Source organism: Pseudomonas sp. 21LCFQ010, assembly GCF_024129905.1.
GTDB lineage: Bacteria > Pseudomonadota > Gammaproteobacteria > Pseudomonadales > Pseudomonadaceae > Aquipseudomonas.
On record NZ_JAMYDZ010000004.1, the window covers coordinates 57,672 to 113,867 of the forward strand.

Below are 56,196 nucleotides of genomic sequence, written 5' to 3' on the forward strand. Positions count from 1 at the left end.
AAACAGGAGCCACCGTAGCCGCAACCGGCATAAATAAAATGCGTACCGATCCGCTGATCGCTGCCAATCGCGCGTCGAACCTGCTCGATATCCACGTCCAGCGCGGCGCACAGCCCGGCCATTTCGTTGATGAACGAAATCTTGGTGGCCAGGAAGGCGTTGGCCGCGTACTTGCTGAACTCTGCGGCGCGCAAGCCCATCACCAGGACACGCTCGCGGTTGCGCAAGAACGGGCTGTACAGCCGCTGCAACAACTCGGCCGACTGCATCTCGGCTGCACCAACGATCACTCTGTCCGGCCTCATGAAGTCGTCGATGGCCGCCCCCTCCTTGAGAAACTCCGGGTTGCTCGCCACCGGGATGCGCAGCTTCAGGCCGCGCCGGACCAAGCGCTGATTGATACGCTGGGCAATTTTTTCACAGGTGCCCACCGGCACCGTGGACTTGTTGACCACCAGGCATGGACGAGCAAGGCACTGCCCCAACTGATCGGCCACCGCCAGCACATGGCGCAGATCGGCCGAACCATCTTCCTGGCTGGGCGTACCGACGGCAATGAACACGATGTCTGCCTGGCGTACACCCTCGACGAGGCTGCCAGTAAAGCTCAACTGACCACTGCCAGCGTGCTCTTTGAGCATCACTTGCAGGCCTGGCTCGTGAATCGGGCATTCTCCGCGTTGCAAGGCCGCCAAACGAGCCGGCTGATGCTCGACGCAGATCACATGGTTGCCCATTTCGGCAAAACAGGCCGCGCTGACCAGCCCGACATAGCCGGCACCGATGATGCAGAGTCGCATAGTCGTGTCTCCTGACAAGATTTGCGACAATTGCACCGTCAGCCGGTTGCAGCATCGTGACGGGCACAAGACAGCCCTGTGACCGCCGACAACCCGGTAATTTATGGCGGAACGATGGCACCGCACCTCAGTCCAAGTGCATTATCCGGTTTTTAGCGCGCCCCAGACCTCAAGCACTGCGCATTCGAGGCAAGGCGCCGCAACTGAAACCACCCCACCAGAGCCAATAGCCGAAGCGACCATCATGATCAGACTGCTGCCCCTTATCGCTGTACTGGGCCTTACCGCGTGCGCCACTGCCTCCCCGACCTACATGAAAAACGGCCAACAGGGGCTGAGCATCGACTGTTCCGGCGAAGCGATGTCGTGGGCCAAGTGCTACGAAAAAGCCGAGGACTCTTGCGCTGGCACCGGTTACGAAATCGTCGGCACCGACGGCACTCCACAGCTTGACGCTGAAGAAAAGACCTTGGGCATGGACGTGGGTAACTTCAAGCACCGCAGCGTGCTGGTGGTCTGCAAGTAGGAGCGACCTTGGTCGCGAAGAGGGCGGTACATCCGCAGCAGATGTAGCGTTTTTATTGGCCTCTTCGCGAGCAGAGCTCGCTCCCACAGAGATACAAGTATTGCCTTAACCGGAGATGCACGCCTCAGCGGCCTTTTGCACGGCACCGCCACGGATCGGCAGGTTGTTGAGGTGTTCATGAACCTTGATCGAGCTGCCGCTGGAACGTTCGTCAATGTCGACAATCGCCGCCGGCGCATCGCTGAGCTTTTGTGCAACGATCAGGCGCACACCGTCGTTACGGGCTTCTTTCATCGGCGGCTGACGGCTGTCACCCAGCTTGTCGATAAAGCAATCGGCGTATTGGTCAGGCTTTTTGCCGGAAATAACGCTCAGGGTCGCGGGTGAATGCTCGATATCCTCGACTGTTGCGCACCCGGCCAATGTCGCCAGGGCCAGGATTACCACGGCCAGTTTCATGCTTTTTTCTCCAAAATAAAGCCGCTATGACCAGCACGGAGCGAATAAGATCCCGAGCGCGAAAACTTTTTGCCATCATAGGCAAATAACTGTGCGCCACTGCTCAAAACCTTTGCCGGGTCGTGTTATCGTCTCGCTTTTGCGATGCCGCCTGTTCCGGAGACACCCATGAAGTTCGTACACCAGCGTGAACACCTCAATGAAGACGATCTGGTCGTCATTGAATGTTCGCGTACCTGCAACATCCGCCTGATGAACGATGCGAACTTTCGCAGCTTCAAGAACGGCGGTCGGCACACCTATCATGGCGGCGCCTTCGACCGGTTCCCGGCCAAGATTACCGTACCGAGCAGCGGCTTCTGGAACATCACCATCGACACCGTCGGGCGCAAACCCGACAAAGACCCGGGCCACAAGCCGACCTTTAGCCACTCGATCAAGATTGTGCGCCGCTCGCCTTCACAGCTGCGCTGAACCCAGATCCGCCCAGGAGTCACCGTGACCAGCCCTGCCCCGACCATCAAGTTCGCCATCAGCTACAAACTCAATGGTGAGCGCCGCTTTGAATTCGCCTATCTACAGTCTGCCTGCGTGGACGAAGCCCGTGCGGCACTGGAAAAAATGCACGACCAGAGCGGCGACGTAATCAGCGACGTCAAGGTCAGCAAGGCGCTCTGACCGGCATCAAAGCCAGCGTGCACCAGATCAGTCTGGCGGATGCCAGATCGGCCGCGAACCTGCAAAGATCAGCGGCCATGCCGCACGGCGCTGGCGCCAGGATCCTGCGATGAATTTCGATCTGTTTGCCGACGACACACCCAAGGGCCGCGAAACCATCGGCCCGTCCGCCGTGGTGTTGCGCGGCTTCGCTTTGCCTGAAGCGCAGAGCTGCCTGGCACTGCTGAAGCAACTTCAGGCTGCCGCCCCCCTCCGGCACATGTCCACCCCTGGCGGCTACCGGATGTCAGCGGCGATGACCTGCTGCGGCGCGCTGGGCTGGATCACCGATCAGCATGGCTATCGCTACACCGCTGTCGACCCGTTGACCGGTCAAGCCTGGCCGACGATGCCCGACGCCTGGCGCATTCTGGCTCGTGAAGCCGCCGCACAGGCAGGCTTTGCCGGCTTCGAGCCGGATGCCTGCCTGATCAATCGCTATGTGCCCGGCGCGAAAATGTCGCTGCACCAGGACAAAGATGAACGCGACCACCGCTGGCCGGTGGTTTCGGTCTCGCTGGGGTTACCCGCCGTGTTCCAGTTCGGCGGCCTGAAGCGCAGTGACAAGCCCCTGCGCGTGCCGCTCTTTCATGGCGACGTGCTGGTCTGGGGCGGTGCAGACCGCCTGCGCTTTCATGGCATCCTGCCGGTTGCCGAAGGCGAACATCCGCTGCTGGGCGCGCAGCGGATAAACCTGACGTTTCGCAAGGCGGGCTGACACCAAGACTGTTCAGTTGGACCGGTGGGAGCCAGCTTTACAGCTACACCGCCTGCGCACAGCTGCGCGCCTTGATCGGGCAACGGCTGGCAGCACGGTGCAAATTCAAGGCGGTGTTGATGATGCCGATATGGCTGAACGCCTGCGGGAAATTACCCAGCATGCGCCGGTCTTTGACGTCGTATTGCTCAGCCAGCAGGCCGACGTCATTGCACAACCCACACAGTCGCTCGAACAATACCCTGGCCTCATCAACCCGGCCTTGCAACACATACACATCGGCCAGCCAGAACGAGCAGACCAAGAAGGTGCCCTCGCCGCCCTTGACTCCATCGGCCGCCCGTTCACTGTCGTAGCGCAACAGCAAGCCGTCTTGCAGCAGCTTGTTTTCGATCTCGCGCACGGTGCCTATAACGCGCGGGTCGTCAGCAGGCAAAAAGCCGGTCAGGGCGATCTGCAACAAGCTGGCGTCAACCTCCTTGGCACCGTATGACTGCACAAAGCTGTTGAGTTGTTTATCAAAGCCTTTGCTGCAGACATCGGCATGGATTTGATCAGCGACTTCCCGGCAGCGGGTCGCCAGCCGGCGGTCGCGTTCGCTGGTTGCGGTGTCGGCCAATTGCCGGGCGTTACGGTCGAACGCCACCCAGGCCATGACTTTGGAATGGGTGAAGTGGCGTGGCTCGCAACGGATTTCCCAAATGCCGGCATCAGGCTGGCGCCAGATCTTTTCCAGGTACGGCATCACCAGCCTGGAAATACCGACACCACGCGGGTGTTGCGCCATGCCGCTGGCCGCCGCCTGGGTCATGGCGTCGGCCACCTCGCCGTAGACGTCGAGCTGCATTTGAGTGGCCGCACCATTTCCGACCCGCACCGGCCGCGAACCTTCATAACCTGCCAGCCAGGGCAACTCATACTCCTGAAGACGCCGCTCACCGCCCAGGCCGTACATGATCTGGATCTGCTCCGGGTTACCGGCAATCGAGCGCAATAGCCAGTCGCGCCAGGCGGTGGCTTCTTCAAGGTAGCCGAGGTTGATAAAGGCCAGCAGGGTCATGGTCGCATCGCGCAACCAGCAGTAGCGGTAGTCCCAGTTGCGTTCACCGCCCAGCTCTTCGGGCAGCGAGGTGGTCACCGCCGCAACGATGCCGCCGGTAGGTGCGTAAGTCATGGCTTTAAGAGTGATCAGCGAGCGCTTGACCTGCTCACTCCATGGACCAACGTCAGGGCAGTGCCCGGAAAAATCACGCCAGAAGCGTGTGGTGACCTCCAGAGCCTGCTGGGTATCGAGCGCCGGGTACAGGCTTTCGTTGGAGGGTTGCCAGCCCAGGCAAAAGGTCAGGACCTCACCCTCAGTGACGGTAAACCGGCTGCCGGTGTGATGATCCCTGGGGTGCAGATCGACCGGGCTGCGCAGCACCAGCATCTCCGGGCCGGCAACCGCGGTCAGCGTATGCGGCTCACGCTTTTCAACCCACGGCACGGTACTGCCATAGTCGAAGCGGATCGCCAGGTCCATGACAAACTCCAGCGTTCCTTCGAGCCCCACCACACTGCGCACCACATGGCCGGTGGTGTCCATAGGCATGAAGTCGACCAGTTTGGCGCGGCCGCTGGCGGTGCGGAACTCGGTCTCCAGAATCAACGTACCGTCCTGGTAACGCCGCTCGACGCCTGACACTGCTTCAACCGGCGCAATTTTCCAGCAACCGTTGTCGCTGTCCCCCAGCAACGCGGCGAAGCAGGCACCGGCGTCGAAACGCGGAAAACACAACCAGTCCAGTGAACCATCCCGCGACACCAATGCCGCCGTCTTGCAGTTGCCCAACAAGGCGTAGTCTTCGATCAGCGCAGCCATGGTTTTCCCCCGTCTTGCTGACCGGAGGCTCCACAGCCGGAGCACTCCTGTCAGCGGCCTGGCAGCAGATAGCGATCAATCGCCTGCACCACGCCCTCTTCTGTATTACTGCCGGTGACCCGGTCAGCCTGAATACGGACATCCTCTTGCGCCTGGCCCATCGCAATCGACAAACCGGCCACACGAAACATGGCCACATCGTTATGACCATCGCCAATCGCTGCGGTTTGCTCGATGTTCAGCCCAATGTGCGCAGCCAGGCTCTGCAAGGCCTGACCCTTGTTGGCCTGTATGGCCGTGATATCGAGGTAGTAGTCCTGTGACCGCGCGGCCAACGCCTGGCCTTGCAGTAATTCGCCAAGCTGGTGTTCAAGGGCCTTGAGCAGCTCGAAATCAGCGCTTGAAGCGACCATTTTGTCGATGCGGGGCAGGAAGGGCTCGAAGCTGTCGACCGGCACCGGGTCATAGCCCAATGCGCTGCGCTCGTGCCCGACATAGCTGCCGTTGAGGTCGCGCAGCAGCCATTGGTCGTCAGCAAACACCCAGACATCCACGCAGGCCCCGGCAAATACCTGCAAGCAAGTGCGTACCGCATCAGGGTCGATATGATGCGCGGCAAGCACGCGACCGTCCGTACCGATCAGGGTGCCGCCATTGAAGCCGGCATAAGGCACGTCGATGCCGAGCATCTCGACGATCTCGCGCATGGCCCGTGGCGGACGGCTGCTGGCCACACTGAAAGCAATCTCAGCCTGGCGCAGACGTCCGATCGCCGCGATGGTCGCGGCACTCGGGCGGTGGTCAGGCTGCAACAAGGTGCCATCCAGGTCACTGAGCAGCAGGCGGATCGCTGGCTGAAGGTCTTCAGCCATCGATCTGCCGCCATTCACGACCATCGTTGCGCAGCAGCTCATCCGCCGCTTCAGGCCCGCTGCCTCCGGCAATGTAAGGTTGCACTTCAGGGTGCTTGTTCCAGGCATCAAGGAACGGCTGCACCGCACGCCAGCCGTTTTCAATGTTGTCAGCACGCTGGAACAGGGTCTGGTCACCGGTCAGGCAGTCGTAGATCAGCGTCTCGTAGCCAGTGGACGGGTGCATTTCGAAGAAATCCTTGTAGGCAAAGCCCAACGCGATGTCTTCCATGTCCAGGGTTGGCCCGGGACGCTTGGCGAACAGGTCAAACCACATGCCCTCGTTGGGCTGGATCTGAATCCGCAGGAAATTGGGCCGCAGGCGGTCGACGTCGGTGTCGCGGAACTGCGCGTAAGGCGCCGGCTTGAAGCAGATCGCGATCTCGGTGCTGCGGGTGCTCAAACGCTTGCCGGTACGCAGGTAAAACGGCACGCCCACCCAGCGCCAGTTGTCGATCATCACCTTGAGGGCAACATAGGTTTCGGTGTTGCTGTCCGGCTCGATACGCTCTTCTTCGCGGTAACCGACCAGGTCAGCACTCTTGTTGGCGGTGTACTGACCGCGCACCGAGTTGGCCAATGCCTCCATCTCGCTCCAGGGCCGGATAGCGCCGACCACTTTGGCCTTTTCACCACGCACCGCATCGGCGCCGAACGCGGCCGGCGGCTCCATGGCCACCATCGCCAGCAGCTGGAACAGGTGATTGGGCACCATGTCGCGCAGTGCACCGGTGTTCTCGTAGAAGCCGGCCCGGGTGCCGACCCCGACCGTTTCAGCGGCGGTGATCTGCACGTGGTCGATGTAATGGTTGTTCCAGAACGATTCGAACAGGCCGTTGGAAAACCGACTGACCAGGATGTTCTGGACGGTTTCCTTGCCCAGATAATGGTCGATGCGGTAGATCTGCTTTTCGCCCATGACCTTGAGCAGGCACTCGTTCAGCGCCACGGCGCTGGCCAGATCCGAGCCAAAGGGCTTTTCGATCACCACCCGGCGAAACGCGCCTTCGCGCTCGTCAAGCAGCCCGGCTGCGCCAAGGCGCTGCGCCACCTCGCTGAAAAAGCGCGGCGCCGTCGCCAGGTAGAACGCCGCGTTGCCGGTCCCGGTACTCTCGATCTTGCTGGCGATATCGCGGTAGGTGGCGTCGTCCAGGAAGTCACCCTGAATGTAACTGATGCGCCCGGCAAGCCGCCCCCACAGTTGCGGGTCAAGGACCTCGCCGCCCTCGGCATTTTTTTTCGCGCCTTCTTCACGGATGAAGGCTTCGAGCTTGGCGGTGTACTGCTGATCGGTCGCGGCGTTGTGGTCAACGCCGACGATGTGCAGGTTGTCATCCACCAGCCCGTCACGGGTCAGGTTATACAGCGCCGGCATCAGCAGGCGCTTGACCAGGTCACCATGGGCACCAAACAGAAACAGCGTGGTTGGCGGTGCGACTTGCGGAGTCTTCTCGGCCTCGGAACGCTGCGTCAAACCCATTTACTTGACCTCCTTGTGACCACCAAAACCAAAGCGCATGGCAGACAGCATCTTGTCGCCGTAAGTGGCTTGCTGACGCGAACGGAAGCGCGCGAACAAGGCGCTGGTCAGTACCGGAGCCGGTACCGCCTGTTCAATGGCGGCCTCAATGGTCCAGCGCCCTTCACCGCTGTCAGCGACCGAGCCTGAGTAGGCATCCAGGTTCGGGTCACTGGCCAGTGCGTCGGCCGTCAGGTCCAGCAGCCAGGACGAAACCACGCTGCCGCGCCGCCAGACTTCGGCGATGTCAGCCACGTTAAGGTCAAAGCGCTGCTCTTCAGGCAGTTGCTCGGAGTTCTTCTGCTTGAGGATATCGAAGCCTTCGGCAAAGGCCTGCATCATTCCGTATTCGATACCGTTGTGAATCATCTTCACAAAGTGCCCGGAACCGGCCGGCCCGGCATGGATATAGCCTTGCTCAGCGCGATGGTCCTCAGACTTGCGGTCGCGGGTGCGCGGGATATCGCCAATACCCGGTGCCAGGGTGGCGAACAGCGGGTCGAGCCGGTCGACGATGGCTTTCTCGCCGCCGATCATCATGCAGTAACCACGCTCCAGCCCCCATACGCCGCCGGAGGTACCGACGTCCACGTAGTGCAGGTCCTTGAGGGCCAGGCTGGCGGCGCGACGAATGTCGTCTTTATAGAACGTGTTGCCGCCATCAATGATCACATCATCGGGTTCGAGCAACTGGCTCAGGGCTTCAATGGTCTGCTCCGTAGCGTCACCGGCTGGCAGCATGACCCAGACCGCACGCGGTGCCTGCAAGCCCGCCACCAGGCCGGCCAGGTCGGCCGCTGCGCTGGCGCCTTCGGCGGCCAGGGTCGCGCGCGAGGCCTCGTCACGGTCGTAGACCACGGTGCTGTGGCCATTTTTCATCAAACGTCTGGCGATATTGCCGCCCATGCGGCCCAAACCCACGATCCCGAGTTGCATGAGGTGCTGCTCCTGATACAAATTCAAAGTAAGAATGCTTCACGTTATACGAAGCTTCGAGGCATGCAACTTAGTGTTACAGGCTGATGTATCGGTTCCCGCCAATCAAAAAGCCGGGCTTAGCGGCGTAGTCATTGGGGTTGGTGCCAATAGCGGTAAAAGTCACGCGACAATCAAAAATAAAAAAGTTCCAATCACACGCAAAAGAAATCAGAATCCCGGCCGACAAAGGTGTCAGGCAAGGGCGGATCAGGGAGTTCGACAGTCATTGCCACAAGCCTTTTTGACGTTGAATCCGCCATTTGCGAGGTGAGCAATGGGCACTGTACTTCAAACACTTGCACCACAAACCCTGTACGTCACTATCCGTCGCGACGAGCTGCGCGCCCTGAAAGAAGAACGCGCCCAATTGCAGCACAAGCTGGCGCAAATGACCCGTTTGCTGGAGCAGGCCCAGTTTGGCGGCCAGGGCAAGCAGATCGCCTGATCGCTGACCCGCTGTCGCGGTGGCAGATCCCCTGCGTTGATCTGCCACTGAAGCACTGCCCGCCTCTGCCTCACCCAGCCCTGCCAGCAAGGCGCGCAAGTCTCCGGGTTTGCAGACAGCCTGGCAACCCGAAAGACATCCGTTACAGCACCTTTTGCCAGAACATCGCACGCCCCATCTGCGGATCGAGCTGATACCCGTCAAAACCCTGCTTCTTGTAAGCGGCCTTCGCCACCTCATTGCCTTCCAGCACTTCGAGCGTCAGCTTGCAGCAGCCACGCTGCCGGGCAATCTCCTCGACCTTGGCAAGCATTTTCTGACTGATGCCCAGGCCACGATGGGAAGACAGCACCACCACATCATGAATGTTGACCAGCGGGCGGCAGACAAAGGTGGAGAACCCCTCGAAGCAATTGACCAGCCCTACCGGCTCACCGGCAATGAATGCCAGCACACTGAAGGCATGGGGACGCTTGGCCAGTTCACTGGCCAGTTGCTGACGGGTGTCGAGAGACAAGGATTCACCACCGCCCATGACATCTTCGGCGTAGTGATTAAGCAGCGTACCGAGCGCTTGGGCGTGAACCGGATTGGTATAGCTTGCTTGCAGGACCAGGACCTCTGGGGTTTGCATTGGCATCCTCTTTAAAACAATCGTTCGCGTCTGACAGACGTAGCCGGGGATTCTACCGCTTCGTAGATGAAAGTCGTTCAATCGGTATGCAGGAATTTTCAGGCAATGATCTCGCAGGCCGATTTCGGCGCCAGATGTGCCTCCAGCAACACGACTTCAACAGCCCGCCCGTTCAACTGCACCAAAGCGAATTAAACAGCGCACCCTCATATGGCATTCGGGTGCCTGACGGTGCAAACAGGGTCCGAAAACGCCCTGTTAGCAGGCAGCGCGCGGTGCGCCAGCAACTATCCGACGACCGGTAACAAGCCCCTGTTTCTCAACATCCGGGCGTCTGACCGATCAGTTTTTCCCCTCTCAATGCCAAAGATGTCGTCAATCTGAATGCGCCGCAGCCTCGGTCCAGACATTTCCCGGTAAAAAAGTCGAAACTTCTGAAAAACCGCCGGGTCATCTGATAAGACCCGCCTATGCTGAGCAATGACCTCATAAACGGCGTCATCACCCTGTCCTTGAAGCTGCGTCAGACAGTAAATGGGTACTGATCTTGCGTGAACTTGTGCGTCCGGCCGCAGGACATGGTCCGGAGCAACTTCAGAACTGCACCGACACTGTATTAATTGGGAGAACACGATGATAAGCGCCGCTGTAAAAACCCAGCAGGGAGAGAGTTTTGGTCAGCCGGCCAGCGAGCTGAATCATCCGGTTCTGAGCCGGTCGCAAATGCCTTTATTGCATTTGCCGACCACACCAGCATTGCCTCAGCACACCATTTCCCAGGTCAACCGCCGCAAGGTGCTGTTCGTGACCTCGGAACTGGCTGATCTGGTCAAGACCGGCGGCCTGGGCGATGTTTCAGCGGCACTGCCGAGGGCCATGCGTCACCTGCACGATGTCCGTGTGCTGATTCCCGGCTACCCGCAAGTGATCAATAGCGGCAACCCGATCCACATCATCAGTGAACTGGGCGGCTATGCGGCACTGCCGCCGTGCAAGGTCGGGCGCATGGACATGAAAGATGGCCTGGTCATCTATGTGTTGATCTGCCCCGAACTGTACGAGCGCGAGGGCACGCCCTACGGCGATGTCAACGGCCGCGACTGGTCCGATAACCACATCCGCTTTGCCCGCCTGGGCCTGGCAGCCGCCGATTTTGCGGCCGGTTCAGTCAAGACCCAATGGTGCCCGGAACTGGTGCATGCCCACGACTGGCCGGCAGGCTTGGCGCCGGCCTATATGCGCTGGCGCGGACAGACCACACCGAGCATTTTCACCATCCATAACCTGGCCTACCAGGGCACGGTCAGCCCGACCACCGCACGTGAGCTGGGTTTGCCCGAACAGGCACTGACCCCCGAAGGCATGGAGTTCTACGGCAAGCTGTCGTTCATCAAGGCCGGTATGGCTTATGCCAGCCACATCACCACGGTCAGCGCCACCTATGCCAAGGAGATCACCACGGCCGACTTCGGTTGCGGGCTGGAAGGTTTCCTGCAGAGCAAGGCTGAACAGGGCAAGCTCAGCGGCATCCCGAACGGGATTGATTCGAGCTGGGATGCCGCCACCGATAAACACTTGATCTGCCACTTCGCACCCAATGAATGGCTGCGCAAGGAAATCAACGCCGACTACGTGCGCGAGCTGTTTGAGCTGGAACCCTCCAAAGGCCCGCTGTTTGCCGTGGTCTCCCGGCTGGTTTACCAGAAGGGTCTGGACCTGACCATTGGTGTGGCCGAACACATCGTCGCCAACGGCGGGCAGATCGCAATCATCGGTCGTGGCGAGCCGGAAGAAGAACAGGCCATGCGTGATCTGGCGGCACGCTTCCCCGGCCGGGTCAGTGTCCGGGTGGGCTTTAACGAGACCGATGCACGGCGCATGTTTGCCGGTAGCGATTTCTTGCTGATGCCGTCGCGGTACGAACCTTGCGGCCTGAGCCAGATGTACGCGCAGCGCTTCGGTTCGCTGCCGGTGGCGCGTAACACCGGCGGTCTGGCTGACACCATCGAAGACGGTGTGACGGGCTTTCTGTTCAACGAATCCACGGTCGAGAGCTACACCGAAGCCCTGACCCGGGCCTTCAAAGTCTTTGAAAACACCACCCTGCTCAACGCGATGCGTTGCCGCGCCATGGCCGCACCGTTCAACTGGCAGCAGGCGGTCGAACCCTACGCTGAGCTTTATCAGGACCTGTTGAAGAAAAATCTGGGCGTTGCCCTGCACTACTGAGAAATGAGGTCGCGGATGCCTTTGCGTACAGAACCTGCCTGGCGCCACGGCGCCGTTATGCAGGACCGGCAACACACACGATTCGCCCTCTGGGCACCGGATGCACAAAACGTTTCCCTGCTGCTGGACAACGCTCAGGCGCTGGCAATGCCGGCGCAGGGCGATGGCTGGTTCGTACTGGAGACGGCCTGTCCTGCCGGCACCGGTTACCACTACCTGATCGACAATCAACTGCAGGTGCCCGACCCGGCATCGCGCGCCCAGAACGGTGACGTGCACACCTCCAGCCGGGTCGTCGACCCGGCTGCCTACCCTTGGCAACACGCCGGCTGGCAAGGCCGTCCGTGGCACGAGGCGGTCATCTATGAACTGCACGTGGGTGCACTCGGTGGCTATGCCGGCGTCGAAAAACACCTGCCGCGCCTGGTAGAGCTGGGAGTGACCGCCATTGAACTGATGCCGCTGGCGCAGTTTCCCGGTGATCGCAACTGGGGCTACGACGGCGTGCTGCCGTATGCCCCGCAGGCCTCCTACGGCACCCCCGAACAGCTCAAACGGCTGATCGACGCCGCCCACGGCTACGGCCTGATGGTCATCCTTGACGTGGTGTACAACCACTTTGGTCCGGACGGTAATTACCTGGGGCAATACGCCAAAGCATTCTTCCGCGAGGACGTCCACACACCGTGGGGCGCGGCCATCGATTTTCGTCGTCCCGAGGTGCGCAGCTTTTTCATCGACAACGCACTGATGTGGCTTAACGAGTACCGCTTCGACGGCCTGCGCATGGATGCCGTGCATGCCATCAACGACCCGGACTTTCTTCAGGATTTCGCTCGCCAGGTGCGCGCCGGTATCGAACCGGGCCGGCATGTCTGGCTGAACCTGGAAAACGAGTTCAACCAGGCCAGCCTGCTTGAACAGGGCTTCGATGCACAATGGAACGACGACGGGCACAACACCCTGCATGTGCTGCTGACCGGCGAGACCGATGCCTATTATCAGGATTTCGCCGACCAGCCGACCCACAAACTGGCACGCCTGCTCAGTGAGGGTTTTGTCTATCAGGGCCAGACCAACCGGCACGGTGCCGCGCGCGGCGAAGCCAGCGCGCACCTGCCGCCCAGCGCCTTTGTGCTGTTCTTGCAGAACCACGATCAGATCGGCAACCGCGCCCTGGGTGAGCGCCTGCCACGCCTGGCCCCTGCCCCGGCGCTGCGCGCCGCCACCGTGCTGTTGTTGCTGTCGCCGATGATTCCGCTGCTGTTCATGGGGGATGAGTGGGCCGCGCGCGAGCCATTCCTGTTTTTCACCAGCCACCATGGCGAGCTGGCCGATGCGGTGCGTGAAGGCCGACGCAACGAGTTTGCTGACTTTGCCGCGTTCGCCGACCCGCATCAGCGCGAACGGATTCCGGACCCCAACGACGTGCAGACCTTCGAGGCCTCCAGACCGGCTCTGGCAGCTCTGGAGCTGGACACCGAGCAAGGGCTGGAGCACCGCCAATGGCTGGCTTTCTATCAACAACTGCTGGAAACCCGCCACCGCGAGATCGTGCCACGTCTGCCCGGTGCCTTTGCTCTGGGCGCTGAAGTGCTGGCCGACGGGGTGGTCAGTGCACGCTGGAAAATGGCAGACGGTCAGATCCTGCGCATCGACCTGAACCTTGCTGAACAGCCGGTCGAGCTGCCACCGGCCAGCCCTGCCGAGCTGATTTTCGCCAGCACCCCAACGTCGATCGAACCTTGGCATAACGGCAGCCTCGAACCCTGGACAGCCATTGTCAGCCTGTCAGCCCATGACGTTGCGGAGATTCAGGATGAGCAATGAGCAACTGGAAAAATTGGCAACCGAAGTCGGCCTGTCGGTGCATTGGGTCGACGCCAATGCCAGGCCACAGACCGTCAGCCCCGAGGTGTTGCGCAAGGTACTCGACGCCCTTGGTTACCCGGCGCATAGCCGCGAGGCCATTGATGCCAGCCTGCTGCGGGTGCAGACCGAACACCATGGTCGTCAGGCACCGCCGTTATTGACGGTTGATGTCGACAGGCCGCTGGACCTCTCGGCCTGGTTCGAGCCCGAGACCCCTTTTACCCTGCATCTGGAAGATGGCACCTCGATCCAGTCCTGCCTGGACGCGGATGCCAACCTGCCGGCCATTACCCCGGTGGGCTATCAGCAGCTTGATATCGTCGGCCAACAGCTGACGATCGCGGTTGCGCCGTTGACCTGCTACAGCATGGCCATGGCCTGCCAGAATGAGGTGCCGCGCGCTTGGGGCCTGACCACTCAGGTGTACAGCCTGCGCCGCGAGGGTGATGGCGGTTTTGGTGACACCCAGGCGCTGGAAGGCCTGGCCCGCACCGCCGGCGAACGTGGCGCCGATGCGCTGGCGATCAGCCCGCTGCACGCCATGTTTGCCGATGACCCGCAGCGTTATAGCCCCTACTCGCCGTCCAGCCGGCTGTTTTTCAACAGCCTGTATGCCTCTCCCGCCTTGCTGTTGGGCGAGCGCGCCTGGCGCCAGGCCATTGAAGACAGCGGCCAGCGTGAAACCCTGGAGCAGCTTGAGCAACTCACGCTGATCGACTGGCCAGCGGCGGCGAAGGCCAAGTGGCAGGTGCTGCGCAAGCTCTTTGAAGGCTTCAGTGCCGGTGATCATCCGCTGCAGGAAGACTTCAACAGCTTTCGCCATGCCGGCGGTGAAGCGCTGGAGAATCACTGCCGCTTCGAGGCGATCCGCGAAGCATCCGCGCAACTGGGCATCAGCGCCAACTGGCACGAGTGGCCAGAAGATTTCAAGCAGCCGCGCAGCCAGGCAGTGGCCTTGTTTGCCGCGGCCCACGCCCATGACATCAGCTTTCATGCGTTCACCCAGTGGCTGGTGGCAAGGGGTCTGGAGCGTGCCCAGGTCGCGGCCAAAAGCGCAGGCATGCGCATCGGCCTGATTGCCGACCTGGCGGTCGGCGCCGATGGCGCGGGCAGCCAGGCCTGGAGCCGTCAGGATGAACTGCTGTCGGCGCTGACCGTGGGCGCACCACCCGACATTCTCAACCGTGCCGGCCAGAGCTGGGGCATTTCTGCCTTCTCGCCGGAGGGCCTCAAGCGCAACGGTTTTCGGGCCTTTATCGAAATGCTGCGTGCCAACTTTGCCCACGCAGGCGGCCTGCGCATCGACCACGTAATGGGCTTGCAACGCCTGTGGGTCATCCCGCTCGGCGCCTCGCCCAAAGAAGGTGCGTACCTCAACTTCCCGCTAGACGACCTGCTGCGCCTGCTGTGCCTGGAGTCGGCACGGCACCAGGCAATCGTGCTCGGTGAAGACCTGGGTACTGTCCCTGAGGGGCTGTCCGACAAGCTGTCAGCGCGGGCCATTCTGGGCATGCGGGTGCTGTTGTTCGAACAGCACAACGGCCAATTCAAGCCAATTCTCGATTGGTCGCCAGACGCGCTGGCCACCACCAGCACTCATGACCTGCCGACCCTGGCCGGCTGGATCAACGAGCTGGATATCGAATGGCACAGCCGCGTGGGCCATGTCGATGAGCAGGCAGAACATCACTGGCGCGAGGAGCGTGGCCGCGAATACGACGGTCTGCGCCAAGCCTTGAGCCAGAACAATCACAATTTTGCGCCAGACACTGACGACAGCGGCCTGATTATCGACGCCAGTATCCGTTACCTGGGCCATACCCGCGCACCACTGGTACTGCTTCCTGTGGAAGATGCGCTGGGCGTGCTCGAACAGGCCAACCTGCCTGGCACCATCGACAGCCACCCCAACTGGCGACGTCGGCTGGAGCCGCTCAGTAATCAATTGCTGGACCAGCAAGACGCTGCACGCCGCCTTGAACTGTTATCCCAGGCGCGTCAGCAAGCTGCGGAGCGTGACCGATGAACCACCCGATTCCCCTGCGTGCTACCCAACGCTTGCAGTTCCACAAAGATTTCACCCTTGATGACGCGATTGCCCTGGTGCCCTACTTCGCCCGCCTGGGCATCAGCCATATCTACGCATCACCACTGCTCAAGGCCCGGGCAGGCTCGATGCACGGTTACGATGTGGTCGACCCGACCGTCATCAACCCCGAGCTGGGCGGTGAACCGGCCTTGCGGCGGCTGGTTGCCACCTTACGTGAACACCAGATGGGGCTGATCCTCGACATCGTTTCCAACCACATGGCGGTCGGCGGCGCCGACAATCCCTGGTGGCTGGACCTGCTGGAATGGGGGCGCGGCAGCCCGTACGCGATTTTTTTCGATATCCAGTGGCATTCGCCGGACCCGCTGCTCAAGGGCCAACTGTTGCTGCCATTTCTGGGCAACGACTACGGCCCAGCGCTGCAAGGCGGGGAAATTCCACTGCGTTTCGATGAAACTGATGGGCGCTTCTATATCGAGCATTACCAGCACCACTTCCCGATCTGCCCGACCAGCTATGACGCGATTTTGCAGCATGCCCAGGATCCGCGCCTGGAAGAACTCAGCGAGCGCTTCGCCAAACTTGCGCAGTACCCTCAGGCTTACGAGCGTGCCCGGCAACTGCGCGCACAACTGGTTGAGCTGGTGGCTGATCAGTCCCTGCTCAAAACCATCCACAAGGCGCTGAAAGCCTTCGATTCGACTAAGCCTGACGGTTTTGCGCGCTTGCACGCGCTGCTTGAAGACCAGCACTACCGGTTGGCCAGTTGGCGCACCGCCGGTGACGACATCAACTGGCGGCGCTTCTTCGACATCAATGAACTGGGCGGCCTGCGCGTTGAGCGCCCGGCGGTGTTCGAAGCCACCCATGGCAAGATTTTCCAGTTGATTGCCGAGGGGCTGGTAGACGGCCTGCGTATCGACCACGTCGACGGCCTGGCCGACCCACGCGGCTACTGCCGCAAGCTGCACCGCCGGGTACAGGGCTTGCTGGCGCAGCGGCCCGCCCATGCGCCCCTTGAACACCTGCCGATCTTTGTCGAGAAGATTCTGGGGGCCGATGAGCAACTGCGCCATGACTGGAGTGTCGACGGCACCACCGGCTATGAGTTCATGAACCAGGTGTCGCTGCTGCAACATGATCCTGCCGGCGCGCAGCCGCTGGCCGAGCTGTGGAGCCGGATCAGCGAACGTAGCGCGGTATTTGCCGACGAAGAGCGGCTGGCCCGTGACCTGGTGCTGCACGGCAGCCTGGCCGGCGACTTCGAAAACCTCGCCCAAGGGCTGCTGCAATTGGCCCGCAGCGACCTGATGAGCCGTGATTTGACCCTGGGCGCGATCCGCCGCGCGCTGCTGGCGCTCATCTGCCACTTTCCGGTGTACCGCACCTACATCAGCGTTTGCGGGCGCAGTGCTGAAGACGAGCGCTTCTTCGAGCAAGCGATGCAAGGCGCACGCAGCAGCCTGAACGAAGGTGACTGGCCGGTGCTTGACTGGCTGCAACGCTGGCTGGGCGGCACCGCGTGGCGCTCGCTACCGCGTGGCAAGCTGCGCAAGCTGTACCGCAATGCCTGTGTACGCTTTCAGCAGTTGACCTCACCGGTGGCCGCCAAGTCTGTCGAGGACACCTCGTTCTATCGCTCGGCGGTGCTGCTGTCGCGCAATGATGTGGGCTTTCATCCGGGCCATTTCAGCGCGCCGCCGCAAGACTTCCACCAGGCCTGCCAGCAACGTCACCAATTCTTCCCCGACAACCTGCTGGCCACCGCCACCCACGACCACAAGCGCGGTGAAGACAGCCGGACCCGTCTGGCGGTCCTGAGCGAGTGTTCCGGCTGGTACGCCGAACAGGTCGAGCGCTGGCGGCAACTGGCGCAGCCGCTCAAGGACGGCGAGAGCGTTATCAGTGGCGGCGACGAGTTGATGCTCTATCAAGCGCTGCTCGGCAGTTGGCCGCTGGATCTGGAAGGCGAAGAGGCAACTGCTCAGTACCTTGAACGGCTGGTGCGCTGGCAGGAAAAAGCCCTGCGCGAAGCCAAACTGCAAAGCAGCTGGGCAGCGCCCAACCAGGCGTATGAGAGTGCCTGCCGGAGCTTCCTCGAACGCCTGCTGCTGGCTGACGAGGCGCAGCCGCTGCGCCAGTCGCTGGGTGCCACTGCCCTGCGCATCGCCCCCGCCGGCGCGCTGAACAGCCTTGCCCAAGTGCTGCTGCGCCTGAGCGTTCCAGGTGTGCCTGATTTGTATCAAGGCGCCGAGTTCTGGGACTTCAGCCTGGTCGACCCCGACAACCGTCGTCCGGTGGACTACGCTGCACGAAGCCGGGCATTGACGCAGCAGCCTGGCATCAGCGATTTGCTGCTCAACTGGCGTGACGGTCGCCTCAAACAGGCACTGATCGCCAGGGCGCTGGAGGTTCGCCGCCAGCACCCGGCACTGTTTGCCAGAGGGACTTATCAAGCCTTGCCGGTCAGTGGTCAGCAGGCGGACCGGGTGGTGGCCTTTGTCCGCGAACTGGACGGCGTGCGTGCGATTGTCGTGGTGCCGCGCATCTTCTCTGAACTATTGGGGACCGCACCAACTCCATTCATACAAGCCGGTGATTGGAGCGACACGCGGATCACCCTGCCGTTTGCCGAGCCCGGTCAGACCTGGCAAGGCCTGTTTGGCGAAAGCCTGACACTGGATGGCAAGCAACTGCCAGTCAGTACAGCGCTCAAGGAATTTTCCGTAAATTTGTTTGTTCAAAATTAGTAAAAGCCGGGAGTGTCGAAGAATGAGTGCCGACGAAAAAAGAATCCGCGAGTTTGCCTATCAGATATGGGAGTCCGAGGGCCGGCCCAACGGCAATGACCAGCGCCATTGGGAAATGGCCCGCAAGCTGGCCGAAGCCGAAGCCCTGGCGCCTGACAAAACCGCTGCACGCAGTGCCAGCAAACCGAGGTTGCCCAAAATCGACGGTGCTTTGGATGCCAAGGCGGATGCCAAGCCGGCCGGCAAAGCGCCGGGCAAAGCAGCGCCAGCGAGCAAGCCGGCTGCTAAAGCTGCGCCCAAGGCTGGCAAACCCGCTGCTGCCAAGCCCGCAGCCAAACCAGCAACCAAGCCAGCACCCGCCGCTACTGCGGCGACGCCGCAAAGCGAGCCTGCCAGCAAGCCCGCCGCCGTGAAAAAGCCGCGCAAGCCGGCCGCTTCATAAGCCCATGGCGCGCAGCGTCGAGCACCGCCACGGTTGCTCGACGCCTGCGCAGCCTCGGCTACACCCGATAACCCCGACATTTTCACGCGTATCGCAGCTTCTGGTTGCGGTAGCGGCACTGATCGCCCGCAAATCAACGTTTTCAGGAAACAACCATGAGCACGTCGTCGAATAAATCCGCCCCTGACAGCAGCGAGTACAAACCACTGGGCCCACGCATCCGCGAAGGCCTGCCCTTCCCTCTGGGCGCCAACTGGGACGGCCTGGGGGTCAACTTTGCCCTGTTCTCGGCCAACGCCACCAAGGTCGAGCTGTGCCTGTTCGACTCCAGCGGCGAGGTCGAACTCGAACGCATCGAACTGCCCGAGTACACCGACGAGATCTACCACGGCTACCTGCCCGACGCGCACCCCGGGCTGGTCTATGGCTATCGGGTCTATGGTCCTTATGACCCAGGCAACGGTCATCGTTTCAACCACAACAAGCTGTTGATCGACCCCTACGCCAAGCAATTGGTCGGCGAACTGAAGTGGTCTGAATCGCTGTTTGGCTACACCATCGGCCACCCCGACGGCGACCTGAGCTTCGACGAGCGCGACAGCGCGCCGTTCGTGCCCAAGAGCAAGGTCATCGACCCGGCCTACACCTGGGGCCGCGACCAGCGGGTCAGCACCCCGTGGGACAAGACCATCCTCTATGAGACCCACGTGCGCGGCTACACCAAACTGCACCCGGCGGTCCCGGACGACCTCAAGGGCACCTTCCTGGGCCTCAAGGTCCCGGAGGTCATCGATCACGTGCGCAAGCTGGGCGTGACCTCCGTGGAGTTGCTGCCCATCCATGCGTTCGTCAACGACCAGCACCTGCTGCAAAAAGGCATGACCAACTACTGGGGCTACAACAGCATCGCCTTCTTTGCCCCGGACCCGCGCTACCTGGCCCACGGCAAGATTGCCGAGTTCAAGGAAATGGTCGCCCACTATCACAAGGCCGGCCTGGAAGTGATTCTTGACGTGGTCTACAACCACACCGCCGAAGGCAACGAACTTGGCCCGACCCTGTCGATGCGCGGCATCGACAACGCTTCGTACTACCGTCTGATGCCGGACGACAAGCGCTTCTACATCAACGACTCCGGCACCGGTAACACCCTGGATCTCAGCCACCCTTGCGTGCTGCAAATGGTCACCGACTCGCTGCGCTATTGGGCGTCGGACATGCATGTCGACGGCTTCCGCTTCGATCTGGCAACCATTCTGGGCCGTTACCACGACGGCTTCGACGAGCGTCACAGCTTCCTGGTCGCCTGCCGCCAGGACCCGGTGCTGCGCCAGGTCAAATTGATCGCCGAGCCTTGGGACTGCGGGCCGGGCGGCTATCAGGTCGGTGGTTTCCCGCCGGGCTGGATGGAATGGAACGACAAGTTCCGCGACACGGTACGGGCCTTCTGGAAAGGCGATGAAGGCCAGTTGGCAGACTTCGCCGCACGCCTGACCGCATCGGGCAACATGTTCAACCAGCGCGGTCGGCGGCCACAGGCGTCGGTAAACTTTATCACTGCCCACGATGGTTTCACTTTGCACGACCTGGTGTCGTACAACGACAAACACAACGAAGCCAACGACGAAAACAATCAGGACGGCAGCAACAACAACCTGTCCTGGAACCATGGCGTGGAAGGCCCGACTGACGATCAGGACATCAACACCCTGCGTCTGCGCCAGATGCGCAACTTCTTTGCCACCCTGCTGCTGGCCCAGGGCACGCCGATGATGGTCGCCGGTGACGAGTTCGCCCGTACCCAGCACGGCAACAACAATGCCTATTGCCAGGACAGCGAAATCGGCTGGGTAAACTGGAACCTCGACAGTGATGGCGAGGCCTTGCTCAAGTTCGTCAAGCGCCTGATCAAACTGCGCCAGAGCTATCCGATCCTGCGTCGTAGCCGGTTCCTGGTTGGTGATTACAACGAGGAGATCGGGGTCAAGGACGTTACCTGGCTGGCACCGGATGGCAATGAGATGAGCATCGAGCAATGGCATGACCGCCATGGTCGCTGCCTGGGCATGCTCATGGACGGTCGCGCCCAGGAGACCGGTATCCGCCGCCCCGGCGCCGACGACACCCTGCTGCTGGTGGTCAACGCCCATCACGAAGACGTGGACTTTACCCTGCCGGAAGTCCCGCAAGGCACCCACTACACCTGCCTGATCGATACCCGCCAGGACGATGCACCGCGCAAACAACGTCTGGAGTTCGGTACGCAGTATGGCGTCGCCGCGCGGTCGCTGTTGCTGTTCGGCCTGCAGCGTGAAGATCAGGAATGATCGACACGCTGGAGCGTTTGCTCAGCCAGCAGGCACTCGCCCGAGCCGGCAGTGCCGGGCTGGGCGAGTGCCTGCGAGCGATGGTCAGCCAAGGGCTGGATCAACTGCCCTTGCCTGCCAGCGGCCAGACGCTGGCTCGCTGGCAGGCACTGGCCGAGGTGGCGGGCCATAGCCTGGGTCTGTGCAAGCTGTATGAAGGGCATACCGACGCGCTGGCAATTATCCAGGAGCTGGATGCCCCTGCGGTGCCTAACGGCAGCACCTGGGGCATGTGGGCGGCCGAACCACCGCAGGCCCGCTTGCGGGTCAGCGCTGCCGGCGCCGGGTTGCGGGTCGACGGCCTGAAAGCCTGGTGCAGCGGCGCTGCGGTGCTCAGCCATGCACTGGTGACCGCCTGGGATGAACAAGGTTGCCAGCAACTGGTGGCCGTGCCGCTGGCGCAAACTGGCGTGCAGGTCACTGACGATGGCTGGCATGCGGTCGGCATGGCGGCAACAGCAAGTGTCGAGGTGCGCTTCGACCAGGCCAGCGGCTGGGCGGTTGGCGGGCCGGGTGATTATCTGCAACGCCCCGGTTTCTGGCAGGGTGCGATTGGCATCGCCGCGTGTTGGTATGGCGCGGCCAGTGCGCTGGCGTTGTCGCTGCCAGCGCAGTTGAGCACGCGCCCCGAGCCCCACGGGTTGGCACATCTGGGCGCGGTAGATGCCGCATTGTCCAGTGCCAGCCTAGTTCTGCAAGACGCCGCCAAACAGCTTGACGACCGAACGGTCAATAATTACGAACTGCTGGCCCGCCGTAGCCGGGCCAGTGTGGAAAACACGGTCGAGACCGTGATCCAGCATGTGGGCCGGGCGCTGGGTGCCGGCCCTTACTGCAAGGACGCCGGGTTTGCCCGGATGGCCGCCGATTTGCCGGTATTCATCCGCCAAAGCCATGCTGAACGTGATCTGGCAACACTGGGTGAACAGGTTGTACAGACCAGAGCGCACCGCGGGTGGCGGTTATGAATGACGGATTTGTGGTCAGCGATGACGCACAGGGCCGTGGCACTGCGCTGCACGCCTGGCAAGCCTCGGAGAAACTGGCCGCCGTGGCGGCGATCAGTGCCGACCTGCTGGTGCCCTTCGCCCATCGCGCCGTGATCGTCGCGCCCCATCCGGATGACGAGGTGCTGGGCTGCGGCGGGCTGTTGAGCCAGTTGCATCAATTGCAGCGTGACCTTTTGCTGGTCTCGGTTACCGACGGCACCGCCAGCCATCCCGGCTCCTCCAACTGGTCGGCCCAGCGCCTGGCCATTGAACGCCCTCAGGAAAGCGTCCAGGCCCTGGCTCGTCTGGACTTGCCCGCCGATCTGGATTGGCAGCGGCTGGGCATCAGCGACACCGCTGTGGCCGAGCAAGAAGCCGACCTGACGAGGTTTTTGACCGATCGGTTGCAAACCACCGATGTGGTGTTCAGCACCTGGCGGGGCGACGGTCATGGCGACCATGAGGCAGTGGGTCGCGCCTGCGCAGCCGCCTGCCTGCAAAGTGGCGCCCGCTTGGTTGAAGTGCCGATCTGGGCCTGGCACTGGGCTGAACCGGACGATCAGCGCCTGCCCTGGGAGCGGGCCCGCAAGGTATTACTCGACCCGGCCACCCTGCAACGCAAACGCGATGCTGTCGGCGCGTTCGTCAGTCAACTGCAGGGCGATCCGACCGTGGGACTTGCGCCCATCCTGCCCGACTGGGCCTTGCAGCGGCTGCTGCAACCTTTCGAACTGGTGTTCATATGAGCGTGACCGACGACTACTTTGAGCACCTGTTTGAAGACAATGACGACCCTTGGGCATTTCGCCAACGCTGGTACGAACAACGCAAACGCGCCCTGACCCTCGCCGCATTGCCGCACCCGCACTACCGGTCGATCTTCGAACCCGGCTGCGCCAATGGCGAGTTGAGCGCCCTGCTCGCGACCCGCTGCGACCGCTTGCTGGCCTGCGACACCTCGGCCCGTGCGGTAACCCTGGCCCGTCAGCGCCTGCATGACTGCCCGCATGCGACGGTCATGCACGGTCGCCTGCCGCAAGACTGGCCAGCAGAAAAATTCGATCTGATCGTGTTCAGCGAGGTGGGTTACTACCTTGATGAAGCCGACCTGCGCGCCTGCATAAAGCGCATGGACGACTCGCTCAGTGACAACGGCCAGCTGCTCGCCTGCCACTGGCGCCCGGTTATCGATGGCTGCCCGCTGGATGCTGAGCAAGTCCACCGCCTGGTAGCTGAGCAACTGCCGTTGCAGCGCATTTGCCTGCACCGCGAGGCGGATTTTGTGCTGGAAGTGTTCGCTCGCCGGCAGGATTCAATTGCCCAACAGGAGTTTGACCATGATCGGCGTGCTGATTCCCGTCCACAATGAAGAGCAGCACCTGGACCAGTGCCTGGCAACGATCCAGCAAGCGGCTCACCATCCGGGGCTTGAGCATGAGCCGGTGAGCATCATTGTGGTGCTCGACAGCTGCACCGATGGCTCGGCACAGATCGCCCGTGCTCGCGGGGTGATGACCCTTGAATTGCAAGCCCGTAATGTCGGCCAGGCCCGCGCTGCCGGTGCACGGCAACTGATCGGCCTGGGCTCGCGCTGGCTGGCCTGCACCGACGGCGACGGCAACGTCGCCGAGGACTGGCTTTACCAGCAACTGGCGTTACAGGCCGATGCGGTCTGCGGCACGGTGACGCCGGGTCAGTGGTCTGAAGGCTATTCTGAAGCCGCCAGGATCGAGTACCAGCGCCGCTATCAGCACCGTGAGGGTCACCGTCATGTGCACGGCGCCAATCTGGGAATCAGCGCGCAGGCCTATCAGCAGGCCGGTGGCTTCCCGGCGCTGGCCTGCCATGAAGACGTGCATCTGGTCCGCGAACTGGAGCTCAGCGGCGCCCGGATCGCCTGGAGCTGCCGCCCCAGAGTGACCACCAGCGCCCGCCTCGACCCCCGTGCCCAAGGCGGGTTCGGCGACTATCTGCGGTCATTGGAAACATCCGCGTAGGAGCAGCTTCAGCTGCGAAGCGGCGAATTCGCAGCTAAAGCTGCTCCTACGGGCATTTGATGATTATTGGTGCCGTGCGGTCTGCATTCCGGAGCTGTCACTGTTTGTCGCGCCCAGTACATCGCTGAAGAACTTCCCGGCCTCGGCACTCAGGGTGCGATGGATATCCTCGCGATCGACACCGTCGGGGTCGTTGCACAGCACCGGCGTGGTCGCACGTTGCTCATCGGTGCACGGCGCCATGAACACGAAATGCCCGGCACCGGCCAGGCGCTTGTAATCCGGCGCAGTGGGCAGCTTGCGCGCCAGCGCTTCGGCGTTTTTGTCCAGTGGTAACAGGCGGTCCTCTTCGCCGGCATACATCAACACCGGCACATGGACGTCGCTGAGGGTCTGGCGACCGAACATCAGGCTCAATGGCGCCATCAGCATCAACGCACCGACCCGCGGATCGGCCTCGGCTTGCAGGTCGTCACGATCGGCCACCAGCCAGCCCTGGGTGCGGCAGGCATCCTGATCATCCGGGCGTTCGAGGCAATAAGTGCGCAAGCGCTGCGGGTCCGGGCGGGCACCGGCCAGAATCAGCGCGGTTTCACCCCCGGCAGAATAGCCAATCACCCCAACCTGCTCGGCACTCAGATAAGGCGACAGCAACGGGTCGTCAAGGGTGGCGGTAATCGCCGCAGAAATCTGCAACGGGCGACCGTACAGATTGCTCAGGCTGCCCAGGCGGCTGTGGTCGCGGTCGTTGTCGCCAGGGTGCACCACCGCGACCACCACAAAGCCCTGACGCGCCAGCGCTGTGGCCAGGTCATGCATCGCCAGTGGCGTGCCGGTATTGCCATGCGACAGCATCAGCAGCGGAAAACGCCCCATGGCGACCGGCGCATCCTTGCTGGCCTGTAGTTGATAGCCACGCACCGGGCTGACCTGATCGTCCGCACTGGAGGGGTAAAACGCGATGGCCTGCATCGCCTGCTCGTCGAGCGGATCAGCGATGGTCAGCACGTGAAAGCCCACACTCCAGTCGCTGTCAGCCCTGACCTGCACCGCAACGAGGCCATCGAGCAGACACAGCAGCATTACTGCACACAGACGCAGCATGGTGAACTCCCCCCTCGTGGCACATACCCGCCCTCACCGCCGATATAGACGGCAAAACATGTCATTAAGACACTCAACAGCGAAGATAGTGCACGAGACGGGCCAGATCGGCTTGATCGCCAGCGACCTGGCCGCCACCAGCAGCGTCCGCTCAGCGCGATGCGGTCACAACGCAGGTCCTGAAGGTGCAACACGGTGGTTATCGCCCGGCACTGCTGGTTTGGTTTGCGGGGCCTTGAGTGAGCCGATGTACACCGCCAGCACCGTCAGCAGCGCGCCGCTGATCTGCAACAGCGTGCTTGCCTTGCCCAGCAGGGTAATGTCGATGAAGTAGGTGATCACCGGTTCCAGCAGCAGGATCAACCCGGCCAGCCCCAGGCTCAGTGCACCGATCGAGCGGTTGACCAGCAGCCAGCCGATGAACTGCACCAGCACGCCATAGATGATCAGCATCACCAGGGTCTGGGTATCGACGATCGCCAGGCTTTCACCGTTGACCAGCGCATAGGCCAGCAGCACCAAAGCCGCCCAGAGACTGAGATTGAGCACCTGCGCGATTGAATCACCGCCGCCATCGGCCAGCTCCCGGCTGATTTTCAGGAAATACACGCATACGGCATAGGCAAGGCCCGAAAGCACGCCGTACACCACGCCTTTGACACCGGCAGCGCTGGCCATTTCCGGCAGCAACAACAGGTACAGTCCAGTGAAGGCCAGCAGCATCGACAGCACAAACAACCCCGACGGTTTTTCACGCAACAGCAAGAACCCCAACAGGGTCATGAAAAATACCTGACAGTTGGTCAGGATCGAGCCAATGCCTGGGCCGACGATGTAGATACTTTCGTGCCACAGGGCCAGGTCGATGGCCAGAAAGACCCCGGCCAGCGCGGTATACAGACGCGCTCTGGGGTTGGCCAGGCGGGCCGGCATGCGCCGCCATTTGAGCAGGATGTAAAACAGTACCGAGGCAATCAGCATGCGGTAGAAGCCCGCCCCGCCGGCGCCGATATTGGCGAATGCGACGGCCAGGGCCGAGAGGCTGAGCATCAGCCCGCCAAGGGTAAGTTCGATAATGGCCCGGTTGCGGGTGTTGGACATGTGAAACCTCATGTTGATCAAAAGCCGAAAAGTCCGTATCAATGCCGGGCCAGCGTATCGCGCTGGCCTTGAGGCGTATTGGACAAAACTGGACTGTTGATGGATGACCTCTGCGCTCAGGCGCAACCGCCCGCCGAGAAGGATTTCATGCATTTCCAACGCCTCCCCGAGGGTGGCTGCGAATTGCTGTCGGCCCGTTTCAGCCGCCAGGCCTTTGGCCGGCACTCACACGACTATTACGCATTCGGGGTGATCAGCAGCGGTGCGGAAAAGCTGTTTTACCGGGGCGCTTATGCACTGGGCGGGCCCGGTAGCGTGGTAACCCTGAGCCCCGGCGAGATTCATGATGGGCTGCCGGGCCACGATAGCGGCTGGGCCTACCGGATGCTGTATCTGGACCCCGCCTGGGTCAGTCGGCACCTGTTGAATGACGCCGGATCCGGCCAAGCCATTCACCTGTTCACCAGCGCCATGCAACACGCGCCCGCACTGGCCCGGCATTTCGTCCAGCAGCACCGCCTGCTGGAGCAGTCAGACAACCCGCTGGAGCGCGAAACAGCCCTGCTCGACCTGCTCAGCCAGTTGTTCGAACGCAACGGCGTCCAGCCTGTTCGAGCAGCCGCCAACGCTGCCGAGCCTTGGGCGGTCAGCCAGGTCCGGCACAAGCTTGACGCCGACTTTGCCCAGGACATCAGCCTGGCGGATCTGGCTGCGCTGGTCGGGCTCGATCCGCTCTACCTGATTCGGGTATTCAAAAAACACACCGGCGTATCGCCGCACAGTTACCAGATCCAGAAGCGCGTGGGCCGGGTCCAGACGCTGCTACGGGCCGGCCTGAGTCTGGCGCAGGCCTCAGCGGCCTGCGGCTTCTGCGACCAGAGCCACATGAATCGGGCCTTTCGCAAGGTTGTCGGCCTGACGCCGGGCAAGTTTCGCTAGGCAGGCGCAACGACACCAATCCGGCCCTCGCGCCTGCTGCTTGGCTCAGTAGCCGGTCAGCGATCGAAGCGCTCGGCCAGACTGCGCAGGGCCAGCAGCTGTTGGCCGATCTGTTGGCTGATCCGCTGACCGTCGACGGCCTTGGCGGCGCTGTGGCTTGACAGTTCGGCCACGCTCATCACCTATTGGTTGAGAGCATCGGCCACCTGGCCCTGCTGCTCCATGGCACTGGCGATCTGCGCGCTCATCGCCGCGATCTGCTCCAGCGCGTGGTTGACACCGCTGAAGCTGTCTTTCACCGAACCCACCGCAGCGGTGCTCTGCGCGGCCAGCCGTTGCCCCTCATGGGCCAGACGGACGCTGAGTTCGGTGCTCTGCCGAAAGCTGTGCAGCAGCGGCTGGATATCTTCAGTGGCCCGCTGGGTGCGACTGGCCAGTTGCCGGACCTCATCGGCGACCACACTGAAACCGAGCCCGGCGTCACCGGCCCTTGCCGCCTCAATGGCAGCATTGAGCGCCAGCAGGTTAGTCTGCGCGGCGATCGAACTGATGATCCCGGTCATCGCCCCAATGGCCTCGGTGGCCGCGGCCATCTGCCCGGCGGCCGCGCTGATATCCGCCACTGAGGTGACCAAGTGTTGCATCGACTGGAGGCTCTGAGCGGACAATTGCTGGCCCTGGGCAGAGAGCGTTGCCGCCGCAGAGGTCGCGGCGGCACTGTCATGCAGGTTGCGTGACACCTCCTGAATAGTCGCGGCCATCTCGGTCAGGGCCACCACCGACTGGTCCGACTCGCTGCGCTGTCATCGCTGCACTGGACGATATTGCCGGCAAGATCAACGCGGCAGATCAGCGCCGTTGCTGCGGGTTCGGTCTTCATCACGGTGCTCCTCACAGTACTTCGCCTGAACAAAAAAGCCCGCCACGAAGGCGGGCAAACCAAGGGAGCGGTATAACGACTGATCGGTCAGAAGTGGTGCACGTAACGCACTTGCAGACGGCTGCCCTCGGGGCGGTTTTCCACGTCCTGCTCGAAATAGGCGTTGGCGAACAAATGGTCATGGGGCGAAAAGCTGTACATCACTCCCGGACCGATGGCCCAGACTTTCTCCCGCCGACCGGAGACGTCGTGGCCGTCGAAACGGCTGTCGCTGATCTGCTTGAGCCAATAGCCGTTGATGCCCAGGCGCAGGTGCTCGGTGACCGCATACTCGGTAGTGAAGTTGGCGTGCAGCGCCTGGCCGGCCTGGACATCGTCGATATCCCCCAGCGAACGCAGCGGGTCGCTGTTCTTGCCGTTGTACAGGTAGTGCGCCCGCAACGAGGCGGTCCACTTGGGGGTGAACCAATAAGTGGCGGCCCAGTAGGGGTTGAACGACCAGGCATTGTTGCCGGGGTTGATGTCGCGGTCGCGGTCATACTCGCCGGTGGCCAGGTTGACCTGCAGTTCGATGCGGTGCACGAAGCGCGGACCGTTGTCGCCCATGATCGGATCAAACTGAATGAACGGCCCGACCAGCAGGTCACCTACCCCGCTCTGGCCCTTGAGCGCCAGATTGTCCAGGCCGTCGTCGACCTTCATCCGGGTAATCACTGGCAGCACCAGGTTCAGGCCCAGATTGCCGTTGCCCAGGCGCAGATCAGACAGGTAACTCAGTTGGGTCAGCCACAGTTGGTAGTCCACGGCATGCTTGGGCAGGCCCAGGTCATTGCCGTTCTGGTCGCGCAGGTGGTTGGCCGAATAGTTCTGGAAGTACTGCTGCAAGTACCAGCCACCGCCGGCCGGCAGGCCGCCGTCCATGAAACTGGTCAGGCCCAGGTTGAGGGCCGGCAAGTCGTAGGCACCGGCCAGCGGAGCGCTGGCCAGGCCGACAGCCATTACACAGGTCGAAAGGGTTGTTCTGCTCATCATTGGCGTCCCCGTTACAGCTGAAAATGGAGGCAGTGCTTCACTGACCCAGCGCCGGATGCACTGAGGCGACCCGATACCTGCCAGCATGAAAGACCAGCGGTTCTGCGCCGCTGTATCGGTATTGCTCGATTTCACCAATGAAAATCAGATGATCGCCGCCTTCATATTGGGTGACGTTACGGCACACCAGCACCGCGACCACGTCGTCGAGTACCGGCATGTCGGCCTTGCCCAGGGCGTAGGGCACGCCGGCGAACTTGTCAGTGGCGGGCCTGGCGAACTGGCCGGATATCTCGTGCTGGTCGGCACCGAGGATGTTGATGGCAAAGTGGCTGGCGCCCAGGAAGTCGTTCATGCTCAAGGCCGAACGCGCCAGGCTCCAGAGCACCAGCGGCGGGTCCAGCGACACCGAGGAAAACGAATTGGCGGTCATGCCGACGTTGCGCCCGTCGGCAGTGCGGGTGGTGATCACGGTCACGCCGGTGGCGAACTGGCCCAGCAGGTTGCGCAATTCGCGCACATCGCGGCCCTGCACTTCAGTGAGTTCAGCAGGGGTGGTGGTGGCTGCATTCATGGTCGATGCTCTGCGTTGTTATCGTTGTATTGATCAAGCGGCCTGCTGGCTCATGCTCTGGATAAAATGCTGGCACTGGCTGGCGTCGAACCACCAGGGCGCGAACCGGCGTGGGTCGTCAAAACCGTTGGTGATGGCGCTGGCCAGCGGCTGCACCGCGCTGGCCGCGCCGAGCAGTTGCAGCAGGTGCGGCGCTGGCGGTTGCAGCATGCTGTTGGTCCACTCCACGACGTGGCGGGCGTAGCTCCAGTACTGCTCGAAGGTCTGCTCCATCCACTGGCCGCTGAACGGCTGGCTACCCTGGGCAAGAATTGCGTCCAGATACACCTTGCTGCACTTGGCGGCATTGTTGGCGCCCTGGCCGGTAATCGGGTCGTTGACCACCAGCGCATCGGCCATGCCGAACACCTGGCGGCCAGACGGCAAGGTCAGCACCGGGCGGCGCACCATTGGCGTGAAGCGTCCGGCCAGAAAGCCGTTGTCGTCGGTCAGGCGCACGTTGGCGCAGCGTTCGGCTTCCCAGGGCAGGTAACGGCGCACCAGTTCCAGGCTCTTTTGCAGATGCTGGTCGGGGTCGTTGATGCCCTGCCAGCAATCCAGCGGGCCGCCGGGGATGCCTTCGAACACCATGATTTCGCAGGGGCCATTGACGGTCAGGGCCGGGAACACAAAGTATTCACCGACCCCCGGAATAAGGTTGAACGCCACCCGCGAGTACGGCGACACCGGGGTCATGCCTTGCACGTAGGTCAGTGCCAGCGCCCGCTGCGGGGTGCTGAATGCGGTGCGCTGCGGGTCCTTGGCGAACAGGTTGACCACCTCACCCTTGCCCGCCGCCAGCAGTACCAGGTCGTGGCTGGCCGACAGGCGCTCCAGCTCAGTGATGCCGACGTCTTCGATCAGCAACTCGCCGCCACGCTTGACGAACGTGTCCATCCACACCGGCATCTTCAGACGCTGGTCCACCGATTGCGCGTAGCGCTCCAGCCGCGCACTCCAGCTGAACAACGACTGGCCCGGCACCTCGGGGTTGAGCACGTTGAGGCCAATGCCTTCTACCGCAGGGCATTGCTCTTCCCAAAAGTTGATACCCAGGTCGCGCTCGGTCTGCAGCGCGGTGTTGAACATGCACTGGCTGGACATCACTTTGCCGGCCTGGATTTGCTCAGCCGTGCGATTGGTGGCCAGGGTTACCTGATATCCCTTGGCCAACAGGCCCAAGGCAAGTTGCAGCCCGGCCTGGCCGGCTCCGACGATAGCGATTCGACGCATTGTTATTCTCCACGGCTTGTTGGGGCGGCGCTGACGGGCGCCGCTGTTGCTGTTTGCGGCTGCTGTTTGCGGCTGCTGTTCGCGGCTCAAGCCGCTCCTACATAGCCAGGCGCGCGATGGCCGGGCGGTTCTGTTCCGGGCCCATCACCGAGTAACCACCATCGACGGCGTAGTCGGCACCGGTGACGAAGCTGGCCGCAGGTGAACACAGGAACGCCACGACACTGGCGACCTCCTGCGGCTCGCCGAGCCGGCCCAGCAGGTGGTAGTCGGCCGCGACCCGGTCGGCCTTGCTGCGCTCGCCACCACTGACCTCGGCGATGACTCGCGACCAGGTCCAGCCCGGCGACACCGAGTTGACCCGGATACCGTCCGCGGCAAAATCCATGGCCATGCTGCGGGTCAGCTGACGCATCGCGGCCTTGGACACCGGGTAGATCCAGCGCCCGGTCTGCGCGCAACTGGCCGAGATCGAGCTGAAGTTGACGATGGCACCGCGGCGCGCCTTGAGGTCCGGGTGCAGTGCCTGCGCCAGCGCCACGGCCGAAACCAGATTGACGTCCAGGGCGCGCAGCCAGTCCTGACGCGGCGAAGCAAAGCCGTCGTCCAGATAGGTGCAGGCCAGATTGATCAGCAGGTCCACCGCGCCAAAGCGTTCACGGATATCTGCGGTGGCACGGGCCAGTGCGGCATCATCGGTGATGTCCAGAGCCACAAATGCGCCGCACTCGCCCAACAGCTCGGCCGCTCGCTCACCGGCGCCGGCATCGATGTCCAGCAATACCACTCTGGCACCGGCGTCGATCAGTGCGCGGGCCACGGCCATGCCGATCAGGGTTGCGCCGCCACTGACCAGTGCCAGCTTGCCGTTGAGGGCGTCGTTACGAATGAACTCGCTCATCTCAGGCCTCCACACTGGCGGCCCAATTGGGCATCAGGGTGTTGGACGGCAGGCGCTCGTCGCGCAATTTGTCGGCGGTCTCGCGCCCGGCCACCGGCAACCCGGCGGGGTCCAGCAGGCCAATCTGGACCAGCACGCTGGCCTGGTCCCAATAGATGTGCTCATGGCACAGTTTCGGCCCGCGAAACCGCACCACGCCCAGCATCGGGATCTCGACCTTGCGCCCGGTGGGCGGCACGCCGGGCAGCATCCAGTCGATGACGCTGTCGTGGGTGAAGGTCATGATGAACTCATCGACGATCTGGGTCTGGCCGACGGTGCGCGAGATCGGCGTCAGGGCCATGTCGGCGGGGTTGCCGTGCACAAAATGGTGCTGGTAGAAGCGGCTGAGCTGGGCGTAACCCACCCCGCCGGTCATGGTTGGAATATGGTTGACATAGGGTTCAGCAACCATGGTGGCCATGGTTGCGGGCACGTCGCGGGTATCGAACTCATGGCGAATGTGCTCTTCCCACAGCGCCGACAGGTCGTAATCCGGGCCGATGCTCAGGCGCAGCGCCGCCACGGTACGCTCGTGGGCGATCTGCGCTGCGCCCTTGTCGAAGTGATGACCGGCAGGCCGGGCAAATGCATGGTCGACGCCGGGGTACAGGTGGCAGGTCAGGCCGGTTGTCTGGGCAGCCGCAGCCTGGATCTGTGCCTGCGCCGCTGGCGGGCAAAACTGATCATTGCCGGCCAGGTGCAGCACCAGCCGCCGGCCTTGCAAGCCTTCGAGCTCAGCCAGGGCATTTTCGATCCCGACCCCGTAGTAACCCACTGCGCAGGCCACTTGCGGCAAGCGGCAGGCGGCCAGATAGGCCAGCTTGCCGCCCAGGCAATAACCGACCACCGCTTGGGCGCCCGGCGTGCACTCCGGCAACTGCACCAGGGCCGCCAGGCTGCTGGCGATATCGTCAACACCAAGGTTTTCAGCAAAGCCCTGGTACAGCGAGTAGGCGATGGCGAAGTCTTTGTCGGTGTAACCCAGCTCGATGCCCGGCACCTGCCGCCAGTACAGGTCCGGCACCAGCACCGTATAGCCCTCTTCGGCCAACTGATCGGCCACTTCACGCATGGCCAGGTTGACGCCGAAAATCTCCTGGCACAGCACCACACCCGGACCTTTACCGCCCACCGCAGGCGCCAGGTAACCACTGAACCTTTCGCCGCCTGATGCGCTGATCTCGATATAGCGACCTTTCATGTGCATGTCTCCAACATGGGGAAGTTGGAAACATTCTTGCGGCGGGCGGCTGCGGCTAACTATCCACCCAGCGCAGGGCTGTCCGCTGCGTGCAGAAAACTGAAAATGCACGAACCCCGGCAAAACTGGCGCAGCTATTGCTAATTCTGGTGTAAAGGCCGCTTCAAGTGGTCATAAGAAACAGCAGAAGTGCACCGCTGTCCGCTGGCTGCATGCAGTATCCGGATAGTGCAAAAGCCCGGTAACAGGGTTGCACACTCTGCTCGCAAACCGTGCGTGCGAGAGGTACCCCATGAACTCCGAGACCCGATTGGCGACCGGCAGCGATCGTTTTGCAGACACCCGGCTGTTCACCCCGGCGAACAGGCTGTTTCTGCTTAATGATGCCGACAGCATCCGCAATAACGTCAGCACCGTGTTCAAGGCCCATGAATTGCGCTCGGCCAGGGCGTCACAGGCAATCAGCGCCTCGATGCACCACCTGCGGCGCGGTAGCCTGTCGCTTAGCCGCCTGGAATACGGCGCGCAGGTCATCATCGACCCCGGTCGGCTGGAGAGCTTCTTTTTACTGCAGATGCCGATGCGTGGCAGCGCCGAGATTCACTGTGAAGGCCAGACCTTCACCTCATCGCCCGCCTGTGCTTCGCTGATATCGCCAGACAGCCCGGTGCAGATGCGCTGGGCAGCGGACTCACCGCAATTGACCTTGCGCCTGGAGCGCAGCGACCTGGAACGCCATTGCCGCCAGCACCTGGGCCACCACCTCGATCGCCCGCTGCAGTTTGCCCCGCAAATGTGCCTGGACACACCGGGGGGCAGTTACTTTCTGCAATTGCTCGCGACCCTGATCGAGGCGCTCAGTTGTGACGCCCACCCGATCCACCAGCCACTGGTGCTCAAGCAGTTCGAGTCGACCCTGCTCAATGCCCTGATCTATGGTCAGCCAAACAACCTGCGCAGCCTGGAGACGCCGGGCGACCGGCGCCGGGTGTCGCCCTGGTTCGTCAAGCGCACCGAGGAGTTCATCCGCGCCCATGCCCACGAGCCGTTGAGCATCGAGCAACTGGCCGACCAGGCGCAGGTCAGCGTGCGCAGCCTGTTCGCCGGTTTTCGCGAGTTCACCGGCACCAGCCCCATGGCGTACCTGCGCGATGTGCGCATGGAGCGGGTGCACAGTGAACTGTGCGCCAACCATGAGGCATCAGTGACTGATATTGCGATGAAATGGGGCTTCGCCCATCTGGGACGCTTCTCGCAGGAGTACCGCAAGCGCTACGGTGAGTTGCCGTCAGCGACCCTGCGTTTTAGCGCCCAGTGACATCAGGCCAGCAGCGTCTCTTCAATGTCTTGCTGCGCCGCGTGCAACGCCTGGGCGCGCGGTACATCACCGTAAGCCAGGCCATGGGCACGGACGAACTTCACCTCTGTAATGCCAATGAAGCCAAACAGCGCCTTGAGCAGTTCTTCATGGCCGACGCCGGTGGGTTGGCCGACATGCAGACCGCCGGCGGTAGAAACCACGATCACCTTTTTGCCGGTGCACAGACCTTCAGGCCCGCTCTCGCTGTAACGAAAGGTCTTGCCCGCCACCATGATGCGGTCGAACCAGGCCTTGAGCTGGCTGGGGATGGTGAAGTTGTACATCGGCGCACCGACCACCAGCACGTCGGCGCCGAGGAACTCGTCGAGAATCGCCTGATTGTGCGCGGCCTCTTGTTGCTGCGCCGCGCTACGGCTTTGCTCAGGGGTACCGGCGGCGGCCAGGCTGGCAGCGGAGAAATGCCCCAGTTCATCACGGGCCAGATCGCGGTACACCAGCTGGCTGTCAGGCTCAGCGGCCTGAATTGCCTGGGCGACACGCAGGCTGAGCTGGCGAGAAGCCGAGTGCTCGCCGAGGATGCTCGAATCGATGTGCAGAATAGTCATGATGCCTCCGGAATGAATTTCGCCTGATGGCGATACGTGGGCAGCATCCTAGCGGCAGTAACAATAATTGATTAGTCGGGGTAAATGCGACGCTTCGTTCTACTGCCGGAACAATCAACCTGGATATCGGCAAACACTTGGGCAAAGGCATCCAGCAGCCCCCGAACGGCTGGCAGCAAGCCGCGTCGGGAAGCGAATACGGCATGCACGATGCCGCAGGCAGGTGGATGATCGGCAAACAACTCCACCAAGCGCCCTTGCTCAATGTCTTGTTCGATCATGACTTGCGGCAACTGGGCGATGCCCACCCCCTGCAAAGCCGCATCGCGCAGGATATTCAGGTCCGAGCTGACCAGCCGCGGGCTATGCCGCACCTCGCGGTACCGGCCTGGTCCGGTCTGCAGCCGCCAGCAATACTCATGGCTGGCGGCGCCCTGACTGACACTGGGTAACCCGGACAACGCCTCAATGCCCGCATCGGCCGCCAGCAGGGCGGCCAGATCCGGATGAGCGACCAGCGCCTGGCCGCTGTGGCCGAGGGTCTTGACCACCAGCCCGTCGTCCTCCAATGGCGGGAAGCGCACGCGCAGCGCGATATCCACCTGCTCAGCGAGCAGATCGACGCGCCGGTTAGTGCTTTCGACATGGACCTCGACTTTGGGATGTTCGGCCATAAAGCGCGCAATCGCCTGATTGACCCCGATGGTTGCAAGCATTGGCGGGCAACTGATGTTTACCCGCCCCTGTGGCTCGGCGCGCGAGCGCATGATCGACTCTTCGGCCGCCTCGGCTTCGACCAGCATCGCCAGGCAATGGGCGTGATAACTGCGGCCACTCTCGGTGACCGCGAACTTGCGCGTGGAGCGCTGGATCAGACGTACACCCAAGCGCTCTTCCAGCCCGGCAATGCGCCGGCTAAGCCTGGATTTGGGAATGCCCAGCTTGCGGCTGGCAGCGGCAAAGCCCTGGCAGTCGACCACCTGGACGAAATAGTAGAGATCGTTGAGATCGAACACCGCAGCACCTTGAACAGGTCGAAGCGGCCATTATGCCAGCGGCCTGCCCGGACAGGCAGGCCTGGCGCGCCCGTTCACTGCGCGGTGAGGAACGCCAGCACCGGCTCACTGAATGCCGCACCGGCTTCGACGCTGGACAGGTGCGCGGCATGCAGGTCGACCTGCTGCGCACCGACGATGCGCTCGCTCATGAAGCGGCCATGTTCAGGGGTGGTCACTGCATCCTGAGTGCCACAGACCACCAGCACCGGCAACCTGATCGAGGCGATCTGCTCACGGTAATCGGCGTCGCGTACCGCCGCGCAGTTGGCGGCGTAACCCTGCGGCGAGGTCTGGGCCAGCATGCCGACCACCGGTTCGACCTTGCCCGGCTCACGGCTGGCAAATTGCGCGGTGAACCAGCGGGCAATCGAGGCATCACGTAGCGCAACCATGGCCGCAGGTCCGTCGCGCAACACGGTCTCGATACGCGGATCCCAGATCTCGGCACTGCCGATCTTCGCTGCGGTGTTGCACAGCACCACCCGGTGCAGGCGCTGCGGGGCGTTGATCGCCAGCCATTGGCCAATCAGGCCGCCCATCGACAGGCCACAGAAATACACCTGGCGGATATCCAGCGCGTCAAGCAAGGCCAGTACGTCACGGCCGTTCTGCTCGATGCTGTACGGGCCTTCGGTGACCAGCGAACGGCCGTGCCCACGAGTGTCGTAGCGCAACACGCGAAAGTGCTCGGTGAACGCCGCGATCTGGTTGTCCCACATGTGCAGGTCAGTGCCCAGTGAATTGGACAGCACCAGCACCGGGGCATTGGCCGGGCCTTCGAGCAGGTAGTTGAGTTCGCCATCGGCAAGTTGCACGGCAGACATTCGCGGCTCCAGATCAGTCAAAAGCTGCACACTAGCGAGGGCACCGGGCTGAGACAATCCACGGGGCGATTATTCGTGCGACTATCGAACAGCTTCGACGCCTGGCAGGTCAATCGGCTTCAGACCAGCAAAAACGCCGACAGCTGCCGCTCCAGCAATACCCAGTCAACCCAGAAGATCTGGTGCGCGATCACGATCAGCCAGAATACGATCTGGAAGGACAGTTTGCGGGTCTTGTGTCGATACAGCTGCTGGGCCAGCAACGCACCGGGCCAGCCACCGAGCAGTTCAATGAGGTGCAAGGTATTTTCGGCAACGCGCTGACCGCCCTGCCCGGCCTGACGCTTGTCGTGCCGATACAGCAGCAAGGCAAGCAGGCTCATCAGCAGGTACAGCGCCGCGCAGACCAGCATGGCACTTTGCGGCCACCTGCCGGCGATGCCTGCCACCGGCAGCGCACACAACCCCAGCCCCACCAGCAGTTTGATGCGTAGCGCACGCACTGGCTGGTGGGGCTGTTGGCGTGGTTGCTGACGCGCAGGCGCCGGGCTGCGTGTGCGGCTCATCAGCCTTGCGCCGTGGACCAGTCGACCCAGCCGAACAGCCAGGTGGCCAGGATCAGCAGACCAAAGGCGATCCGGTACCAGGCGAACAGCGCGTAGCTGTGAGTGGCGATGAACTTCAACAGACCGCGCACGGCGATCATGGCGAAGATGAACGACACCACGAAACCGATGGCGAACACCGGAAAATCAGCCGGCTGGAACAGGTCACGGTACTTGTAGCCTGAATACACCGCTGCACCGACCATGGTCGGCATGGCCAGGAAGAACGAGAACTCGGTGGCCGCCTTGCGCGACAGGCCAAACAGCAGGCCGCCGATGATGGTCGAGCCGGACCGCGAGGTGCCCGGAATCATCGCCAGACACTGGGCACAGCCGATCTTCAGTGCGTCGGTCCATTTCATGTCATCGACCTGCTCGACCTTGATCACATGCTCACGGCGTTCGGCCCAGAGCATGACGATCCCGCCAAGCACCAGCGCCACGGCCACGGTAATCGGGTTGAACAGGTAGTGATGGATCAGGTCGGCAAACAGCACGCCCAGCACCACCGCTGGCATGAAAGCAATCAGCAGGTTGCCGGTGAAGCGCTGCGCCTGGCGCTGACGCGGCAGGCCGAGAACCACCTCGAAGATCTTGCTGCGAAACTCCCAGACCACCGCCAGAATCGCACCGAGCTGGATGATGATGTTGAACGCCATGGCCCGTTCACCACCGAAGCCGATCAGGTCAGCCACAATGATCTGGTGACCGGTACTTGAGATCGGCAAAAATTCCGTCAAACCTTCCACAATGCCCAGAATCAACGCCTGGACGGCGGCCCATACATCCATCATTCCCCCATAGCGGCGTCGCCTGTCGGCACGCCGGTCAGTCTTGTGGTTGGTAAGCAATAGGCGAGCGCCGGACTGCCATGGCCGGCGGCGCGCAAAGCGGGCAAATCCTAGCAGAGGCTGAATCAGTTCGCCTGTCGGCTGGCTGTACGACTGTTACCACACATTTGGGTTCGGCAGGCTCCCTCAAAGTCTGACAACGGCTTACAATCGCCGCCCGTTTCCATTTACCCGCCTTCTGCAAGGAGCCTGCATGTCCGGGATTGAACTGTTCGCTGCCGCACTGGGCGCGCTTGCGGTCTGGCTGACCGTGCGGCAAAACCCGCTGTGCTGGCCGATCGGCCTGGTGATGGTGCTTATCTACAGCTGGATCTTTTTCGATGTGAAGCTGTACTCGGACATGCTTTTGCAACTGGTGTACGCCGTGCTCCAGGTGTATGGGTTCTGGCAATGGACCCGGCATGGCGAGGGGCTGCCGGTGCGTGCAGTCACTGCGCTGGGTAATGGCGCCGTATGGACGGGCCTGGCAATCGGGGCGTTGATCAGCGCCGCACTCGGCGCCGGCATGGCCCACTTTACCGACGCGGCCCAGCCATGGCTGGACGCTGCGCTCACCGGCTTCAGCCTGGTGGCACAAGTGTGGATGGCCCAGAAGCGCCTGCAATGCTGGCCATTGTGGATCGTCCTTGATGTCATTTTCGTCGGTTTTTTCCTTTATAAGGCGCTGTACCTGACCGCAGCGCTGTACGCGCTGTTTACTTTGCTGGCCATCCAGGGCTGGCGTGAGTGGCGCATTGCGATGGTGCCGGCGCGATGAAAGTTCTGGTATTGGCAGGCCCCGAGTCCAGCGGCAAAAGCTGGCTGGCCGGTGAAATTCACGCGCGTTTCGGTGGTGTACAGGTGGGCGAGTACGTGCGCCACTTCATCGACCGCGAAGGCCGTGACACGGTTTATGCCGACATCACGCCCATCGCGCAAGGCCAGCTGGCCTGGGAGGATGCCGCCCGCGCCAGTGCCCCGGCGCTGTTGATTCTCGACACCCACCTGCTGAGCAACATGCTCTGGAGCCGCACGATCTTCAATGACTGCCCGGCCTGGCTGGAAGCTCAACTGCTGGCCCGCCAGTACGATCTGCACCTGCTGCTCAGCCCCAAGGATGTGCCCTGGTGTGACGATGGTCAGCGCTGCCAGCCCGACCTGAACGAGCGCCTGGCATTCTTCGAGGCCAGCCGCCAGTGGCTGCACGCCAACGACCAGCGTTATCAAGTGATTGAAGGTGACTGGCAACTGCGCCATGAGCGGGTCATGCAGGCCGTCAGCGAACTGCTGGGACGCTGATCAGCGAATCTGGTGCTTGTGCAGCAACCGGTAGAAGGTCGGTCGTGAAATCCCCAACACTTTGGCCGCCACGCTGAGATTGTCACTGTGGCGGGTCAGCACATCGCACAGCGCCTGACGTTCGGCTCGTGACTTGTAATCATCCAGGGTGCCCATGGTGCTGGAGATCTCCTCCTCGCCCAGCAGCCCCAGGTCACTGGCCTCTACCTGCCGCCCTTCGGCCAGCACCAGACCCCGTCGCACCCGGTTGGCCAGCTCACGAACATTGCCCGGCCAGTCATGCTTGCCCATTGCGATCAATGCGTCCTGACTGAAGTTACGCGCCCGACGCCCGGTTTCCTGGCTGTAGAAGTGCGCAAAGTAGTTGGCCAGCATCGCCAGATCGCCATGCCGCTCGCGCAACGGCGCGGTGCCGACCTGCAGCACATTGAGCCGGTAGTAGAGATCTTCGCGAAAACGCTTCTTGCGAATCGCGGCTTCCAGGTCGACATGGGTAGCGGCAATCACTCGGACATCCACAGCGACCGGTTCGCTGGCACCTATCCGCTCGATCTGCCGGTCCTGAAGAAAACGCAGCAATTGCCCTTGCGCCTCCAGCGGCAGGTCGCCAATTTCATCCAGAAACAGCGTGCCGCCATTGGCCGACTCGATCTTGCCGATCTTGCGCTCTTGAGCACCGTTGAAGGCGCCCTTCTCGTGGCCGAACAGTTCGGCATGCACCAGATGCTCGGCAATCGCCCCGCAGTGCACGGCCACAAACGGCTGGTTACGCCGTTGTGACTGATTGTGCAGGGTTCGCGCCACCAGTTCCTTGCCGGTCCCGCGCTCACCGCGCACCAGCACCGGAGAGTCGGTCGGTGCCAGCTTGCCGAGCAGCCGCCGCAACTCGCGAATCGGCCGGCTTTCGCCAAGCATTTCCTGGTCAGAAACCTGAACCTGCGCCGCGCCCTGCGCACGCAAGCGGGCCATCCCGTAAGCCCGCCCCAAGGTAACCTGCATCCGGGTAATGTCGAACGGCAGGGTGTGGAAGTCGAAAAACCATTCGCAGACAAAATCACCGACCTTCTCGCGGCGCAGATCTTCGGCGGTCAGCACTGCGATCCATTCGGTATTGCTGCGGGTAATCAGCTCGCGCACGGCTTCAGGATGTTCGAAGTGATAAGGCATCAGGCGGATCAGGCCGACATCACAACCCAGGTTCAGCGCAGACTCCAGTGAACTGCTGTCAACCGCCCAGCCCGCCGCATGCAGCACGGGAATCAGCTGATGACAATCGTCACAGGGATCTACGATCAACAGACGTCGCGTAGGGGCCGGTTCATTCATGGGGTGTATTCCTTGGCGCACGGCGTCGCTTGGATTTATCAAAATTCGCTTTGTAAACAGGATGTTGAAGCTTTGGATTGTTACATTAGCAAAAATTTGACAGTGCCTTGTACCGTTTGGATCTAAGCCTCATAACCAGCGACTGTTTGTGCACTTATACACTTGTGCGGCGGGGAACCTTGCGCGATAGCTACAGTCTTAGTTGCGCCAGCACAAGCGATAAAATTGCGTAGGATTACTACATGACGCTACTCACGTAAAAAATCTGAAAATAAATCGCGAGATGTGTGACTTGTGATGTTCGACAGACATCAACATCAATAAGCAGCCGATTGGTGAGCCCACCGACGAGACTGCATTGGACTGATTGGGCTCTTTTGAGGAATAGACCATGAACGCCCCACTGCGCTTTAATGATGCACTGTTGATTGCTGGCAAAGCCTTCCATCCCTTCAAATGCGTGGCCTGGGGCCCGCAAGATGGCAGCGGCGAAATCAGCCTGACCGTGCTCGACCGCTTCAGCGCACGTATCGGACGCCAACAACTTCCACGCGGCACCTACTCCGATCCCGTGCAACTGGCCAATGCCTTGCAACAGGCTCGTGAAGAACTAAGCCGCGATGGCCACGCACTTCAGCCTTGGACCATGCCAGCCTGAAGTTCAAGTAACTGACGACTCAGTTACTTTAAAAGTGGCGTTTGGCAATGATCAAACGCCACTTTTAGCGGCACGTTTACGCGCCATCAAACAGCACATTGCTGGACAAAAAGTACCCCCCCCATCATCGACAGCACTTATACCTGGGGCGAACCACGCAGCGCGACGGTGAGTCTGCGTTACGATTTTTGATCACGACTGCCTGCGTGCAACAACGCAAAACAGGGCGAACTTGAATCGCATCACCCAAGACGCCTTATCTGCCAGCGCACCATCAAAGGTGCGCTGCAATCATTTCGTATCCTCGGATCTCATCCCATCCAGCAACAGCCAGCTTTTGCAAGACAATCCACTGCCAACACTCAAAACCTGTTGGATCGCGCATTGGCGGCTTGATTGACCTGCTTATCCCTGAGCCCTACAGTGAGAAGCACCTTATGAAGGTCCTCACCGTCAGAGCACGGCGATGATGCAGAAGCCGACTGAAAAACCACTTGCCCGACTGGCACAGTTTTACAAATACACCTCTCATGCCGAGCGCGAAGCGTTTTATGCCGAGGTGCAGCGTCGTGCCGCGGCTGAGCAGCAGCAAATCATCGATAAGGCTAACGCTATCCGCGCAGCACACAACACCAACTCGCCGGTCTGACGCCCTTGTTACATACCCTCGCCATCGAAAACTATCGCTCCCTGCACAGCCTGCAACTCTCGCTGGGCAAATTGACGGTGGTCACCGGAACCAACGGCAGCGGCAAGTCCAACCTGTATCGCGCCCTGCGCCTGCTGGCAGAGACCGCCCAGGACGGGGTGGTGCAAGGTATTGCTCGCGAGGGTGGGCTGGATTCATGTTTCTGGGCGGGACCGGAGACGTTTTCCAAGGCCGTGTTACGCGGTGAGGCTCCGGTGCAAGGCCTGCACCGCCGTACGCCACAACGCATGCGCCTGGGGTTTGCCGGTGAGGACTTCAGTTACGCGCTAAGCCTGGGTCTGCCGGAGTCCAATTCCGGCGAAGGCCGTCTCAGCCCGTCACTGTTCAGCCGCGACCCACAGATCAAGCGCGAGGTGATCTGGGCAGGTCCCGTGTATCGCCCGGCCGCCGTACTGGTGGAGCGCAAAGGCCCGAACGTGCGGATGCGTGACAACCGCGAATGGCGCAGCTTGAGCAACCGCCTGCCAGAGTTTTACAGCCTGTTCGATACCGGTGGCAGCCTGGACTGCCCGGAGATCGAAGCCCTGCGCAATCAGCTGCGCGACTGGCGTTTCTACGATCATTTCCGCACCGACAACGCGGCGCCGGCACGCCAGCCACAGGTGGGCACCCGCACCCCGGTGTTGCACCACAGTGGCCGCGATCTGGCCGCAGCGCTGCAGACCATTCGTGAGATTGGCGATCCGCAAGCGCTGGATGCCGCCATCGACGATGCGTTTCCCGGCTCCACCATGCAAATCCAGGTGCGCGATGGTCTGTTCATCCTCGCGTTGCAACAACCGGGCATGCTGCGTCCGCTGCTGGTCAGTGAGCTTTCCGACGGCACCCTGCGTTATCTGCTGCTGGTCGCCGCCCTGCTCACCCCGCGCCCGCCCGCGCTAATGGTGCTCAACGAACCGGAAAGCAGCCTGCATCCGGACTTGCTTCCAGCATTGGCCCGGCTGATCGCTCAAGCGGCGACGCGCAGTCAGGTCTGGGTGGTGTCGCACTCCAGCCGCCTGGTCGCCGCGCTGGAGCAATCGCCGGATTGTGTCAGTCTGGTGCTGGAAAAGGAGCTGGGCCAGACCCGAGTGCAAGGGCGGCATGGTTTGCTGGATGGGCCGGCGTGGCAGTGGCCGGCGTGAACGCGGGGATGGACCTTGGTGTGGCGGCACTCCGACGCAAAGGCCAGTAAAACCAGGACATTTGCTGTGAATGTCATGACCCCTTCGCGACCAAAGTCGCTCCCACATGTGCACTATCTGATATACGAAGACGCGGTATCAGGCATATCGCAGATCCTCTACGTGCCGGTACTCGACCCTCAACCCATCCGCCAGCGCCCTTGCCCGCCCCAGCCGGATCGGCCCGGTCTCGATATCCACCAGCAACCCCGGGCAATCGAACACCGGCAAGGCTGGCAACTGCGCGAGACGTCCATCGGTCAGCACCAACAACCGTTGCTGCTCTGCAGGATGACACTTGCGCCGTTGGCTCAGCCACTGCGCCGCTTGGTGTAGCGCTTCAGCCAGCGGGGTACCGCCGCCCGCGCCTAGGCTGTCGAGCCAGGGTTGCAAAGCGCGTGAAGCCTTGAGCCCTTGATGCTGCCAGCGTGGCTGACTGCCGCTGGCGGTAAGCAATGCCAGGCGAGCCCGGCGGCGGTAGGCATCGTCGAAGGTCTGTGCCAAGACGCCTTTGGCCAGGCTCAGCCCCTGATTGCGCCGGGTCGAGGCCGAGGCGTCGACCACCACCAGCAGCAGTTCTTGCGGGCGCTGGCTGCGCGGCTGGCGGATCAGGTCACGGGCGGCTTCGGGCCGGCCACGCAACAATGTCGGCAGCCAGGCAATTGGCCCATGCTGCCCAGCCCGTGCGGCGCCAAGTCGGCCACCGGCCAGTGTGCCGCGCCTGGGGCTGGCATCCGCCCCCTTGGCCTGACGGGGACGAATGCCTAGGGCTTTTTTGGCCAGCTCGGCACTTGCCGGCGCTGCGCGGTGGGCACATTCTGCGCCGGTAATTCACCCCAGCTGCCCTGGCCTGAATCCTGCTGTTCTGGCTGATTACCCGGGTTGGAATGCGATCTGGACTCGGTAGCAGAATCTTCAATAGGGGTGGTATTACGACGACGATGACGCAAGGCGAACTCAGCCACTGCGTCGATATCTTCCTCGCTAATCGCCTCGCCGCCGCGCCAGGCGGCGTGAGCGCGGGCAGCGCGCAGCCAGACCAGGTCGGCCCGCAAGCCATCGACCCCGGCGGCAAAACACCGTTGGTTAATCCGGTTCAGGCTCTGCTCGTCCAGCTCAATGCGGTTGAGCCGCTCACGGGCCGTTGCACAGCGTTGTTGCAGCGCCTGTTGCTCGCCTTGCCATTGAGCGCAGAAAGCCTGCGGGTCGCTGTCGAACTGCAAACGGCGGCGGATGATCTGCCCGCGCTCGGTCGGTGGCGTCTGGCCGCTGAGGGCTACGTTAAGGCCAAAGCGGTCGAGCAGTTGCGGACGCAACTCGCCCTCCTCCGGGTTCATCGTACCGATCAGGATGAAGCGCGCTGCGTGGCGATGGGAAATGCCGTCACGCTCCACCAGGTTAGTGCCACTGGCCGCGACGTCGAGCAGTAAATCCACCAGGTGATCGGCCAGCAGGTTGACCTCATCGACATACAGCACCCCGCCATCGGCCTTGGCCAATACACCGGCAGAGAACTGCGCCCTGCCCTGGCCCAGCGCCGCGTCCAGGTCGAGGGTGCCGACCAGACGCTCTTCACTGGCGCCCAGCGGCAGCGTGACAAACGCACCGCCTGCCAGCAGGTCAGCCAGGCCACGGGCCAGGGTCGATTTGGCCATGCCCCGTGGGCCTTCGATGAGTACCCCGCCGATTTTCGGGTCGATGGCGGTCAGACACAACGCCAGCTTTAGCTGATCGGCCCCAACCACCGCCGCCAGCGGGAAGTGTGGGGCGACATCGGCCAGATCAATAGGGGTGGTATTAAGCACGATTCAATTCTCTTCAATATCCAGCAGCAAGGTTTCCAGCGCTTCACGATAGTCGCCCGGCGCCTGCCACAGGCCGCGCTGCTGGGCTTCGAGCATGCGCTCGGTCATGTCGCGCAGCGCGTCAGGGTTGTGTTGCTGAATGAACTCACGGGTTGCGCCGTCCAGCAGATAAGCGTCGGCCAGCAACTCGTACTGGTGGTCGTCGATCAGTTCAGTCGTGGCATCGAAACCGAACAGGAAATCCAGGGTCGCAGCCATCTCGAAGGCGCCTTTATAACCGTGGCGCTTCACGCCGTCGATCCACTTCGGGTTAGCCGCCCGAGAACGGATCACCCGGTTCAGCTCCTCTTTGAGGGTACGGATCTTCGGCAAGTCGGGCTGGCTATGATCGCCGTGGTAGCTGGCAGTCTTGGCGCCGCGCAGGGTGTCGGCAGCGGCGAGCATGCCGCCCTGGAACTGGTAATAGTCATTGGAATCGAGCAAGTCATGCTCGCGATTGTCCTGATTTTGCAGCACCGCCTCGACCTGCGACAGGCGTCGGGCAAAATCCTGGCGGGCCGGCGTGCCGTCATCACTGGCGCCGTAGGCGTAACCGCCCCAGTTCAGGTATACCTCGGCCAGGTCGTCACGGCTCTGCCACAGGCGAGCGTCAATAGCACCCTGCACGCCTGCCCCATAAGCGCCGGGCTTGGCGCCGAAAATCCGCCAGCCGGCCTGACGTGCAGCCTGCTCGGCATCCATGCCGCTGGCTTGCAGCTCAAGACGCTCCTGGCGCACCCGGGCAGCGAGCGGGTTCATGTCGTCAGGCTCATCCAGCGCCGCCACCGCCTGCACGGCAGCATCGAACAGCTTGATCAGGCTGGCGAACGCATCGCGAAAGAACCCCGATACCCGCAGGGTCACATCCACCCGCGGCCGATCAAGCAAGCTCAGCGGCAGGATTTCGAAGTCATCGACCCGCTGGCTGCCGGTCGCCCACACCGGACGTACGCCCATCAGGGCCATGGCCTGGGCGATGTCGTCGCCACCGGTGCGCATGGTCGCCGTGCCCCATACCGACAGGCCCAGTTGGCGCAGGTAGTCGCCATGGTCTTGCAGATGCCGCTCCAGCAACAGGCTGGCGGACTGAAAGCCGATGCGCCAGGCGGTCGGGGTCGGCAGATTGCGCACATCGACACTGAAGAAATTGCGCCCGGTCGGCAGTACGTCCAGCCGCCCGCGGCTCGGCGCACCGCTGGGGCCGGCCGGCACGAAACGCCCGGCCAGGGCGTCGAGCAGCCCTTGCATCTCGGCCGGCCCGCAAGCATCCAGGCGCGGCGCCACCAGCTCGCGCAGGTGCTCCAGAATCAACTGCAGGTCTTCGTGCTGCGGTACATCAAGCAGCGCCTGGCCGGCGGTGACCCGCTCGATCAGGCCGGCGGCGTACAATTCGAGCCGCTCGCGACTGTCACCCAAGGTGCGCCATGGATCATCACTGAGCGCCCGCAAGGCGGCCGGGCGCGGATGCTCGCACGGTTCGGCCAACGCACAGTCGAGCGGGTCAAAGCCCAGGCCGAAGGCCTTGGCCAGGGCGCGCAACAGGCTCGAGCGTGCGCCGCGACCGTCACCCCGCGGGATGCGCAGCAAGGCCAGTAAAGTGTCGGTCCGCAGGCGGCCACTGGGCGACTCGCCAAACACATGCAGGCCGTCGCGGATCTGCGACTCCTTCAAGTCACACAGATAAGTGTCCAGCCGCGGCAACCACAGCGCGGCATCCTCTTCGGCGTTGCTCGACGCCTGCAGCCCCAATTCCTGATCCAGCCGGGTGTCGCGCACCCGTTGCAGAATCTGCTTTTGCAGCTCGCGGGCACGGCGCGGGTCGAGCAGTTGCGCTTCGTAATATTCGTCAGCCAGCAGCTCAAGGTCGCGCAACGGCCCGTAGGTCTCGGCGCGGGTCAATGGCGGCATCAGGTGATCGATGATCACCGCCTGGGTACGCCGCTTGGCCTGGGCGCCCTCGCCCGGGTCATTGACGATGAACGGATAGATATTGGGCGTGGGGCCAAGAATCGCATCAGGCCAACACTCGGCCGACAGCCCTACGCCTTTACCCGGCAGCCATTCCAGGTTGCCGTGTTTGCCGACATGAATCACCGCATGCATGCCATAGGCCTTGCGCAGCCAGAAGTAGAACGCCAGATAACCATGCGGCGGTGTCAGGTCGGGGTCGTGGTAAACGGCGCTCGGATCGACCTGATAACCCCGCGCCGGCTGAATACCGACGAAGGTCAGGCCCAGGCGGATGCCGGCGATCATCATCCGTCCGCTGCGAAACATCGGGTCAGCCTGCGGCGCGCCCCAGCGCTCAGTCACGGCCGCCTGATTGGCGCTCGACAGTTGCGCAAAGGCCTGCAGGTACTCGTCCAGCGCCATGCTTTGCTGGCAGGGGCGCAGGTCCAGGGTTTCCAGGTCGTTGGTCACGCCACCGAGCAACTGCTGGATCAGTTCGGTGCCGCTGGCGGGCAGGTCCTGCACCGGATAGCCCTGCTGCTGCATGGCGCGCAGGATATTCAGCGCCGCCGCCGGGGTATCCAGACCGACACCGTTGCCGATACGCCCATCGCGGGTCGGGTAGTTGGCCAGAATCAGTGCAACACGCTTGTCGGCATTGGCCAGCCGGGCCAGTTGCGCCCAGTTGTGCGCCAGGGCAGCGACAAAGTCCATGCGCTCTGGCTGGGCGCGGTAGCAGACCACATCAGACTGGCTGCGCTCGCTGCGCCAGGCCAGGTCCTTGAAACTGATCGGCCGGCTGATGATGCGCCCGTCCAGTTCCGGCAAGGCGATGTGCATGGCCAGGTCGCGGGACCCCAGGCCCAGCTCGCTGGCCTGCCAGGCCGGCTCGTTGTCTTGTGCGCAAATGGCCTGGATCACCGGGATATTGCGGCGAAACGGGCGCAGATGCGGCGCTTCCGGGCTGGACTGGGCAAAGCCGGTGGTGTTCAGAATCAGCGCGGCATCGACTTGGTCCAGCCAGTCTTCGACCACGCTCAGGCAGCCAGGCTCCTTCAGGCTGGCGACGGCAATCGGCAGCGGATTCAGGCCCTGAGCCTGTAAACGGGCGCAAAACAGGTCGATAAAACCGGTATTGGCCGCCTGCAAGTGCGAGCGGTAGAACAGCAGCGCCGCCACCGGCGTGGCGCTGTCCCAGTCGGCTTGCCAAGCGGCCAGCTCGGTGGTGCCGTGCTGCGGATGATAAATCGCGGTGCGCGGCAAGGCCTGCGGTTCCTGCCAAGGGTAACGGCGCTGCAACCAGTGGCTGGCCACGCAATGGAACAGGTTCAGCGCGTTATCCAGCCCGCCCTGACGCAGGTACTGCCAGAGTCGGTCACGCTCGGCGGCCGGCACCGTGGAAAGGTCGGCAAGCTCCGGGTCCGGGCGATCATCACCGGGCACCAGGATCACCTGCACGCCGCGCCCGGCCAGCTCCATCAGCCGCTCGACGCCGTAGCGCCAATAGCCAATGCCGCCGTGCAGCGAGATCAGGATCAACCGTGCATGCTGCAGCACGTCTTCGACATACAGATCGACCGACGCATGGTTCTGGACCTGCATCGGGTTGGCCAGGCGCAGGCTCGGGTAGTCATCCGGCAGTTGCCGGGCGGCTTCGGCCAGCAGCGCGAGGCTGGAGTCACCGCTGCAGAGAATCACCAGCTCGGCGGGGGTCTGGCCGAGATCGGCAATGCTGTCGTCGGGTACAAAGCCGCCGGGCTGGGTTCGCAGCAGGTGCATGGGTCAGCCGGCCAGGGCCGCGTTCAGGCGCGCTTCAAGCTGAGCGGCGTCCAGTTCCTGACCGATCAGCACCAGTTGCGTGGCGCGCTCTTCATCGGCCCGCCAGGCGCGGTCGAAGTGTTTGTCAAAGCGCGTACCCACGCCCTGAATCAGCAAGCGCATCGGTTTGCCAGGGATCGCCGCGAAGCCCTTGACGCGCAGGATGCCGTACTCGACCACCAATTGATTAAGGGCACTGAGCAACACAGCTTCTTCGGCTTGCGGCAGCTTGATGGAGATCGAGTCGAAAGCGTCGTGATCGTGATCGTCATCCTCCTCACCGTCATGGTGAGAATCATGGTGAGTCTTGCGCCCGTCGATGTGCAGTTCAGACTCGGCGCCAACCCCCAGCAGAACGTTGAGCGGCAGGCGGCCGTTGCTGGCTTCGATGACCTTGACCGCCGGCGGCAGTTCTTCAGCCACTTCGGCGCGCACGGCGGCCAGACCGTCAGCGTCGATCATGTCGGCCTTGTTGAGGATGACCAGATCAGCGCTGGCCAGTTGGTCGGCAAACAGCTCGTGCAGCGGCGACTCATGGTCCAGGTTAGGGTCGAGCTTGCGCTGCGCATCGACCTGATCGGGGTAGGCGGCAAAAGTGCCGGCCTTGACCGCCGGGCTGTCGACCACGGTGATCACCGCGTCAACGGTGCAGGCGTTGCGGATTTCCGGCCACTGGAAAGCTTGTACCAACGGCTTGGGCAGCGCCAGGCCGCTGGTTTCGATCAGGATATGGTCCAGGTCGCCACGCCGCTCGACCAGTTCGCGCATCACCGGGAAGAACTCTTCCTGCACGGTGCAGCACAGGCAGCCATTGGCCAGTTCGTAAACCCGACCGCTGGCTTCTTCTTCGGTACAACCGATGGTGCACTGCTTGAGGATTTCACCGTCGATGCCCAACTCGCCAAATTCGTTGACGATCACCGCGATACGGCGCCCTTCGGCGTTGTCGAGCATATGCCGCAGCAAGGTGGTTTTACCCGAGCCGAGAAAGCCGGTAACGATGGTGACGGGAAGCTTGGCCAGTGTTTTCATCGGATGCCCTTTGGCAATACGGCGGGCAAGCAGGACGACAGCGGCGCATGGCTCGCTGGAGATCGCCACCGGATCACCCCGCCCGGTTGTAGTGAGAATGCTTAGAGGCAGGTCTCCTGGCTTGCGGGGAGCCTTGAACTTCAAGGCATTCACTGCGCCTTCCCGCTCGTTGAGCAGTGGCACGGCAGCGAACATGACCGCTTACAGTTGCGGGGGCAGCTGCGGACTTTCCAGATCTGGGACCGCATTCCCGTCTTAGCCTCACTCGCGCAAGGAACCTCAAGGCCGCAAGGCTACGCAGTGGGCACCGGCAGGTCAACGCCGAGATTGACGTTACTGACCGCCCATGCTCTGCTACACACCTTGTTACGGGTGCCCCTCACGGGGTGAAACGGGAAACCGGTGCTGCTCAGGTCCATTGACCAGACAAAGTCCGGTGCTGCCCCCGCAACGGTAAGCGAGCGAAAGGTCTATCCACTGTGCATACGCGCGGGAAGGCGATCTTTGTCAGACACCCTGTGTGTCCCTCGCAAGCCCGGAGACCGGCCCGCAATCACTTTATTGGACAACCCCGCGGTGGGCGGGCGCCGTCGATGCCTGCCATTTTCATGGTGGGGTTGGTGCGCATGCCTGCCCGTTTCACAACAAGAGGCCAGTGTCATGTCGAGCATCAGCAGCAGCCAGTCGGTCACCACCCCCGCCACTCTCAGCCAGCGCCTGACGGCCGCCATCGGCGCTGTCGTCATCGGTTGCAGCCTGGTGTATTTCGCCGGTTTCTCGCATATCGATGCGGTGCACAACGCCGCCCACGATACGCGCCACAGCGCCGCCTTCCCGTGCCATTGATCGAGAGCCCGTCATGTTCAAGCGCATCCTGCACACCGCAGGTTTCAGCGGCCTGCTCGCCGCCCTGCTGCTGACCCTGGTGCAAAGCCTGTGGGTCACGCCGCTGATTCTTGAGGCAGAAACCTTCGAGCAAGCCCCAGCCGCCCAAGAGCACAGCCATGCGGGCGAACCAGGGGCGGCCCATAGCCACGAACACGACGCCGAAGCCTGGGAGCCTGAAGACGGCTGGCAGCGGCTGCTGTCGACCACCGGCGGTAATCTGGTGGTGGCGGTCGGGTTTGCCCTGATGCTGGCAGGCCTGTATACCCTGCGCGCGCCGAACAGCACGGCGCAGGGCGCGTTCTGGGGACTGGCCGGCTTTGCCGTGTTCGTCCTGGCCCCGACCCTCGGCCTGCCGCCTGAATTGCCGGGCACCGCGGCGGCCGAACTGGGCCAGCGCCAGACCTGGTGGATCTCCACCGCTGCCGCCACGGCCGCGGGTCTGGCACTGATGGTGTTTGGCCAAAGCCTATGGCTGAAACTGCTGGGCGCTGCCTGGCTGATCGCCCCGCATCTGTTCGGTGCGCCGCAGCCGGTCGAGCATTCGAGCCTGGCACCCGAGGCGCTGGAATCGCAGTTCATCATCGCCTCGCTGGTGACCAACGTAGTGTTCTGGGTTGCCCTGGGCACCGTCAGTGCCTGGCTGTTCCGCCGCAGCCATGGCCGCCAGTCCTGACAGCTGCATGGCGATCGGGCTGGGCTGTCATCAGGACTGCCCGGCCGAGGCGCTGCTGGCGTTGATTGAAGCCAGCCTGGCGCAACACGGCCTGACCCTGGACGCCGTCAGCGGCCTGGCTTCAATCGACAAACGCCGCCAGACCCCAGGCTTATTGCAATTGGCCGGGCAGTTGCAGTTGCCTCTGGTATTTTTCAGCGCTGCGCAATTGCAGGCGTTCGAGCCGCAGTTGACTCATCGCTCGGCGCTGACTTTGACCCATACCGGCTGTTATGGGGTGGCTGAAAGCGCGGCGCTGGCCCTTGCCAGCCAGCTAGGCAATGCCCCTGCGCGGCTGTTGATCGAGTACCGCAAGACTCGCCAGGCGACATTTGCCTTGGCGATTAGCGCCTTTGACCAGCACCCTTGAATTTCTATAGCCTGTGAGGGCCCTTTCGCGAGCAGAGCTCGCTCCCACAAAGCACTCGCCGTCTTGTTCTGGAGTAACGATTGACTGTCTATTTCATCGGCGCCGGCCCCGGCGATCCGGAGCTGATTACCGTCAAAGGCCAGCGTTTGATTCGTAGCTGCCCGGTCATTATTTATGCCGGCTCGCTGGTGCCGGTGGCGGTCCTGGAGGGCCATGGCGCCAGCCAGGTGGTCAATAGCGCCGAATTACACCTCGAACAGATCATTGCCTTGATGAAATCTGCTCATGCACAGGGCCAGGATGTGGCCCGCGTGCATTCCGGCGACCCGAGCCTGTATGGCGCGATCGGCGAGCAGATTCGCTGCCTGCGTGAACTGCAGATTCCATTCGAAATCATCCCCGGCGTCACCGCCACCGCCGCCTGTGCGGCGTTGCTGGAAACCGAGCTGACGCTGCCGGACATTGCCCAAAGCGTGATCCTGACCCGCTACGCCGACACCTCACCGATGCCGGTCGGCGAAGCGCTGGCCGACCTGGCACGCCACGGCACAACCATGGCGATTCACCTGGGGATCAAGAATATCGGGCGGATTGTTGAAGAGCTGCTACCGCATTATGGCGTCGACTGCCCGATTGCAGTGGTGCACCGCGCCAGCTGGCCGGACCAGGACTGGGTGCGCGGCACGCTGGCCGATATCGAGGCAAAGGTGCAGGCCAAAGGCTTTCGGCGCACGGCATTGATCGTTGTAGGGCGGGTGCTGGCGGCAGACAGCTTTGCCGAGTCGGCGCTGTATCGGGCCGGGCATGCGCATCTGTACCGGCCTTGAGGGCTCGGAAGGCTAACGTCAACACTGTTCTGTTAAGCACCACAGAGGGCATGCAGTACCTAACGTAGGAGCTGCTTTAGCAGCGAAAACATGCTTAATGCTTCGCGGCTGAAGCCGCTCCTACGAGCATGGGAAACACCAGACAACAATCAGTAGTAGGCGTTTTCTTTCTGGGTGTGGTCGGTCACGTCACGCACCCCGTGCAGCTCGGGAATGCGCTCGAGCAAGGTGCGCTCGATACCTTCCTTGAGGGTTACGTCCGCCTGGCCACAGCCCTGGCAGCCACCGCCGAATTGCAGCACGGCAATGTTCTGCTCGCCCTCTTCCACCACGTCGATCAGGCTGACCTGGCCGCCGTGGCTGGCGAGCCCTGGATTGATCTCGGTTTGCAGGTAGTAGTTGATGCGCTCGTTGATCGGGCTGTCGGCATTGACCATCGGCACCTTGGCGTTGGGCGCCTTGATGGTCAGCTGGCCGCCCATGCGATCAGTGGCGTAATCGACCACCGCGTCGTCCAGAAAGGCTTCGCTGAAGCCGTCAATCCAGGCGGTGAAGCGCTTGAGGCCCAGGGCCTTGTCTTCTGGCTTCTCTTCGCCGGGCTTGCAGTAGGCGATGCAGGTCTCGGCATATTGAGTGCCGGGCTGGGTGATGAAAACACGGATGCCTATACCGGGGGTATTCTGCTTTTCCAGCAGATCAGCCAGGTAGTCGTGGGCAGCATCAGTTATGGTTATGGCGGTCATGAACATTCCTCGCAGACTTGCCGGGAGTTTACGCCAATCGAGGGCGGCGCACAAAACCTAGTGCTGTTGTCAGGAAAGCACCGATTCATCAAACCGCCTGCGCCTCGCGCCCGCTGCGCCGTGCGTCCAGCCTGGCGCGCATGCGCTGATACAGGCCCTTCTCGACCCACTCGTAGCTCAGCCAGGCGCCCACCGCAATCACCGGCACGCAGCAGGCAAACACCACGTACGGGTTGAGGCTGTAACGCTGCGCCAACAGCAGCCCGCCATACAGCACCAATACGTGCAGCAAGTAGACCGAATAGGAACAGTCACCCAGGCTCTTGAGCAGCTTGCTGCCACGAAACAGCGGTTCGAGCGATACGCAGCACAGTACGATCAAGGCGCTTGGCAGCCCCCAGTGCAGCAGGCGCTGGCTGTTGTCGAGGTTCTGAATCAGCAGCAGCCCCAGCGCCACACCGGCCAGCGGCAACCACACCGCCTGGCGAATCCAGCCACGCTGATAGGCCATGCCGATACCGATACCCAGCAGAAATTCATAAACGATGTCATTGCCGTAGAAGCGGCTGATCAGGCCGCTGCGCGCCAGCACCTCGGTCACCACGAACAACGCACTGGCAATGATCAGTGGCCGATGGCGACGCTCGAACAGGAACACCATCGAGAACAACAGGTAGAACAGCATCTCGTAATTCAGCGTCCAGCCGACATTGAGGGTCGGATACAGGCCGTAGCCGCCGGGGTTTTCCGAAGGAATGAAAAACAGCGACAGCAGAAAGTTCTGCCAGCCGATCACCTGATGCGGCAGCCACGGCGCAGCGAACAGCAATAACAGGCCCATGGCCAGGGTGTACAACCAATAGGCCGGCACGATACGTAACAGGCGCAAGGCAATGAAGCGCGAGGCAGGCATGTCCCGCTCGTGGGTCGACAGGTAGATGACCAAGCCGCTGATGACAAAAAAGATATCGACGCCTACGGCGCCCTTGGCGACGAAAAACTCGCCGATCGGCCCGCTGGCCTTGAAATCAAAAAAGATCTGCATGAAGTGATGACATACCACTACCCATGCCGCGACTGCCCGCAGGGCCTGAACCGAAATCAGCATTCCTGAACCTCGTGTGTGCGCTGTGCTCTCACTGAATCGTCCGCACCGGGTTGGCGGGACACGCAGGTTTACTGACAGCCGCAAATCACAAAAGGTCTTGAAAAACCCGTACCGCCGGTCAATCGATAATGGCTGCAGGCCATGTCTGGCGTGGCCTGCAGCTGAAAACCAGCGATCAGAACCGGACCTCAGAGGTTCTCGTAACGATTCATATCCAGCACCCCGAACTCTCGCGGGTCATGCTCCTGAATGTAGCGGCTCAGGTCATGGAACAAGCTCCAGAACTGCGGGTGGGTACGCCTGACACCCCAACGCTCGACCAGCCTCTCGAAGCCTGGCTGATCGCTGACCTGGCGCATCGCCTCGACAAAGGCCTCAACCTCGCCGGCCGGCACGTTGAACATGAAGTTCGGGTAGCTGCTCAGTACCCCGGGGTAGACCGTCAGGGTGTCGAGCCTGGGTTGATAGCGATACGATTCCCCCAGCAGGAACGCCACATTACTGTGGGCGCGGTTACGCAGTACGCTGTACACCTCGCGCTGGCCGCTGCTGTCGGCCACCCGCAGCATGGTGGCCTCGGGCATCCACTCGATGACCTTCAGTTGCCCCGCAGGTTTTGCCGCCAGCCGGCTCAGCACCTGCTCGGCATGGGCCAGTTGCGGTGCCAGCCCGGCACGCACACAGGCACCGGAAGCCGGGCAACGGTTGATCGGGTCCGCAGCCGCATTCAGCGGCCCCATGCGCTGGATCAATTGCCGGGCAAAGTCGCGCACCGTGTGCTTTTCATCGAGTTGCAGACGGCTCGGCGTGTCGTCATCGATGCGCTGGTAATCGAGCCACATCTTGATCTTGCCCGAATCCTGATACAGGTCGCTGAGCAACGCTTCACGCCGGCTGGCCGGCATCAGGCGCAGGAAGTTGATTTCCGCGCCGTTGCGGATCAGATCGAAATACAGCCGGGTCTGGGCCTGATGGGCGATATTGCCGTACACATCGAAGTTGACCACCAACTGGTAATAGGTGCGCTCCAGCAGCGGATAGTCGAACAGCCAGGTGGACTTGGGCACATCGCCAATCAGGCCCTTGCTTACCGTGGCACTGTCGAAGTGGCGAAACACCGTCAACAAGGCATTGTCGTTGCCCTTCCACAGCGTCGACCAATCGGCCGACGGCGCATCAGCGTAGTGATCGCGCCGC

The 56,196-nt window shown here is 62.3% G+C and carries 54 protein-coding genes and 2 riboswitches (2 of these 56 running past the window's edge); of the genes, 26 read left to right on the forward strand and 28 right to left on the reverse strand.

What is annotated here, in order from left to right:
• Window positions 1-800, reverse strand: the 5' portion of a protein-coding gene (locus NJC38_RS06740; RefSeq protein ID WP_253112397.1) for a UDP-glucose/GDP-mannose dehydrogenase family protein. Its footprint begins 562 nt before the window's first position; the window shows 800 of its 1,362 coding nt (coding positions 1-800); its start codon is at window positions 798-800; its stop codon lies off the left edge, out of view.
• Window positions 801-1,044: 244 nt separating this feature from the next.
• Here NJC38_RS06740 and NJC38_RS06745 point away from each other — a divergent pair, with 244 nt between their 5' ends.
• Entirely contained in the window at window positions 1,045-1,326 is a 282-nt protein-coding gene (locus tag NJC38_RS06745; protein WP_045491076.1) for a hypothetical protein, read from the forward strand.
• Window positions 1,327-1,431: 105 nt separating this feature from the next.
• On the opposite strand, the gene NJC38_RS06750 is transcribed toward NJC38_RS06745, so the two are convergent.
• A complete protein-coding gene (locus NJC38_RS06750; RefSeq protein ID WP_045491073.1) occupies window positions 1,432-1,785 on the reverse strand; it encodes a hypothetical protein in 354 nt (117 codons plus the stop codon).
• A 168-nt stretch (window positions 1,786-1,953) separates the two neighbouring features.
• On the opposite strand from NJC38_RS06750, the gene NJC38_RS06755 reads away from it, so the two are divergent.
• The 3 genes from NJC38_RS06755 to alkB all read left to right on the forward strand — a co-directional run bounded on the left by NJC38_RS06755 (window position 1,954) and on the right by alkB (window position 3,220).
• Window positions 1,954-2,259, forward strand: a complete 306-nt coding sequence (locus NJC38_RS06755) for a DUF1883 domain-containing protein (protein ID WP_045491071.1) — start codon at window positions 1,954-1,956, stop codon at window positions 2,257-2,259.
• 24 nt (window positions 2,260-2,283) lie between these two features.
• Window positions 2,284-2,463, forward strand: a complete 180-nt coding sequence (locus NJC38_RS06760; protein ID WP_045491068.1) for a hypothetical protein — start codon at window positions 2,284-2,286, stop codon at window positions 2,461-2,463.
• A 109-nt stretch (window positions 2,464-2,572) separates the two neighbouring features.
• A complete protein-coding gene (alkB, locus tag NJC38_RS06765; RefSeq protein WP_253112399.1) occupies window positions 2,573-3,220 on the forward strand; it encodes a DNA oxidative demethylase AlkB in 648 nt (215 codons plus the stop codon).
• Window positions 3,221-3,263: 43 nt separating this feature from the next.
• Here the strand turns inward: alkB and NJC38_RS06770 are convergent, their stop codons facing one another.
• From NJC38_RS06770 to gnd, 4 genes are read right to left on the reverse strand one after another with little or no spacing between them, the layout of a single operon-like run.
• Window positions 3,264-5,081, reverse strand: a complete 1,818-nt coding sequence (locus NJC38_RS06770) for a glycoside hydrolase family 15 protein (RefSeq protein WP_253112402.1) — start codon at window positions 5,079-5,081, stop codon at window positions 3,264-3,266.
• A 50-nt stretch (window positions 5,082-5,131) separates the two neighbouring features.
• The gene (locus NJC38_RS06775) at window positions 5,132-5,953 is read right to left on the reverse strand and encodes an HAD family hydrolase (RefSeq protein WP_253112417.1); all 822 of its coding nucleotides are present in this window, start codon (window positions 5,951-5,953) and stop codon (window positions 5,132-5,134) included.
• On the reverse strand, window positions 5,946-7,472 hold the full coding sequence (zwf, locus tag NJC38_RS06780) for a glucose-6-phosphate dehydrogenase (RefSeq protein WP_045491057.1): 1,527 nt from the start codon (window positions 7,470-7,472) through the stop codon (window positions 5,946-5,948). The genes NJC38_RS06775 and zwf overlap by 8 nt, the downstream gene beginning before the upstream one ends.
• Entirely contained in the window at window positions 7,473-8,468 is a 996-nt protein-coding gene (gnd, locus tag NJC38_RS06785) for a phosphogluconate dehydrogenase (NAD(+)-dependent, decarboxylating) (protein ID WP_290447167.1), read from the reverse strand.
• Between the two features lie 295 nt (window positions 8,469-8,763).
• Between gnd and NJC38_RS06790 the strand changes: the two genes are divergently transcribed.
• On the forward strand, window positions 8,764-8,934 hold the full coding sequence (locus NJC38_RS06790) for a DUF6026 family protein (RefSeq protein ID WP_144403304.1): 171 nt from the start codon (window positions 8,764-8,766) through the stop codon (window positions 8,932-8,934).
• 142 nt (window positions 8,935-9,076) lie between these two features.
• Here NJC38_RS06790 and NJC38_RS06795 read toward each other — a convergent pair whose 3' ends face one another.
• Entirely contained in the window at window positions 9,077-9,568 is a 492-nt protein-coding gene (locus NJC38_RS06795) for a GNAT family N-acetyltransferase (RefSeq protein ID WP_253112423.1), read from the reverse strand.
• 633 nt (window positions 9,569-10,201) lie between these two features.
• Here NJC38_RS06795 and glgA point away from each other — a divergent pair.
• From glgA to NJC38_RS06845, 10 genes are all read left to right on the forward strand, one after another.
• Window positions 10,202-11,797, forward strand: coding sequence for a glycogen synthase GlgA (glgA, locus tag NJC38_RS06800; RefSeq protein WP_045491048.1), 1,596 nt, complete (start codon window positions 10,202-10,204; stop codon window positions 11,795-11,797).
• Window positions 11,798-11,812: 15 nt separating this feature from the next.
• Window positions 11,813-13,627, forward strand: coding sequence for a malto-oligosyltrehalose trehalohydrolase (gene treZ, locus NJC38_RS06805; protein ID WP_253112426.1), 1,815 nt, complete (start codon window positions 11,813-11,815; stop codon window positions 13,625-13,627).
• Window positions 13,617-15,695, forward strand: a complete 2,079-nt coding sequence (gene malQ, locus NJC38_RS06810) for a 4-alpha-glucanotransferase (protein ID WP_253112429.1) — start codon at window positions 13,617-13,619, stop codon at window positions 15,693-15,695. The genes treZ and malQ overlap by 11 nt, the downstream gene beginning before the upstream one ends.
• The gene (locus NJC38_RS06815) at window positions 15,692-18,469 is read left to right on the forward strand and encodes a malto-oligosyltrehalose synthase (RefSeq protein WP_253112432.1); all 2,778 of its coding nucleotides are present in this window, start codon (window positions 15,692-15,694) and stop codon (window positions 18,467-18,469) included. The genes malQ and NJC38_RS06815 overlap by 4 nt, the downstream gene beginning before the upstream one ends.
• A 22-nt stretch (window positions 18,470-18,491) precedes the next feature.
• Window positions 18,492-18,911, forward strand: a complete 420-nt coding sequence (locus NJC38_RS06820; protein WP_253112435.1) for a DUF2934 domain-containing protein — start codon at window positions 18,492-18,494, stop codon at window positions 18,909-18,911.
• Between the two features lie 155 nt (window positions 18,912-19,066).
• Window positions 19,067-21,238, forward strand: a complete 2,172-nt coding sequence (glgX, locus tag NJC38_RS06825) for a glycogen debranching protein GlgX (RefSeq protein ID WP_253112438.1) — start codon at window positions 19,067-19,069, stop codon at window positions 21,236-21,238.
• Window positions 21,235-22,245, forward strand: a complete 1,011-nt coding sequence (locus NJC38_RS06830) for an acyl-CoA dehydrogenase (protein ID WP_253112440.1) — start codon at window positions 21,235-21,237, stop codon at window positions 22,243-22,245. Before glgX ends, NJC38_RS06830 begins: the two co-directional genes overlap by 4 nt.
• Window positions 22,242-23,012, forward strand: coding sequence for a PIG-L family deacetylase (locus tag NJC38_RS06835; protein ID WP_253112444.1), 771 nt, complete (start codon window positions 22,242-22,244; stop codon window positions 23,010-23,012). Before NJC38_RS06830 ends, NJC38_RS06835 begins: the two co-directional genes overlap by 4 nt.
• Window positions 23,009-23,635 carry an SAM-dependent methyltransferase gene (locus NJC38_RS06840; protein WP_253112447.1) on the forward strand — a complete coding sequence of 209 codons (627 nt, stop codon included), beginning with the start codon at window positions 23,009-23,011 and terminating at the stop codon, window positions 23,633-23,635. The genes NJC38_RS06835 and NJC38_RS06840 overlap by 4 nt, the downstream gene beginning before the upstream one ends.
• A complete protein-coding gene (locus NJC38_RS06845; RefSeq protein WP_253112450.1) occupies window positions 23,604-24,263 on the forward strand; it encodes a glycosyltransferase in 660 nt (219 codons plus the stop codon). Before NJC38_RS06840 ends, NJC38_RS06845 begins: the two co-directional genes overlap by 32 nt.
• Window positions 24,264-24,326: 63 nt before the next feature.
• Here the strand turns inward: NJC38_RS06845 and NJC38_RS06850 are convergent, their stop codons facing one another.
• Both NJC38_RS06850 and NJC38_RS06855 read right to left on the reverse strand, forming a co-directional pair.
• Window positions 24,327-25,367 (reverse strand): dienelactone hydrolase, encoded by a 1,041-nt coding sequence (locus tag NJC38_RS06850; protein ID WP_253112458.1) that lies wholly within the window; start codon window positions 25,365-25,367, stop codon window positions 24,327-24,329.
• A 165-nt stretch (window positions 25,368-25,532) separates the two neighbouring features.
• Window positions 25,533-26,468 (reverse strand): DMT family transporter, encoded by a 936-nt coding sequence (locus tag NJC38_RS06855; protein WP_253112461.1) that lies wholly within the window; start codon window positions 26,466-26,468, stop codon window positions 25,533-25,535.
• A 99-nt stretch (window positions 26,469-26,567) separates the two neighbouring features.
• On the opposite strand from NJC38_RS06855, the gene NJC38_RS06860 reads away from it, so the two are divergent.
• Window positions 26,568-27,407, forward strand: a complete 840-nt coding sequence (locus tag NJC38_RS06860) for an AraC family transcriptional regulator (protein ID WP_253112464.1) — start codon at window positions 26,568-26,570, stop codon at window positions 27,405-27,407.
• Window positions 27,408-27,589: 182 nt separating this feature from the next.
• Here NJC38_RS06860 and NJC38_RS06865 read toward each other — a convergent pair whose 3' ends face one another.
• From NJC38_RS06865 to NJC38_RS06890, 6 genes are all read right to left on the reverse strand, one after another.
• A complete protein-coding gene (locus NJC38_RS06865) occupies window positions 27,590-28,186 on the reverse strand; it encodes a methyl-accepting chemotaxis protein (protein WP_253112468.1) in 597 nt (198 codons plus the stop codon).
• Between the two features lie 188 nt (window positions 28,187-28,374).
• Window positions 28,375-29,316, reverse strand: a complete 942-nt coding sequence (locus NJC38_RS06870) for a transporter (protein ID WP_253112471.1) — start codon at window positions 29,314-29,316, stop codon at window positions 28,375-28,377.
• A 40-nt stretch (window positions 29,317-29,356) separates the two neighbouring features.
• Complete coding sequence (locus NJC38_RS06875; RefSeq protein WP_045491008.1) at window positions 29,357-29,893, reverse strand: flavin reductase family protein; 537 nt, start codon at window positions 29,891-29,893, stop codon at window positions 29,357-29,359.
• A 33-nt stretch (window positions 29,894-29,926) separates the two neighbouring features.
• Window positions 29,927-31,165 (reverse strand): styrene monooxygenase/indole monooxygenase family protein, encoded by a 1,239-nt coding sequence (locus NJC38_RS06880; protein WP_253112474.1) that lies wholly within the window; start codon window positions 31,163-31,165, stop codon window positions 29,927-29,929.
• A 97-nt stretch (window positions 31,166-31,262) separates the two neighbouring features.
• Window positions 31,263-32,066 carry an SDR family oxidoreductase gene (locus NJC38_RS06885; RefSeq protein ID WP_253112477.1) on the reverse strand — a complete coding sequence of 268 codons (804 nt, stop codon included), beginning with the start codon at window positions 32,064-32,066 and terminating at the stop codon, window positions 31,263-31,265.
• Window position 32,067: 1 nt separating this feature from the next.
• Window positions 32,068-33,309, reverse strand: coding sequence for a dienelactone hydrolase family protein (locus NJC38_RS06890; protein ID WP_045490999.1), 1,242 nt, complete (start codon window positions 33,307-33,309; stop codon window positions 32,068-32,070).
• A gap of 292 nt (window positions 33,310-33,601) precedes the next feature.
• Between NJC38_RS06890 and NJC38_RS06895 the strand changes: the two genes are divergently transcribed.
• Complete coding sequence (locus NJC38_RS06895; protein WP_253112480.1) at window positions 33,602-34,627, forward strand: AraC family transcriptional regulator; 1,026 nt, start codon at window positions 33,602-33,604, stop codon at window positions 34,625-34,627.
• A gap of 2 nt (window positions 34,628-34,629) precedes the next feature.
• On the opposite strand, the gene NJC38_RS06900 is transcribed toward NJC38_RS06895, so the two are convergent.
• The 5 genes from NJC38_RS06900 to NJC38_RS06920 all read right to left on the reverse strand — a co-directional run bounded on the left by NJC38_RS06900 (window position 34,630) and on the right by NJC38_RS06920 (window position 38,513).
• Window positions 34,630-35,235, reverse strand: coding sequence for an FMN-dependent NADH-azoreductase (locus NJC38_RS06900; RefSeq protein ID WP_253112483.1), 606 nt, complete (start codon window positions 35,233-35,235; stop codon window positions 34,630-34,632).
• 71 nt (window positions 35,236-35,306) lie between these two features.
• Window positions 35,307-36,251 (reverse strand): LysR substrate-binding domain-containing protein, encoded by a 945-nt coding sequence (locus tag NJC38_RS06905; RefSeq protein WP_366855583.1) that lies wholly within the window; start codon window positions 36,249-36,251, stop codon window positions 35,307-35,309.
• A gap of 74 nt (window positions 36,252-36,325) precedes the next feature.
• Window positions 36,326-37,117, reverse strand: coding sequence for a 3-oxoadipate enol-lactonase (gene pcaD, locus NJC38_RS06910; RefSeq protein ID WP_253112486.1), 792 nt, complete (start codon window positions 37,115-37,117; stop codon window positions 36,326-36,328).
• 119 nt (window positions 37,118-37,236) lie between these two features.
• On the reverse strand, window positions 37,237-37,683 hold the full coding sequence (locus NJC38_RS06915) for a DUF1294 domain-containing protein (RefSeq protein ID WP_253112489.1): 447 nt from the start codon (window positions 37,681-37,683) through the stop codon (window positions 37,237-37,239).
• Window positions 37,683-38,513 carry an undecaprenyl-diphosphate phosphatase gene (locus tag NJC38_RS06920; protein ID WP_045490981.1) on the reverse strand — a complete coding sequence of 277 codons (831 nt, stop codon included), beginning with the start codon at window positions 38,511-38,513 and terminating at the stop codon, window positions 37,683-37,685. The genes NJC38_RS06915 and NJC38_RS06920 overlap by 1 nt, the downstream gene beginning before the upstream one ends.
• A gap of 253 nt (window positions 38,514-38,766) precedes the next feature.
• Between NJC38_RS06920 and pnuC the strand changes: the two genes are divergently transcribed.
• Complete coding sequence (gene pnuC / locus NJC38_RS06925; protein ID WP_253112492.1) at window positions 38,767-39,330, forward strand: nicotinamide riboside transporter PnuC; 564 nt, start codon at window positions 38,767-38,769, stop codon at window positions 39,328-39,330.
• Entirely contained in the window at window positions 39,327-39,851 is a 525-nt protein-coding gene (locus NJC38_RS06930) for an AAA family ATPase (protein WP_045490975.1), read from the forward strand. The genes pnuC and NJC38_RS06930 overlap by 4 nt, the downstream gene beginning before the upstream one ends.
• Here the strand turns inward: NJC38_RS06930 and NJC38_RS06935 are convergent, their stop codons facing one another.
• Window positions 39,852-41,177, reverse strand: a complete 1,326-nt coding sequence (locus NJC38_RS06935) for a sigma-54 dependent transcriptional regulator (RefSeq protein WP_045490973.1) — start codon at window positions 41,175-41,177, stop codon at window positions 39,852-39,854.
• A 391-nt stretch (window positions 41,178-41,568) separates the two neighbouring features.
• Between NJC38_RS06935 and NJC38_RS06940 the strand changes: the two genes are divergently transcribed.
• From NJC38_RS06940 to NJC38_RS06950, 3 genes are all read left to right on the forward strand, one after another.
• Window positions 41,569-41,835 (forward strand): hypothetical protein, encoded by a 267-nt coding sequence (locus NJC38_RS06940; protein WP_045490971.1) that lies wholly within the window; start codon window positions 41,569-41,571, stop codon window positions 41,833-41,835.
• Between the two features lie 466 nt (window positions 41,836-42,301).
• Entirely contained in the window at window positions 42,302-42,484 is a 183-nt protein-coding gene (locus NJC38_RS06945) for a hypothetical protein (protein WP_045490969.1), read from the forward strand.
• Window positions 42,485-42,489: 5 nt separating this feature from the next.
• Window positions 42,490-43,668, forward strand: a complete 1,179-nt coding sequence (locus NJC38_RS06950; RefSeq protein ID WP_253112495.1) for an AAA family ATPase — start codon at window positions 42,490-42,492, stop codon at window positions 43,666-43,668.
• 138 nt (window positions 43,669-43,806) lie between these two features.
• Here NJC38_RS06950 and NJC38_RS06955 read toward each other — a convergent pair whose 3' ends face one another.
• Genes NJC38_RS06955 through cobW form a run of 4 tightly spaced genes read right to left on the reverse strand, consistent with a single transcriptional unit; the run spans window position 43,807 to window position 50,351 of the window.
• A complete protein-coding gene (locus NJC38_RS06955; protein WP_253113007.1) occupies window positions 43,807-44,418 on the reverse strand; it encodes a VWA domain-containing protein in 612 nt (203 codons plus the stop codon).
• 53 nt (window positions 44,419-44,471) lie between these two features.
• Entirely contained in the window at window positions 44,472-45,488 is a 1,017-nt protein-coding gene (locus tag NJC38_RS06960; RefSeq protein WP_253113010.1) for an AAA family ATPase, read from the reverse strand.
• A gap of 27 nt (window positions 45,489-45,515) precedes the next feature.
• Complete coding sequence (cobN, locus tag NJC38_RS06965) at window positions 45,516-49,280, reverse strand: cobaltochelatase subunit CobN (protein WP_253112498.1); 3,765 nt, start codon at window positions 49,278-49,280, stop codon at window positions 45,516-45,518.
• A 3-nt stretch (window positions 49,281-49,283) separates the two neighbouring features.
• Window positions 49,284-50,351, reverse strand: a complete 1,068-nt coding sequence (cobW, locus tag NJC38_RS06970) for a cobalamin biosynthesis protein CobW (protein WP_045494723.1) — start codon at window positions 50,349-50,351, stop codon at window positions 49,284-49,286.
• 88 nt (window positions 50,352-50,439) lie between these two features.
• Window positions 50,440-50,648: riboswitch (cobalamin riboswitch) on the reverse strand.
• Between the two features lie 56 nt (window positions 50,649-50,704).
• Window positions 50,705-50,917: riboswitch (cobalamin riboswitch) on the forward strand.
• A gap of 94 nt (window positions 50,918-51,011) precedes the next feature.
• Here cobW and NJC38_RS06975 point away from each other — a divergent pair.
• From NJC38_RS06975 to cobM, 4 genes are all read left to right on the forward strand, one after another.
• A complete protein-coding gene (locus tag NJC38_RS06975) occupies window positions 51,012-51,197 on the forward strand; it encodes a CbtB domain-containing protein (protein ID WP_045490958.1) in 186 nt (61 codons plus the stop codon).
• 13 nt (window positions 51,198-51,210) lie between these two features.
• Window positions 51,211-51,912 (forward strand): CbtA family protein, encoded by a 702-nt coding sequence (locus NJC38_RS06980; RefSeq protein ID WP_253112502.1) that lies wholly within the window; start codon window positions 51,211-51,213, stop codon window positions 51,910-51,912.
• Between the two features lie 7 nt (window positions 51,913-51,919).
• Complete coding sequence (locus NJC38_RS06985) at window positions 51,920-52,321, forward strand: cobalamin biosynthesis protein (RefSeq protein WP_231906454.1); 402 nt, start codon at window positions 51,920-51,922, stop codon at window positions 52,319-52,321.
• A gap of 80 nt (window positions 52,322-52,401) precedes the next feature.
• On the forward strand, window positions 52,402-53,148 hold the full coding sequence (gene cobM, locus NJC38_RS06990) for a precorrin-4 C(11)-methyltransferase (protein ID WP_253112504.1): 747 nt from the start codon (window positions 52,402-52,404) through the stop codon (window positions 53,146-53,148).
• A gap of 149 nt (window positions 53,149-53,297) precedes the next feature.
• Here the strand turns inward: cobM and nfuA are convergent, their stop codons facing one another.
• From nfuA to NJC38_RS07005, 3 genes are all read right to left on the reverse strand, one after another.
• Window positions 53,298-53,891 carry a Fe-S biogenesis protein NfuA gene (gene nfuA / locus NJC38_RS06995; protein WP_045490950.1) on the reverse strand — a complete coding sequence of 198 codons (594 nt, stop codon included), beginning with the start codon at window positions 53,889-53,891 and terminating at the stop codon, window positions 53,298-53,300.
• A gap of 88 nt (window positions 53,892-53,979) precedes the next feature.
• Complete coding sequence (locus tag NJC38_RS07000) at window positions 53,980-54,999, reverse strand: acyltransferase (RefSeq protein WP_045490948.1); 1,020 nt, start codon at window positions 54,997-54,999, stop codon at window positions 53,980-53,982.
• 188 nt (window positions 55,000-55,187) lie between these two features.
• Window positions 55,188-56,196: the 3' end of a fatty acid cis/trans isomerase gene (locus tag NJC38_RS07005; RefSeq protein WP_253112507.1), read on the reverse strand. Its footprint extends 1,301 nt past the window's final position; only the last 1,009 of its 2,310 coding nucleotides appear in the window; its start codon lies beyond the right edge, outside the window — the gene reads right to left on this strand; the stop codon is at window positions 55,188-55,190.

Bases quoted from the DNA above. Each gene is read 5' to 3' on its own strand.
- NJC38_RS06815 (WP_253112432.1), top strand. From the start codon at position 15,692: ATGAACCACCCGATTCCCCTGCGTGCTACCCAACGCTTGCAGTTCCAC.
- NJC38_RS06745 (WP_045491076.1), top strand. From the start codon at position 1,045: ATGATCAGACTGCTGCCCCTTATCGCTGTACTGGGCCTTACCGCGTGC.
- cobW (WP_045494723.1), bottom strand. From the start codon at position 50,351: ATGAAAACACTGGCCAAGCTTCCCGTCACCATCGTTACCGGCTTTCTC.
- NJC38_RS06940 (WP_045490971.1), top strand. From the start codon at position 41,569: ATGAACGCCCCACTGCGCTTTAATGATGCACTGTTGATTGCTGGCAAA.
- glgA (WP_045491048.1), top strand. From the start codon at position 10,202: ATGATAAGCGCCGCTGTAAAAACCCAGCAGGGAGAGAGTTTTGGTCAG.
- NJC38_RS06895 (WP_253112480.1), top strand. From the start codon at position 33,602: ATGAACTCCGAGACCCGATTGGCGACCGGCAGCGATCGTTTTGCAGAC.
- NJC38_RS06755 (WP_045491071.1), top strand. From the start codon at position 1,954: ATGAAGTTCGTACACCAGCGTGAACACCTCAATGAAGACGATCTGGTC.
- NJC38_RS06750 (WP_045491073.1), bottom strand. From the start codon at position 1,785: ATGAAACTGGCCGTGGTAATCCTGGCCCTGGCGACATTGGCCGGGTGC.
- NJC38_RS06885 (WP_253112477.1), bottom strand. From the start codon at position 32,066: ATGAGCGAGTTCATTCGTAACGACGCCCTCAACGGCAAGCTGGCACTG.
- NJC38_RS06855 (WP_253112461.1), bottom strand. From the start codon at position 26,468: ATGTCCAACACCCGCAACCGGGCCATTATCGAACTTACCCTTGGCGGG.
- NJC38_RS06920 (WP_045490981.1), bottom strand. From the start codon at position 38,513: ATGGATGTATGGGCCGCCGTCCAGGCGTTGATTCTGGGCATTGTGGAA.
- NJC38_RS06795 (WP_253112423.1), bottom strand. From the start codon at position 9,568: ATGCAAACCCCAGAGGTCCTGGTCCTGCAAGCAAGCTATACCAATCCG.
- NJC38_RS06945 (WP_045490969.1), top strand. From the start codon at position 42,302: ATGATGCAGAAGCCGACTGAAAAACCACTTGCCCGACTGGCACAGTTT.
- NJC38_RS06880 (WP_253112474.1), bottom strand. From the start codon at position 31,165: ATGCGTCGAATCGCTATCGTCGGAGCCGGCCAGGCCGGGCTGCAACTT.
- NJC38_RS07000 (WP_045490948.1), bottom strand. From the start codon at position 54,999: ATGCTGATTTCGGTTCAGGCCCTGCGGGCAGTCGCGGCATGGGTAGTG.
- alkB (WP_253112399.1), top strand. From the start codon at position 2,573: ATGAATTTCGATCTGTTTGCCGACGACACACCCAAGGGCCGCGAAACC.
- NJC38_RS06775 (WP_253112417.1), bottom strand. From the start codon at position 5,953: ATGGCTGAAGACCTTCAGCCAGCGATCCGCCTGCTGCTCAGTGACCTG.
- NJC38_RS06870 (WP_253112471.1), bottom strand. From the start codon at position 29,316: ATGAGCAGAACAACCCTTTCGACCTGTGTAATGGCTGTCGGCCTGGCC.
- NJC38_RS06860 (WP_253112464.1), top strand. From the start codon at position 26,568: ATGGATGACCTCTGCGCTCAGGCGCAACCGCCCGCCGAGAAGGATTTC.
- NJC38_RS06980 (WP_253112502.1), top strand. From the start codon at position 51,211: ATGTTCAAGCGCATCCTGCACACCGCAGGTTTCAGCGGCCTGCTCGCC.
- NJC38_RS06985 (WP_231906454.1), top strand. From the start codon at position 51,920: ATGGCGATCGGGCTGGGCTGTCATCAGGACTGCCCGGCCGAGGCGCTG.
- NJC38_RS06890 (WP_045490999.1), bottom strand. From the start codon at position 33,309: ATGAAAGGTCGCTATATCGAGATCAGCGCATCAGGCGGCGAAAGGTTC.
- NJC38_RS06930 (WP_045490975.1), top strand. From the start codon at position 39,327: ATGAAAGTTCTGGTATTGGCAGGCCCCGAGTCCAGCGGCAAAAGCTGG.
- pnuC (WP_253112492.1), top strand. From the start codon at position 38,767: ATGTCCGGGATTGAACTGTTCGCTGCCGCACTGGGCGCGCTTGCGGTC.
- NJC38_RS06770 (WP_253112402.1), bottom strand. From the start codon at position 5,081: ATGGCTGCGCTGATCGAAGACTACGCCTTGTTGGGCAACTGCAAGACG.
- NJC38_RS06790 (WP_144403304.1), top strand. From the start codon at position 8,764: ATGGGCACTGTACTTCAAACACTTGCACCACAAACCCTGTACGTCACT.
- treZ (WP_253112426.1), top strand. From the start codon at position 11,813: ATGCCTTTGCGTACAGAACCTGCCTGGCGCCACGGCGCCGTTATGCAG.
- zwf (WP_045491057.1), bottom strand. From the start codon at position 7,472: ATGGGTTTGACGCAGCGTTCCGAGGCCGAGAAGACTCCGCAAGTCGCA.
- cobN (WP_253112498.1), bottom strand. From the start codon at position 49,280: ATGCACCTGCTGCGAACCCAGCCCGGCGGCTTTGTACCCGACGACAGC.
- NJC38_RS06820 (WP_253112435.1), top strand. From the start codon at position 18,492: ATGAGTGCCGACGAAAAAAGAATCCGCGAGTTTGCCTATCAGATATGG.
- NJC38_RS06845 (WP_253112450.1), top strand. From the start codon at position 23,604: ATGATCGGCGTGCTGATTCCCGTCCACAATGAAGAGCAGCACCTGGAC.
- NJC38_RS06975 (WP_045490958.1), top strand. From the start codon at position 51,012: ATGTCGAGCATCAGCAGCAGCCAGTCGGTCACCACCCCCGCCACTCTC.
- glgX (WP_253112438.1), top strand. From the start codon at position 19,067: ATGAGCACGTCGTCGAATAAATCCGCCCCTGACAGCAGCGAGTACAAA.
- NJC38_RS06875 (WP_045491008.1), bottom strand. From the start codon at position 29,893: ATGAATGCAGCCACCACCACCCCTGCTGAACTCACTGAAGTGCAGGGC.
- nfuA (WP_045490950.1), bottom strand. From the start codon at position 53,891: ATGACCGCCATAACCATAACTGATGCTGCCCACGACTACCTGGCTGAT.
- NJC38_RS06850 (WP_253112458.1), bottom strand. From the start codon at position 25,367: ATGCTGCGTCTGTGTGCAGTAATGCTGCTGTGTCTGCTCGATGGCCTC.
- NJC38_RS06915 (WP_253112489.1), bottom strand. From the start codon at position 37,683: ATGAGCCGCACACGCAGCCCGGCGCCTGCGCGTCAGCAACCACGCCAA.
- pcaD (WP_253112486.1), bottom strand. From the start codon at position 37,117: ATGTCTGCCGTGCAACTTGCCGATGGCGAACTCAACTACCTGCTCGAA.
- NJC38_RS06830 (WP_253112440.1), top strand. From the start codon at position 21,235: ATGATCGACACGCTGGAGCGTTTGCTCAGCCAGCAGGCACTCGCCCGA.
- NJC38_RS06900 (WP_253112483.1), bottom strand. From the start codon at position 35,235: ATGACTATTCTGCACATCGATTCGAGCATCCTCGGCGAGCACTCGGCT.
- NJC38_RS06935 (WP_045490973.1), bottom strand. From the start codon at position 41,177: ATGAATGAACCGGCCCCTACGCGACGTCTGTTGATCGTAGATCCCTGT.
- NJC38_RS06840 (WP_253112447.1), top strand. From the start codon at position 23,009: ATGAGCGTGACCGACGACTACTTTGAGCACCTGTTTGAAGACAATGAC.
- malQ (WP_253112429.1), top strand. From the start codon at position 13,617: ATGAGCAATGAGCAACTGGAAAAATTGGCAACCGAAGTCGGCCTGTCG.
- NJC38_RS06835 (WP_253112444.1), top strand. From the start codon at position 22,242: ATGAATGACGGATTTGTGGTCAGCGATGACGCACAGGGCCGTGGCACT.